Annotated in this window: 51 protein-coding genes (1 of these 51 running past the window's edge); 32 read left to right on the top strand and 19 right to left on the bottom strand. The window is 71.7% G+C overall.

All coding sequences use genetic code 11. The features are described 5' to 3' along the window. From ACFY7H_RS06890 to ACFY7H_RS06875, 4 genes are all read right to left on the bottom strand, one after another. Window positions 1-445, bottom strand: partial view of a malonic semialdehyde reductase gene (locus ACFY7H_RS06890; protein ID WP_388934181.1) — the 5' portion only. 146 nt of this gene lie to the left of the window's left edge; only the first 445 of its 591 coding nucleotides appear in the window; it begins with the start codon at window positions 443-445; its stop codon lies beyond the left edge, outside the window. A gap of 102 nt (window positions 446-547) precedes the next feature. Continuing rightward, window positions 548-820 carry an exodeoxyribonuclease VII small subunit gene (locus tag ACFY7H_RS06885; RefSeq protein ID WP_388934179.1) on the bottom strand — a complete coding sequence of 91 codons (273 nt, stop codon included), beginning with the start codon at window positions 818-820 and terminating at the stop codon, window positions 548-550. Window positions 821-839: 19 nt separating this feature from the next. Next, a complete protein-coding gene (gene xseA / locus ACFY7H_RS06880; protein WP_388934177.1) occupies window positions 840-2,177 on the bottom strand; it encodes an exodeoxyribonuclease VII large subunit in 1,338 nt (445 codons plus the stop codon). Window positions 2,178-2,210: 33 nt separating this feature from the next. Next, window positions 2,211-3,590 (bottom strand): APC family permease, encoded by a 1,380-nt coding sequence (locus tag ACFY7H_RS06875; protein WP_388934174.1) that lies wholly within the window; start codon window positions 3,588-3,590, stop codon window positions 2,211-2,213. 86 nt (window positions 3,591-3,676) lie between these two features. Between ACFY7H_RS06875 and ACFY7H_RS06870 the strand changes: the two genes are divergently transcribed. Then, window positions 3,677-4,681, top strand: coding sequence for a 4-hydroxy-3-methylbut-2-enyl diphosphate reductase (locus ACFY7H_RS06870; protein WP_388934171.1), 1,005 nt, complete (start codon window positions 3,677-3,679; stop codon window positions 4,679-4,681). 21 nt (window positions 4,682-4,702) lie between these two features. Continuing rightward, window positions 4,703-5,452, top strand: a complete 750-nt coding sequence (gene ppgK / locus ACFY7H_RS06865) for a polyphosphate--glucose phosphotransferase (RefSeq protein WP_388934168.1) — start codon at window positions 4,703-4,705, stop codon at window positions 5,450-5,452. A gap of 36 nt (window positions 5,453-5,488) precedes the next feature. Here ppgK and ACFY7H_RS06860 read toward each other — a convergent pair whose 3' ends face one another. Continuing rightward, entirely contained in the window at window positions 5,489-5,974 is a 486-nt protein-coding gene (locus ACFY7H_RS06860) for a DUF6542 domain-containing protein (protein ID WP_388934165.1), read from the bottom strand. A gap of 150 nt (window positions 5,975-6,124) precedes the next feature. Here ACFY7H_RS06860 and ychF point away from each other — a divergent pair, with 150 nt between their 5' ends. After that, a complete protein-coding gene (gene ychF, locus ACFY7H_RS06855; RefSeq protein ID WP_388934162.1) occupies window positions 6,125-7,213 on the top strand; it encodes a redox-regulated ATPase YchF in 1,089 nt (362 codons plus the stop codon). Between the two features lie 112 nt (window positions 7,214-7,325). On the opposite strand, the gene ACFY7H_RS06850 is transcribed toward ychF, so the two are convergent. After that, on the bottom strand, window positions 7,326-7,907 hold the full coding sequence (locus ACFY7H_RS06850; protein ID WP_388934159.1) for a Uma2 family endonuclease: 582 nt from the start codon (window positions 7,905-7,907) through the stop codon (window positions 7,326-7,328). A gap of 64 nt (window positions 7,908-7,971) precedes the next feature. Between ACFY7H_RS06850 and ACFY7H_RS06845 the strand changes: the two genes are divergently transcribed. Further along, window positions 7,972-8,577, top strand: a complete 606-nt coding sequence (locus ACFY7H_RS06845) for a hypothetical protein (RefSeq protein ID WP_388934156.1) — start codon at window positions 7,972-7,974, stop codon at window positions 8,575-8,577. A 60-nt stretch (window positions 8,578-8,637) separates the two neighbouring features. Here ACFY7H_RS06845 and ACFY7H_RS06840 read toward each other — a convergent pair whose 3' ends face one another. The 3 genes from ACFY7H_RS06840 to ACFY7H_RS06830 form a co-directional block, all read right to left on the bottom strand. Next, entirely contained in the window at window positions 8,638-9,591 is a 954-nt protein-coding gene (locus tag ACFY7H_RS06840; protein ID WP_388934154.1) for an SMP-30/gluconolactonase/LRE family protein, read from the bottom strand. A 139-nt stretch (window positions 9,592-9,730) separates the two neighbouring features. Beyond that, window positions 9,731-10,651, bottom strand: a complete 921-nt coding sequence (locus tag ACFY7H_RS06835) for a PucR family transcriptional regulator (RefSeq protein WP_388934152.1) — start codon at window positions 10,649-10,651, stop codon at window positions 9,731-9,733. Between the two features lie 5 nt (window positions 10,652-10,656). Then, on the bottom strand, window positions 10,657-11,358 hold the full coding sequence (locus ACFY7H_RS06830; RefSeq protein WP_388934988.1) for a PucR family transcriptional regulator ligand-binding domain-containing protein: 702 nt from the start codon (window positions 11,356-11,358) through the stop codon (window positions 10,657-10,659). A 283-nt stretch (window positions 11,359-11,641) separates the two neighbouring features. On the opposite strand from ACFY7H_RS06830, the gene ACFY7H_RS06825 reads away from it, so the two are divergent. Next, window positions 11,642-14,032 carry a xanthine dehydrogenase family protein molybdopterin-binding subunit gene (locus tag ACFY7H_RS06825; protein ID WP_388934149.1) on the top strand — a complete coding sequence of 797 codons (2,391 nt, stop codon included), beginning with the start codon at window positions 11,642-11,644 and terminating at the stop codon, window positions 14,030-14,032. A gap of 45 nt (window positions 14,033-14,077) precedes the next feature. Here the strand turns inward: ACFY7H_RS06825 and ACFY7H_RS06820 are convergent, their stop codons facing one another. Beyond that, window positions 14,078-15,049, bottom strand: a complete 972-nt coding sequence (locus ACFY7H_RS06820) for an SMP-30/gluconolactonase/LRE family protein (RefSeq protein ID WP_388934146.1) — start codon at window positions 15,047-15,049, stop codon at window positions 14,078-14,080. Between the two features lie 77 nt (window positions 15,050-15,126). On the opposite strand from ACFY7H_RS06820, the gene ACFY7H_RS06815 reads away from it, so the two are divergent. From ACFY7H_RS06815 to ACFY7H_RS06800, 4 genes are all read left to right on the top strand, one after another. Next, window positions 15,127-15,564 (top strand): MarR family winged helix-turn-helix transcriptional regulator, encoded by a 438-nt coding sequence (locus tag ACFY7H_RS06815; protein ID WP_388934143.1) that lies wholly within the window; start codon window positions 15,127-15,129, stop codon window positions 15,562-15,564. A gap of 135 nt (window positions 15,565-15,699) precedes the next feature. Next, window positions 15,700-16,827 (top strand): alpha/beta hydrolase, encoded by a 1,128-nt coding sequence (locus ACFY7H_RS06810; RefSeq protein ID WP_388934140.1) that lies wholly within the window; start codon window positions 15,700-15,702, stop codon window positions 16,825-16,827. A 235-nt stretch (window positions 16,828-17,062) separates the two neighbouring features. Further along, entirely contained in the window at window positions 17,063-18,148 is a 1,086-nt protein-coding gene (locus ACFY7H_RS06805) for an alpha/beta hydrolase (protein ID WP_388934137.1), read from the top strand. An 8-nt stretch (window positions 18,149-18,156) separates the two neighbouring features. Beyond that, the gene (locus ACFY7H_RS06800) at window positions 18,157-18,936 is read left to right on the top strand and encodes a trypsin-like serine peptidase (RefSeq protein WP_388934134.1); all 780 of its coding nucleotides are present in this window, start codon (window positions 18,157-18,159) and stop codon (window positions 18,934-18,936) included. A 30-nt stretch (window positions 18,937-18,966) separates the two neighbouring features. Here the strand turns inward: ACFY7H_RS06800 and ACFY7H_RS06795 are convergent, their stop codons facing one another. The 3 genes from ACFY7H_RS06795 to ACFY7H_RS06785 form a co-directional block, all read right to left on the bottom strand. After that, window positions 18,967-19,911, bottom strand: coding sequence for an EamA family transporter (locus tag ACFY7H_RS06795; protein ID WP_388934132.1), 945 nt, complete (start codon window positions 19,909-19,911; stop codon window positions 18,967-18,969). A 44-nt stretch (window positions 19,912-19,955) separates the two neighbouring features. After that, on the bottom strand, window positions 19,956-20,774 hold the full coding sequence (locus tag ACFY7H_RS06790; RefSeq protein ID WP_388934129.1) for an isocitrate lyase/phosphoenolpyruvate mutase family protein: 819 nt from the start codon (window positions 20,772-20,774) through the stop codon (window positions 19,956-19,958). 162 nt (window positions 20,775-20,936) lie between these two features. Further along, window positions 20,937-22,058, bottom strand: coding sequence for a pyridoxal-phosphate dependent enzyme (locus ACFY7H_RS06785; RefSeq protein ID WP_388934127.1), 1,122 nt, complete (start codon window positions 22,056-22,058; stop codon window positions 20,937-20,939). Window positions 22,059-22,299: 241 nt separating this feature from the next. Here ACFY7H_RS06785 and ACFY7H_RS06780 point away from each other — a divergent pair, with 241 nt between their 5' ends. From ACFY7H_RS06780 to ACFY7H_RS06750, 7 genes are all read left to right on the top strand, one after another. Next, window positions 22,300-23,871, top strand: coding sequence for a S8 family serine peptidase (locus tag ACFY7H_RS06780; RefSeq protein ID WP_388934124.1), 1,572 nt, complete (start codon window positions 22,300-22,302; stop codon window positions 23,869-23,871). A 155-nt stretch (window positions 23,872-24,026) separates the two neighbouring features. Beyond that, window positions 24,027-25,184 carry a DUF4190 domain-containing protein gene (locus ACFY7H_RS06775; protein WP_388934122.1) on the top strand — a complete coding sequence of 386 codons (1,158 nt, stop codon included), beginning with the start codon at window positions 24,027-24,029 and terminating at the stop codon, window positions 25,182-25,184. Between the two features lie 137 nt (window positions 25,185-25,321). Then, window positions 25,322-26,074 (top strand): GntR family transcriptional regulator, encoded by a 753-nt coding sequence (locus ACFY7H_RS06770; protein WP_388934120.1) that lies wholly within the window; start codon window positions 25,322-25,324, stop codon window positions 26,072-26,074. A 297-nt stretch (window positions 26,075-26,371) separates the two neighbouring features. Continuing rightward, complete coding sequence (locus ACFY7H_RS06765) at window positions 26,372-26,566, top strand: SPOR domain-containing protein (RefSeq protein WP_388934118.1); 195 nt, start codon at window positions 26,372-26,374, stop codon at window positions 26,564-26,566. Between the two features lie 32 nt (window positions 26,567-26,598). Next, a complete protein-coding gene (locus tag ACFY7H_RS06760; RefSeq protein ID WP_388934115.1) occupies window positions 26,599-27,045 on the top strand; it encodes a (deoxy)nucleoside triphosphate pyrophosphohydrolase in 447 nt (148 codons plus the stop codon). 154 nt (window positions 27,046-27,199) lie between these two features. After that, window positions 27,200-27,628, top strand: a complete 429-nt coding sequence (locus tag ACFY7H_RS06755; RefSeq protein ID WP_388934986.1) for an ATP-binding protein — start codon at window positions 27,200-27,202, stop codon at window positions 27,626-27,628. Window positions 27,629-27,810: 182 nt separating this feature from the next. Next, window positions 27,811-30,429 carry a SpoIIE family protein phosphatase gene (locus tag ACFY7H_RS06750; RefSeq protein WP_388934982.1) on the top strand — a complete coding sequence of 873 codons (2,619 nt, stop codon included), beginning with the start codon at window positions 27,811-27,813 and terminating at the stop codon, window positions 30,427-30,429. A gap of 30 nt (window positions 30,430-30,459) precedes the next feature. Here the strand turns inward: ACFY7H_RS06750 and ACFY7H_RS06745 are convergent, their stop codons facing one another. From ACFY7H_RS06745 to ACFY7H_RS06720, 6 genes are all read right to left on the bottom strand, one after another. Then, window positions 30,460-31,176, bottom strand: coding sequence for a PspA/IM30 family protein (locus ACFY7H_RS06745; protein ID WP_388934112.1), 717 nt, complete (start codon window positions 31,174-31,176; stop codon window positions 30,460-30,462). Window positions 31,177-31,213: 37 nt separating this feature from the next. Then, on the bottom strand, window positions 31,214-33,331 hold the full coding sequence (locus ACFY7H_RS06740; protein ID WP_388934110.1) for a TPM domain-containing protein: 2,118 nt from the start codon (window positions 33,329-33,331) through the stop codon (window positions 31,214-31,216). An 85-nt stretch (window positions 33,332-33,416) separates the two neighbouring features. Further along, window positions 33,417-34,193 (bottom strand): succinate dehydrogenase/fumarate reductase iron-sulfur subunit, encoded by a 777-nt coding sequence (locus ACFY7H_RS06735; protein WP_388934108.1) that lies wholly within the window; start codon window positions 34,191-34,193, stop codon window positions 33,417-33,419. Then, window positions 34,190-36,091, bottom strand: a complete 1,902-nt coding sequence (locus tag ACFY7H_RS06730) for a fumarate reductase/succinate dehydrogenase flavoprotein subunit (RefSeq protein ID WP_388934106.1) — start codon at window positions 36,089-36,091, stop codon at window positions 34,190-34,192. The genes ACFY7H_RS06735 and ACFY7H_RS06730 overlap by 4 nt, the downstream gene beginning before the upstream one ends. 1 nt (window position 36,092) lies before the next feature. Beyond that, window positions 36,093-36,917, bottom strand: coding sequence for a hypothetical protein (locus ACFY7H_RS06725; protein ID WP_388934104.1), 825 nt, complete (start codon window positions 36,915-36,917; stop codon window positions 36,093-36,095). Window positions 36,918-37,065: 148 nt separating this feature from the next. Next, the gene (locus ACFY7H_RS06720; RefSeq protein WP_388934101.1) at window positions 37,066-37,290 is read right to left on the bottom strand and encodes a hypothetical protein; all 225 of its coding nucleotides are present in this window, start codon (window positions 37,288-37,290) and stop codon (window positions 37,066-37,068) included. 400 nt (window positions 37,291-37,690) lie between these two features. On the opposite strand from ACFY7H_RS06720, the gene ACFY7H_RS06715 reads away from it, so the two are divergent. The 16 genes from ACFY7H_RS06715 to ACFY7H_RS06640 all read left to right on the top strand — a co-directional run bounded on the left by ACFY7H_RS06715 (window position 37,691) and on the right by ACFY7H_RS06640 (window position 57,369). After that, window positions 37,691-40,144 (top strand): ABC transporter family substrate-binding protein, encoded by a 2,454-nt coding sequence (locus tag ACFY7H_RS06715; RefSeq protein WP_388934098.1) that lies wholly within the window; start codon window positions 37,691-37,693, stop codon window positions 40,142-40,144. Window positions 40,145-40,496: 352 nt separating this feature from the next. Continuing rightward, window positions 40,497-42,401 carry a translational GTPase TypA gene (gene typA, locus ACFY7H_RS06710; protein WP_388934096.1) on the top strand — a complete coding sequence of 635 codons (1,905 nt, stop codon included), beginning with the start codon at window positions 40,497-40,499 and terminating at the stop codon, window positions 42,399-42,401. A gap of 426 nt (window positions 42,402-42,827) precedes the next feature. Further along, window positions 42,828-44,450, top strand: a complete 1,623-nt coding sequence (locus ACFY7H_RS06705) for an ABC transporter substrate-binding protein (RefSeq protein ID WP_388934094.1) — start codon at window positions 42,828-42,830, stop codon at window positions 44,448-44,450. 95 nt (window positions 44,451-44,545) lie between these two features. Then, window positions 44,546-45,493 (top strand): ABC transporter permease, encoded by a 948-nt coding sequence (locus ACFY7H_RS06700; RefSeq protein WP_388934092.1) that lies wholly within the window; start codon window positions 44,546-44,548, stop codon window positions 45,491-45,493. Then, window positions 45,486-46,445: an ABC transporter permease gene (locus tag ACFY7H_RS06695; protein WP_388934089.1), complete on the top strand. Its 960-nt coding sequence runs from the start codon at window positions 45,486-45,488 to the stop codon at window positions 46,443-46,445. The genes ACFY7H_RS06700 and ACFY7H_RS06695 overlap by 8 nt, the downstream gene beginning before the upstream one ends. Before the next feature lie 13 nt (window positions 46,446-46,458). After that, a complete protein-coding gene (locus ACFY7H_RS06690) occupies window positions 46,459-47,514 on the top strand; it encodes an ABC transporter ATP-binding protein (protein WP_388934086.1) in 1,056 nt (351 codons plus the stop codon). Then, on the top strand, window positions 47,507-48,553 hold the full coding sequence (locus tag ACFY7H_RS06685; protein ID WP_388934083.1) for an ABC transporter ATP-binding protein: 1,047 nt from the start codon (window positions 47,507-47,509) through the stop codon (window positions 48,551-48,553). Before ACFY7H_RS06690 ends, ACFY7H_RS06685 begins: the two co-directional genes overlap by 8 nt. A 177-nt stretch (window positions 48,554-48,730) precedes the next feature. After that, window positions 48,731-49,672 carry a GNAT family N-acetyltransferase gene (locus tag ACFY7H_RS06680; protein ID WP_388934081.1) on the top strand — a complete coding sequence of 314 codons (942 nt, stop codon included), beginning with the start codon at window positions 48,731-48,733 and terminating at the stop codon, window positions 49,670-49,672. 105 nt (window positions 49,673-49,777) lie between these two features. Further along, window positions 49,778-51,409, top strand: coding sequence for an ABC transporter substrate-binding protein (locus tag ACFY7H_RS06675; RefSeq protein WP_388934078.1), 1,632 nt, complete (start codon window positions 49,778-49,780; stop codon window positions 51,407-51,409). A gap of 31 nt (window positions 51,410-51,440) precedes the next feature. Continuing rightward, window positions 51,441-52,364: an ABC transporter permease gene (locus ACFY7H_RS06670; protein ID WP_388934075.1), complete on the top strand. Its 924-nt coding sequence runs from the start codon at window positions 51,441-51,443 to the stop codon at window positions 52,362-52,364. Beyond that, the gene (locus ACFY7H_RS06665; protein WP_388934072.1) at window positions 52,357-53,391 is read left to right on the top strand and encodes an ABC transporter permease; all 1,035 of its coding nucleotides are present in this window, start codon (window positions 52,357-52,359) and stop codon (window positions 53,389-53,391) included. The genes ACFY7H_RS06670 and ACFY7H_RS06665 overlap by 8 nt, the downstream gene beginning before the upstream one ends. Window positions 53,392-53,406: 15 nt before the next feature. Then, window positions 53,407-54,381 carry an ABC transporter ATP-binding protein gene (locus ACFY7H_RS06660; protein ID WP_388934069.1) on the top strand — a complete coding sequence of 325 codons (975 nt, stop codon included), beginning with the start codon at window positions 53,407-53,409 and terminating at the stop codon, window positions 54,379-54,381. Continuing rightward, the gene (locus ACFY7H_RS06655) at window positions 54,374-55,435 is read left to right on the top strand and encodes an ABC transporter ATP-binding protein (RefSeq protein WP_388934067.1); all 1,062 of its coding nucleotides are present in this window, start codon (window positions 54,374-54,376) and stop codon (window positions 55,433-55,435) included. The genes ACFY7H_RS06660 and ACFY7H_RS06655 overlap by 8 nt, the downstream gene beginning before the upstream one ends. Window positions 55,436-55,871: 436 nt before the next feature. After that, window positions 55,872-56,066: a hypothetical protein gene (locus tag ACFY7H_RS06650; RefSeq protein ID WP_007266329.1), complete on the top strand. Its 195-nt coding sequence runs from the start codon at window positions 55,872-55,874 to the stop codon at window positions 56,064-56,066. Window positions 56,067-56,089: 23 nt separating this feature from the next. Then, on the top strand, window positions 56,090-56,989 hold the full coding sequence (gene mshB / locus ACFY7H_RS06645; RefSeq protein ID WP_388934063.1) for an N-acetyl-1-D-myo-inositol-2-amino-2-deoxy-alpha-D-glucopyranoside deacetylase: 900 nt from the start codon (window positions 56,090-56,092) through the stop codon (window positions 56,987-56,989). Then, window positions 56,986-57,369 carry a DUF6113 family protein gene (locus tag ACFY7H_RS06640; RefSeq protein ID WP_388934061.1) on the top strand — a complete coding sequence of 128 codons (384 nt, stop codon included), beginning with the start codon at window positions 56,986-56,988 and terminating at the stop codon, window positions 57,367-57,369. The genes mshB and ACFY7H_RS06640 overlap by 4 nt, the downstream gene beginning before the upstream one ends. Window positions 57,370-57,472 lie beyond the last annotated feature (103 nt).

The following is a 57,472-nucleotide window of genomic DNA, read 5'->3' as shown; positions in this document are numbered from 1 at the left end:
CGGTCATCGGGCCGGCGGCCAGGCCGGCGGCGCGGATGCCGATGATGAAGTAGGCGGCCTGGAGGGCGGCGTTCAGCACCGCGGACTGCTCGCGGACCGGGCGCTCGGAGAAGAAGGCGTCCTTGGCCTGCGGGAAGTGCGGCAGCAGCTGGGGGAGCTCCTCGTGGAACTCGTTGTCCGCGGAGAGGATCGCGACCAGCGGGGCGGCGGCGGTCTTGGGCTGGTTGCCCTCGGCCATGTGCTTCACGAGGCGCTCGCGGGCCTCGGGGGAGCGGACGAGGGTGATGCGCAGCGGGGTCTGGTTGAAAGCGGTCGGGCCGTACTTCACCAGGTCGTAGATGGCCTGGACCTGCTCCTCGGTCACGGGCTCGTCGGAGAACGAGTTGGCGGTGCGGGCCTCGCGGAAGAGGAGGTCCTGAGCAGCGGCATCGAGCACGAGAGACATCGGTAAGCCTTCTTCGTCGGGTACGGAAGTGAAGCGGTATCACCGACCCTACGGCGAAAGTAGGTGAAATTTCAACTAACTCGTCGGGGGCGGTGAGCCGGATCACTCCTCGCGGTCGCCGCCGTCCTGGCCGGCCGCCGCCTCCCGGGCCGCCAGCGCCGAGTCGAGGCGGGCGCGAGCCCCCTCGAGCCAGTGCCGGCAGACCTTCGCCAGCTCCTCGCCGCGCTCCCAGAGGGCCAGTGACTCCTCCAGGGAGGTGCCGCCGGCCTCCAGCTTGCGGACGACCTCGACGAGCTCGTCGCGCGCCTGCTCATACCCCAGCGCCGTATCGGTGTCGGTCATTCCTTGGTATCCCATCGTAGGTGTGCGGTGCATCGGGTTGCGGTGGAATGTGTCAGTTTTCGAGGGGCCCTGCACCGGCGGTCGAGCCCGGTTCCACCGGCGTTTCCGGGCCCTCTCCCGGGCCCGTTTCCGCGCCTGCCCCCGGGCCCTCTCCCCGGCCCGCCTCCGGCCCCCCGGCGCCGGACTCCGCGACCGCCACCGTGAACGCGCCCGCCGCCACCCGGGCGTGCAGCACCTCGCCCGCCGTGACCTCCGCGGCCGCCCGCACCACGTGCCCGTCCGCCCGCTGGAGCACCGCGTACCCGCGCTCCAGGGTCGCCGCCGGGGACAGCGCCACCACCCGGGCGAGGGTGTGCTCCAGCTCCGAGTCGGCCCGGTCCAGCAGATGCCCGAGCGTGCGCCGGCCGCGGGCCAGCAGCGCGTCCAGCTCGGCCCCCCGGGTCTCCACCATCCGCTGCGGGTGCACGAACACCGGGCGCGCGAGGCAGTGCTCCAGCCCGCGCTCCTCCCGGTCGAGCAGGCCGCGCAGGGCGCGCAGCCCCCGGCCCTGGAGCTGGCGCACCCGCTCCAGCTCCTCGCCCACGTCCGGGACCACCTTCTTGGCCGCGTCCGTCGGCGTGGACGCCCGCAGGTCCGCCACCAGGTCCAGCAGCGGGGAGTCCGGCTCGTGCCCGATCGCCGACACCACCGGGGTGCTGGCGGCCGCGACCGTCCGTACGACCTCCTCGTCGGAGAAGGGCAGCAGGTCCTCCACGCTGCCGCCGCCCCGCGCCACGATGATCACGTCCACATCGGGCCGCGCGTCCAGCTCCCTGACCGCCTCCACCACCTGGGGCACCGCGTGCACCCCCTGCACGGCCACGTTGCGCACCTCGAAGCGGACCGCGGGCCAGCGGCGGCGCGCGTTCTCCAGCACGTCCCGCTCGGCCGCCGAGGCCCGCCCCACCACCAGGCCGATCAGCTGCGGGAGGAACGGCAGCGGCTTCTTGCGGTCCAGCGCGAACAGCCCCTCGGCGGCCAGCGACCGCTTCAGCCGCTCCAGGCGCGCCAGCAGCTCCCCGATGCCGACCGGGCGGATCTCGCTCACCCGCAGGGACAGCTGCCCGCGCGGGGCGTACCACTCCGGCTTGGCCAGTACGACGACCCGCGCGCCCTCGGAGACCAGGTCCGCGACCTCGTCCCAGACCTGGCGGAAGCAGGTCACGCTGACCGAGACGTCGTGCGACGGGTCGCGCAGCGTCAGGAACACCACCCCGGCCCCCGGCCGCCGGGACAGCTGCGTGATCTGCCCCTCCACCCACACCTGGCCCAGGCGGTCGATCCAGCCCCCGATCAGCCGGGACACCTGACCGACCGGCAGCGGCGCGTCAGCCGACGTATTCAGACCCATGCACGCAGGCTAACCGGCGCCGCTGACAGCGTCTCAGGCGCCGCCCGGGGTGTCGGCGCCCGCGCGGTCGCGCCCGCGCTGCACGAGGAGCACCCCCAGCCCCACTAGCAGCCACACCACCCCCACCAGCTGCGCGGTCCGGGAGGCCTCCACGATCACCGCCACCGTCACCGCAGCCCCCAGCACCGGCACCACCAGGTGCTTCCACCAGACCGGGGACCCCTCCCGCCGCCGGACGACGAACCAGCCCACCACCGAGGCGTGCAGCAGGGTGAACGCCACCAGGGCCCCGACGTCCACCACGGAGACCAGATGGCCGAGGCCGTCGTCGCGCCGGGCCGCCCACACCGCCGCCACCAGCGTCACCGCTGCCGCCACCAGCAGCGCCGCCCGCGGCGTACCGCCCGAGGTGCGCGCCAGCGCGGCCGGCAGCCGCCGCTCCCGGGCCATCGCGAACAGCAGCCGCCCCGCCGCGGCCTGCCCGGCCAGCGCCGCGAAGGCCGCCCCGACCGCCTTGCTCACCGCCACCAGGTCGTGCAGCCAGGACCCGACCGAGGCTTCGACCGCGTCGTAAAAAGCCGGCCCCTGGAGCGCCGGGTCCGCCGCCAGCTCCGCCGAGGACACCGGGGCCAGCAGCGCCGCCAGGTAGGTCTGGGCGACGAACAGCACCCCGGTCAGCGCCAGGCAGAACAGCACCGCCCGGGCCACCCGCGCGCTCCCCCCGGTGACCTCCTCCGCGAAGGAGGCGATGGCGTCGAAGCCCAGGTACGACAGGACCGCCACGGACACCGCGCCCAGCACGGCCGCCGCCGAGAAGCCCAGCGACCCGTCGCCGGTCAGCGGCGAGAGCCAGCCGCGCCGGGCCCCGCCGCCGGCCAGCACGGTCACCGCCGCGACCAGGAACACCACCAGCACCGCGATCTCCACCGCCAGCACGGCGAAGCCCACCCGCGCGGCCACCCGTACGCCCCACAGGTTCAGCAGGGTGGTGACCACCACGGCCAGCGCCGTCCACACCCAGCGGGACACCTCCGGGACCAGCGCGTGCATCGCGATCCCGGAGAACAGGTACGCCACCGCCGGGATCAGCAGGTAGTCCAGCAGCGCCATCCACCCGGCGATCAGCCCGGGCCCCTCGCCGAGCCCCTTGCGCGCGTACGTGAAGACCGAACCGGCCTGCGGGGCCACCCGCACCATCTGCGCGTACGAGAGGGCCGTGAAGGCCATCGCCACGGTCGCGACCAGGTACACGAGGGCCACGGCGCCGTGCGACTTCGCGTCGAGGGTGCCGAAGACGCCCACCGGGGCCATCGGCGCGATGAAGAGCAGCCCGTAGACCACCAGGTCGCGGAAACCCAGACTCCGGCGCAGTGCCGCGGGCGCCGCCGTACGGGAATCCGTCGCGGATGCCATGGGTCCTCCGGGTGAGGGTCGGTACGGACGTTCGGCCAAGTCTGTGCCGAACGGGCGACGTCCGGCCTGCTGGAGACCCCCGTACGATGGAGCGTATGACTGCTCCCGCCCCCGCTCCCGCCTCCCGCCGCGTCCTGCTCGCCGCCCCGCGCGGTTACTGCGCGGGCGTGGACCGTGCCGTGATCGCTGTCGAGAAGGCCCTCGAGCAGTACGGCGCTCCGGTCTACGTCCGCCACGAGATCGTGCACAACAAGTACGTCGTCCAGACGCTGCAGAAGAAGGGCGCCGTCTTCGTCGAGCGGACGGAGGAGGTCCCGCCGGGCAACATCGTGATGTTCTCCGCGCACGGCGTGGCGCCGGTGGTGCACGAGGAGGCGGCGAACGGCCGGCTCGCGACGATCGACGCGACCTGCCCGCTGGTCACCAAGGTCCACAAGGAAGCCATCCGCTACGCCAACGAGGACTTCGACATCCTCCTCATCGGCCACGAGGGTCACGAGGAGGTCATCGGCACCTCCGGCGAGGCCCCGGAACACATCACGATCGTCGACGGCCCGGACGACGTGGCCAAGGTCGAGGTCCGCGACGAGTCGAAGGTCGTCTGGCTCTCCCAGACCACCCTCTCGGTCGACGAGACGATGGAGACCGTCGACGCGCTGAAGACGAAGTTCCCGCTGCTCGTCTCCCCGCCCAGCGACGACATCTGCTACGCCACCTCGAACCGGCAGGCCGCCGTCAAGGCGATGGGCGCCGATTCCGACCTGGTCATCGTCGTCGGCTCCAAGAACAGCTCGAACTCCATCCGCCTGGTCGAGGTCGCCCTGGACGCCGGCGCCCGCGCCGCCCACCTGGTCGACTTCGCGAGCGAGATCGACGAGGCCTGGCTGGAGGGCGTCACCACGGTCGGACTGACCTCGGGCGCCTCGGTGCCGGAGGTCCTGGTCGAGCAGGTGCTGGAGTGGCTCGCGGAGCGCGGCTTCGCCGACGTGGAGATCGTCAAGACGGCCGAGGAGTCGATCGTCTTCTCCCTGCCCAAGGAGCTGCGCCGCGACCTGCGCGCCGAAGCGGCCGAACTGGTCGCCGACAAGTAACTCCTTTCGTACGGTATGTCCATGAAGATCTTCGGCGTGGACATCGGCGGTTCCGGCATCAAGGGCGCTCCCGTGGACCTGGAGCGCGGCGAGCTGGCGCAGGAGCGCCACAAGGTGGCGACCCCACAGCCGGCCACCCCCGAGGGGGTGGCCGGCTGTGTCGCGGAGGTGGTGGACGCCTTCTCCTGGGAGGGCCCGGTCGGTGTCACCTTCCCCGGCGTGGTCACCGGCGGCGTGATCCGGACGGCGGCCAACATGGACAAGGGCTGGGTGGGCGTCGACGCGGCCGCCCTGCTGTCGGACCGGCTGGGCGGCAGGCCGGTCACGGTCCTCAACGACGCCGACGCCGCGGGCGTCGCGGAGATGACGTACGGCGCGGGCCGCGGGGTGGGCGGCACCGTGCTCCTGCTGACCCTGGGCACGGGCATCGGCAGCGCGCTCTTCCTGGACGGCAGGCTCGTGCCGAACACCGAGCTGGGCCACCTGGAGCTCAAGGGCCACGACGCGGAGACGCGGGCGTCGGTCAAGGCCAAGGAGGACGGGGACCTCAGCTGGGAGCGCTGGGCGCAGCGGCTGGAGAAGTACCTGGCTCACGTGGAGATGCTCTTCTCCCCGGACCTGCTCATCCTGGGCGGCGGTGTCAGCCGCAAGCCGGAGAAGTTCCTGCCGCTGATCAAGGGCATCCGGGCGGAGATCGTCCCCGCGAAGCTCCAGAACAACGCGGGGATCGTCGGCGCGGCCATGGCCGCCCGCGACCGGGGCGCCCGGTAGGCGGGGCCGCCCGGCAGAGGGGGGCCGGCGGGCGGGTCAGTAGGCGGCGCTGGACGTCCTGCGCTGCTGCCGGGCGGCTCGCCGGCGCCCGCTCAGCGCGGCCCTGCGCGCCAGCGCGATCAGCCCGGCGATCAGCGTGCCCGCGTACAGCCACCCGGCGTGCAGGGACAGCGCGGACACCACCCCCATGAGCTGCCCGCCGAAGCCGCCGGAGCCGCCCGAGACCGGCCACACTCCGGCGGCGAAGGCGATCGGGGCCGAGATCGGCGCGGTGATCAGGTCCGCCGGCCGCACCCACACGGCGACCGCGGCGGCGACGGGCAGGAAGAGGAGCCCGTACGCGAAGAGCGAGGAGCCGAACAGCAGCCGGCAGACCCCCGCCACCAGCAGCATCGCCACGCAGGCGAACAGCCCGCCGCCGAGCCCGGTCAGCATCGGCCGCGGCGGCCGCCGGGGCGCGGCGGGCCGCCGCGGCGGGGCGGGCACCGGGGCGGGCACCCGCGGGTGACGTACCGAACGCATCCTGTATTGCTCCACCCCACCAAACTAGGCGGGAAGCCGCCCGGATCCCGGTCCGGACACGCGTACAACCAGCGCCGCTCAGCGGAAAGTAAACTGTCCGGTGGCCCACCTCCGGGCCGCCGCCCCCTCCAGCTACGGGAAGTCGCCAACGTGTCGCTCACGATCGGAATCGTCGGCCTGCCGAATGTCGGCAAGTCGACCCTGTTCAACGCCCTGACCAAGAACGACGTGCTGGCGGCCAACTACCCGTTCGCCACCATCGAGCCGAACATCGGCGTGGTCGGCGTCCCCGACCCCCGCCTGGCCAAGCTGGCCGAGATCTTCAGCTCCCAGAAGATCCTCCCCGCCACGGTCGACTTCGTCGACATCGCGGGCATCGTGCGGGGCGCCTCGGAGGGCGAGGGCCTGGGCAACAAGTTCCTGGCGAACATCCGCGAGTCGGACGCCATCTGCCAGGTCATCCGCGCCTTCAAGGACGAGAACGTCGTCCACGTCGACGGCAAGGTCTCGCCCAAGGACGACATCGAGACGATCAACACCGAGCTGATCCTCGCCGACCTCCAGTCCATCGAGAAGGCGGAGCCGCGCCTGACGAAGGAGTCCCGCCTCCAGAAGGAGAAGGTCGCGGTCCTGGCGGCGGTCGTCGAGGCCAAGAAGATCCTCGAAGGCGGTGACACCCTCTTCTCCAAGGGCATCACCAAGGGCACGGAGAAGGGCGACCTCCTCCACGAGCTCCACCTCCTCACCACGAAGCCGTTCCTGTACGTCTTCAACGTGGACGAGGACGAGCTGACGGACGAGGCCTTCAAGGCGGAGCAGTCCGCCCTGGTCGCCCCGGCCGAGGCGATCTTCCTGAACGCGAAGCTGGAGGCGGACCTCGCGGAGCTGGACGACGAGGAAGCCCTGGAGCTCCTCCAGTCCGTCGGCCAGGAAGAGCCCGGCCTCGCCACCCTCGGCCGCGTCGGCTTCGCCACCCTGGGCCTCCAGACCTACCTGACGGCCGGCCCGAAGGAAACCCGCGCCTGGACCATCAAGCAGGGCGCCACCGCCCCCGAGGCCGCCGGCGTCATCCACACCGACTTCCAGCGCGGCTTCATCAAGGCCGAGGTCATCTCCTTCGCGGACCTGGTCGAATGCGGCTCGGTCACGGAGGCCCGCGCGAAGGGCAAGGCCCGCATGGAGGGCAAGGACTACGTCATGCAGGACGGCGACGTGGTGGAGTTCCGCTTCAACGTGTAGTCGTTTCGTTGCTGCGTGTTAGCTGGTTTGGTCAAACGTGCAGGTCAGAAGGGGTTGGACTCTAACGAGTCCAACCCCTTCTGCATTCCAGTGCTGACTTGGTGCCGACTTTTCAGCCGCTTCGGGGCGGCGTGAGCTTGTCGAGGTCGAGGCTGACCTGGAAGGGCACCGGACGCTGGAGGGTGTCCCGGAAGATCCCGGCGGGCGCGTAGGCGCGGGTGGGTTCGTCGAGCTCGTAGACGTGGACGACGGGTGCCCCGTCCTCGTCCTCGATGCACCAGTAGTGCGGGATGCCGGCCTCCGCGTACTTGCGGAGTTTTACTGTGCGATCGCGATGGGCGGACTCCGGGGAGACGACCTCGATGACGAGCTGGACGTCCTCCGGTGCGAACCAGGTACGGTCGCCGTCGAAATCGGCCGTCGTCACCAGCAGGTCCGGTTCGGGACGGTTGCGCGGGTCGAGCTTGATGGTCATTTCGCGGCCGACTCTGGTGTCGGCTGGCACCTGCTCCATGAGTGCGACGGTGAGCATGGTGACGAGGTGGCCGTGCCACCACCTCTGGGGCGACACCATGAAGACGAGGGCTCCATCGATCAGCTCGGTGTGGCGGGGTGCCTCGGGGAGGCGGTCGAGGCCCTCCGCGAACCAGCCTTCCGCGCGCGGCGGGCGCATCCACTCGGGCAGTGCGGTCACGAGTCGACCCTGGCGATGGCGCCCGCCAAGAGGGGGCGTCGTGCTGCTGATCCATAATCGGCGCGTGGATGTCGTCGGGATGCTTGAGGCCGCCTCGCTGCTGGTGCCCGAAGGGGTGGCCACCGAGAACGACGTCACGGTGTCCGATGTCTGGGAGTACCTCGCGCACGACGAGTGGGAGGTCGCGTTCGACCTGCTGGAAGAGCTGCGTGGCGAGCGGTCGGCGCCGTCGGGCTTCTGGGAGGAGCTCGGGCGTGCGGCCGGGATGCTGCGGCTCGAACGGAGCCGGGAGTGGTGCCGGTGGCGGGGGGCCGAGGCGCGAGTCGGCGTCATCCGGGCCGAACTCGCGCTCCGGCCGGCCGGTGAGACCTTCCGGCGTACGCCGATTCCCGGAGCAGGGGTGCTGCGGCCGATGTGGGACATCGGCAACCGGAGGGACGACGGCACGTGTGAACTGGACATCGCCGTGCTGTGGGTCGAGTTCGCTGACGACCTCGCGCCCGGCGCTCGGGCGCCGGTGCGGCTCCTGCCCCTGACCGCGGCGCGGTGGAGTCACCTCGCCCACGGCGACCGGATCAGGCTTTACGAGAGCGCGGAGGCCGGCGGGACGGCGACGATCCTGGAGGTCCGGCCGCCGTCGCCGGGCGAGGAATACGCGCCACGGTGCTGATCCTGGCTTGCCGACCTGGCCGCCGCGGCTGTTCAAGCGCAGAGCCGCAGCCCCCGGGGTTCAGTGGGAGGTCGGCCAGGGGCGGTGGCCCGGGCCCGTGGGGTGGGTGCCGGTGACCGCCATGACCACCGAGTACAGGCTGGTCTCCGCGGTGATGAACAGGCGGTTGCGCTTGGCGCCGCCCCAGGAGATGTTGGCGACCGCCTCGGGGACGTTGAGGCGGCCGATCAGCGTGCCGTCGGGGTCGTAGCAGTGCACGCCGTCGCCCATCGCGGCCGCCCAGAGCCGGCCGCCGTCGTCGAAGCGGAGGTTGTCGAAGCGGGCCTTCTCCCGGGCCCCGGCCTCGGCGAAGACCTCGCCGTCGGACAGGGTGCCGTCGTCGCGCACGTCGAAGACCCGGATGAAGCCCGCCCGGGTGTCGGAGACGAACAGCCGCCGCTCGTCGGCCGAGAAGACCAGCCCGTTCGGCGCGCCGAAGCAGTCCGCGACCAGGCGTACCTCGCCCGTGGCCGGATCGATCCGGTACACGTTGTTGGAGCCGATCTCGCTCTGCGCGCGGTAGCCCTCGTAGTCGCTGGTGATCCCGAAGTCGGGGTCGGAGAACCAGATCGAGCCGTCGGATTTCACGGCCGCGTCGTTCGGGCTGTTCAGGCGCTTGCCCTGCCAGCGGTCGGCCAGCACGGTGACGGTGCCGTCGTGTTCGGTACGGGTCACCCGGCGGTTGCCCTGCTCGCAGGTGATCAGCCGGCCCTCGCGGTCGAGGGTGTTGCCGTTGGTGTGCCCGGCGGAGCGGCGGAATACGGCGACCGAGCCGGTCTCCTCGTCCCACCGCAGCATCCGGTCGTTGGGGATGTCGCTCCAGACCAGCTGGCGCCAGGCCGGCACGTAGATCGGCCCCTCGGCCCAACGGCAGCCGGTGTACAGGACCTCCAGGGCCTCGTCACCGTTCATGCACCGCCCGGTACGGAACCGGTCGTCCAGCATCTCGTACAGCCCCGGGTGCTCGCTGCTCATCGGGTCCGCTCCTCACTAAGGACATCACCTGCCGAATGTGAATCGGCCTGATGGGGAGATTGCAGGATCAGATATGGCAGCTGCAAGAGAATTTCGAATGGAGAGTTGTGGATCACATCCGGGAGCGCGGTGTCGGGGCTCAGGTCGCCCGGAGGGCCGCCAGGAAGTCCAGGCGGGTTTCCAGCAGGGCAAGGTCCGTGTCCGTCAGCTGTTCGATGCGGGCGATGCGGTGGCGCAGGGAGTTGACGTGGAGGTGGAGGCGGGCGGCGGTCCTCGTCCAGGACGCGTCGCACTCCAGGAACGCCTCCAGCGTGGCCAGCAGTTCCGTCCGATGGCGGCGGTCGTGGTGCCGGAGGGGACCGAGGTGGCGGGCGGCGAACGACCGGCGCGCGTCGGCCGGGATGAGGGGCAGCAGCGACAGGAAGTGCGCGGTGAGGTCGTCGGGGCCGCGTACGGTCACCCGGTCCGGGCCGTCCTGGGCGGACCGCAGTGCGTTGCGGGCCTCCCCGAGGGCCCGGCGGGCGTTCCCGGGATCGGCCACCGGCGAGCCGACGCCGATGGAGACGCTGTCCGTCGGGCCGAGCCAGTGCGCGAGGGCGGTGGCGAGCCTCTGCCGCAGGGCGGCGAGGTCGAGGCCGGGGGCCGGCTCGGGCATCAGGACGAGGAGTACGGCCTGTTCGCCGTCGACGGTGGCGGCGATGTCCTCCGCGGCCACCCGCACCGGGCCGGCCGGCTGGACCAGGGCCTCCTCCAGGAGTACGCGCAGCGCCGGCGCGGGGACCGGGCGGCCCCCCTGCCGTGCGCCGCCGGCGACCACGTACTGGCAGCGCGGCCAGGTGGCGACCCCGCTGAGGACGGCTTGCGCGGTGCTGCGGAGCCTGATGGGTATCTCCTCGGGCGGGACGCTGCCGCTGCACACCAGGTCGAGGCTGCGGCGGGCCAGGTCGCGGCGGGCCGCCTTCGCCTGTTCGTGCGCGGACCGCGCGTCGGTGAGCAGTTCGGCGATCCGGCCGAGGAGTTCCGTGTCCGGCTCGGGCCACTGCGAGACGTCGGCCTCCACCGCGATCAGCCGTCGCCCAGCTCGGCGGCGTCTCCGGTGCCGTTGCGCACCGGTACCAGGGAGTAGAGGCGGCTTCCGACCGCGGCCCGGTGCGGAGCGGGCTCGTGCGCCCGGCGCGCGGCGAGGTACCGCGCGGCCAGCGCCGACGCCGTCCGGGGATGCAGCGGAGGGCGGGCCCCGGCGATCTGGCGTCCGGTCGCCGACAGGACGCGCACGTCGAGGCTGAGGCTGTGCCGCAGCAGCTCCAGTACGGAGTCGGGGGTGGCCCGGTCGGTCAGGAGTCGCCGGTGACGTTCGACCAGGGCGGCGAGGCCGGCGACGTCCCGGCGGTGCAGACGGCGCAGGACGTGTTCGGTGATCGCGGCGAACGAGGTCTCCGGCCGCACGGCGATGAGCGGGAGGCCGTGCCGCCGGCAGGCGCGGACCAGGTCGTCCGGGACGAGCCCGTGCTCGACCTCGCCCGCGGCCAGGGCCGTGACGCCCGCCCGGGTGAGGACGCGTACGAACGGCTCGGCGTCTCCGGGCCCGTGCCACCAGGCGAGCCCGGTGAGGACGAGCTCCCCGCCGTCGAGGAAGCGGCCCGGGTCGGCCAGGTCGATGGTCGGGACGGCGCGAACGGTGCGGTCGAGCACGCCGCCGTCGGTGTCCGGGACCACGAGCAGACGCAGTCCCAGCCCGTCGGTGTCCAGGAGTTCGCGCAGCCGCATGACGGTCACCCTCTCACGCCGTACACCTCGCGGGACAGGGATCACCGCAGTTCAACGGGGTGCGGCGGGCGGAAGGCACGGTCGTCCACAGGCGGCGGAGCAGCCGGTTCTGAGCGATCGGTGACTGCCTCGCCCCCCGGGGCGCTGTGTCTACTTCTGTGCGTGCGGCCGGCGTTGGCTCCGGCCACGCCGAACGGTGCCCCGCACGGGGGTCGTGGCACCGGCACCGGCACCGGCGCCGGCCGGTGCGGCTCCAGGAACACCAGGAAGAGGCGGTCTGCTCATGGCCGGCACCACCAGCGGTATCCCCACCAACGTCACCCAGGGCTCCCGGACCAAAGGGGGCATCGGCGAGTCGACGCTGCGCCCGGACGGCGGCCTGAAGGTCACCGGCGAGTTCGCGTACTCCTCGGACATGTGGCACGAGGGCATGCTGTGGGGCCAGACCCTGCGCTCCACGCTCGCGCACGCCGAGATCGTGTCCGTCGACGTCTCCGAGGCCCTCACCGTTCCCGGGGTCCACGCGGTCATGACGTACGAGGACCTGCCGGCCGCCGTGAAGCACTACGGCATGGAGTTCCAGGACACCCCCGTCCTGGCGCACGGCAAGGTCCGCCACCACGGTGAGCCGGTCGCCCTCGTGGCCGCCGACCACCCGGAGACCGCCCGCCGCGCCGCGGCGAAGATCCGGATCGAGTACCGCGAGCTGCCCGTCGTCACCGACGAGGCCTCCGCCCTCGCCCCGGGCGCGGTCCTGGTCCACGAGAACCGCGAGGACCACCACGCCGAGCACGTCCCGCACCCCAACATCGTGCACCGCCAGCCGATCATCCGCGGCGACGTGGAAGCGGCCCGCAAGCGCGCCGACGTCATCGTCGAGGGCGAATACACCTTCGGCATGCAGGACCAGGCCTTCCTCGGCCCCGAGTCGGGCCTCGCGGTACCCGCCGAGGACGGCGGTGTCGACCTGTACGTCGCCACCCAGTGGCTGCACTCGGACCTCAAGCAGATCGCCCCCGTCCTCGGCCTGCCCGAGGAGAAGGTGCGCATGACGATGGCCGGTGTCGGCGGTGCCTTCGGCGGCCGCGAGGACATCTCGATGCAGATCCACGCCTCCGTGCTGGCGCTGCGCACGGGCAGGCCGGTGAAGATGGTCTACAACCGCTTCGAGTCCTTCTTCGGCCACGTGCACCGTCACCCGGCGAAGCTGCACTACGAGCACGGCGCCACCCGAGACGGCAGGATCACGCACATGCGCTGCAGGATTGTGCTCGACGGCGGCGCCTACGCCTCCTCCACGGCCTCGGTCGTCGGGAACGCCGCGTCCCTCTCGGTCGGGCCGTACGCCGTCGACGACGTGGACATCGAGGCGATCGGCCTCTACACCAACAACCCGCCCTGCGGCGCGATGCGCGGCTTCGGCGCCGTCCAGGCCTGCTTCGCGTACGAGGCCCAGATGGACAGGCTCGCGGCGAAACTGGGCATGGACCCGGTCGAGTTCCGCCGGCTCAACGCCATGGAGCAGGGCTCGGTCATGCCCACCGGCCAGGTCGTGCACCACCCGGCTCCGGTCGCCGAACTGCTGCGCCTGGTCAAGGCGCGCCCGCTGCCGCCGCGGCGCCAGTGGGAGACCGCCGGCAACCCGGCCGACCTGCGCGCGCTGCCGGGCGGCCTGTCCAACACCACGCACGGCGAGGGCGTCGTCCGCGGCGTCGGCTACGCCGTCGGCATCAAGAACGTCGCCTTCTCCGAGGGCTTCGACGACTACTCGACCGCCCGGGTGCGCCTGGAGGTCATCAACGGCGAGCCCGTCGCGATGGTCCACACGGCCATGGCGGAGGTCGGCCAGGGCGGTGTCACCATCCACGCGCAGATCGCCCGCACCGAGCTCGGGGTCCAGCGGGTCACCATCCATCCCGCCGACACCCGGGTGGGATCGGCCGGCTCGACCTCCGCGGGCCGTCAGACGTACATGACGGGCGGTTCCGTGAAGAACGCCTGCGCGCTCGTCCGCGAGAAGGTCCTGGAGATCGGCCGGAGCAGGTTCGGCGCGCACCACCCGGCGTGGGCGGCCCCCGGACTGCTCCTGGAGGGCGGAGAGGTCGTCACCGACGGCGGCGAGGTCCTCTCCACCCTCGTCGACGTCCTGGAGGGCGAGGTCGTGGAGGTCGAGGCGGAGTGGCGGCACTTCCCGACCGAGCCCTTCGACCGGGTCACCGGCCAGGGCAAGGGCCACGTCCAGTACGCCTTCGCCGCGCACCGGGCGGTGGTGGAGGTGGACACCGAGCTCGGCCTCGTCAAGGTCGTCGAGCTGGCCGTCGCCCAGGACGTGGGCAGGGCGCTGAACCCGCTGTCCGTGGTCGGCCAGATCCAGGGCGGCACCGTCCAGGGCCTGGGCGTCGCCGTGATGGAAGAGATCATCGTGGACCCGAGGACAGCCAAGGTGCGCAACCCCTCCTTCACGGACTACCTGCTGCCGACGATCCTCGACACCCCGACGATCCCGGTCGACTACCTCGAACTGGCCGACCCCGAAGCGCCGTACGGAGTTCGGGGCATCGGTGAGGCCCCGACCCTGTCGTCCACGCCGGCCGTCCTCGCCGCGATCCGCGACGCGACGGGCCTGGAGCTCACCAAGACCCCGGTCCGCCTTGAGCACCTGACCGGCCTCTGACGGCCCCGGCCCCCGTCGGCCGGCGCGGCCGCGCCCCCGCGGCCGTCACAGCCCCCGGACCGCGGCCACCGAGAAGGTGACCGGCGTGCCGGTCGAGGGGGTCAGGGGGCCGCCCTTGTCGAACTGGGAGCGGACCACCAGGGTGCGGCCCGGGGTGTGGGCCAGGGTGGTGGGGATCTGGAGGGAGGCGTCCGTCAGGGTGCGGGTCAGGCGGGCGCGGGTGCCGTCCGGGCTGAGCTGCCAGCGGGTCAGGGTGTTGGTGACGTTGTGCGCCGCGCGGAGCGTGCCGGCGGGGGAGAGCTGGATGCCGTCGGCGGCCTTGAGGTCGCCGCCGGTCAGGGCGACCCGGCTCAGGGCGCCGGTGCGCAGGTCGACGCGGTGCAGCTCGCCTCCCGTCATGTCGACCGTCAGCAGGTAGCGGCCCGCCCGGTCCGAGGTGATCCCGTTGAGCGTGAGGCGGCCGGGCGGCGGCGGGGTGACGTGCCCGCTCAGGTCGTACGCCACCGTCAGCGGGCCGGAGCCGGCGCGCAGCTGTCCGGGGGTGACGCGGTAGATCACCGCGCGGACGCTGTCCGTCAGGTAGGCGGTGCCGTCCGGGGTGACGGTCAGGTCGTTGATGAAGTGCGGGGTGTCCGCCGCGGCCTCGAACCGCGCCAGGCGGGTGCCCGTCGCCGTGTCGTACACCGCCACCCCGGCCGTGGAGTCCGTGACCCACAGGCGGCCCCGGGTGTCGACGCGCAGGCCGTTCGCCGTGCGCCGGCCGTCGGTGCCGGACGGGAGGAACACCTCGGCGGTACGGGCGCCCGGACGAGCGCGGTACACGGTGCCGTCCGCGTACGAGCCGACGTACACGGTGCCCGTGCGCGGGTCGGCGGCTATGCCCTCCGGGTAGACCTTCGAGCCGGGGAGGGTGAACGCGGTCCCCACGGGGGACGGCGCGGGCGCGGCGCCCGTGGTGAGGGCCGCGGTCAGGGTGACGGCCGCGGCGGAGAGCAGGATGTGAGAGAGCTTACGCACAGGTGAACCCTTCTTGATCATTGAGTCCGCAGAATAGTTAGAGCTCTAATGATTGGCAAGGGTCGTAGGATGCCGCAATGACCTCCATGCCTCCCGAGGAGCGCATCGGCGCGCACATCAAGCGCGCCGAGCAGGCGCTCCTCGCGGCGAAGACCGCCGCCTGCAAGCCGGCCGCAGTAACGGTTCCGCAGTACGCGGCCCTGCTCTGGCTCGCCGAGAAGCCGGGCATCTCCGCGGCCGCCCTCGCCCGGCTCTGCGGGGTCACACCGCCCACCATGAACACCGTTCTGAAGAACCTCCACGAGCGCGGCCTCATCGAGCGCACCCCCCACGAGTGGCACCGCAACGTGCTGGAGACCCGGCTCACCCCCGAGGGCCGCGCCGCGATGGAGCTGGCCGACGCCGGCGCCGTCCGCGTCGAGACCGCCCTCGCCGCCGCCCTCACGGCCCAGGAGCGCACGCAGCTCATCGAGCTGCTCGGGCGGTGCGCGGAGGTGCTCGACGGCCGGCGGTGAGCCGCCGGAAACCTGATGTTCCGGGCAGGTCTTTGCGAGGATTTGGAACTTTTCACAGGCTCCGCACATCAGGAGTAGGGGATGTCCAGCCGCACTGTCCCGCCCGGGGCAGGCCGAACCGTTCGGAGCAAGTCCGTGCACGAGTACCCGCAGCAGTCGTCCGGCCGTGAGCCCGAGCGGGGGCAGGGCCGCAGGAAGTCGCGGCGCGCGATGTGGATCGGCGCCGGCGTCGCCGGCGCGCTGCTCCTCGGCGGGGGCGGCTTCGCCGCCTACCAGAACGAGTGGTTCGACGGCAACGGCGAGACCGTCAGCTTCGGCAAGCCCGCCGCGCCCGCCGCCACGGACGCCGGCGCCGGAGGGAAGAAGGCGGAACCCTCCGCCCCGGCCGGACCCACCGGCGACCCGGACGTGCAGATGCCGTCCGGCCCGAAGTCCGACTTCAAGCAGACCGCCAAGCTCGACGACGGCACCGTCATCGCCAAGACCCGCCTGGCCGGCGCCAAGTCGGGCTTCGAGGGCGACGTCTGGGTCTGGGCCCCCAAGGAGTACGACGACCCGAAGTACGCCAAGAGCGCCTTCCCGGTCCTCATCGCCCTCCCCGGCGGCAACGGCTTCCCGACGAACTACTGGGCCGACCGCAGCCTCGGCCTCCAGAAGGCCGTCTCCGAGGGCGTCCAGGCCGGTACCAGCCTGCCCTTCGTCCTGATCATGCCGGTGCTCAATCCGGACAACAAGTACTACTACGACGGCGCCGACATACCCGGTCAGCCGAAGATGGGCACCTGGATCGCCGAGGACGTCCCGGACTTCGCCCGCGCCAACTTCCGTACGTACAAGTCCCGCGACGGCTGGGCCTTCATGGGCTCCTCCTCGGGCGCCTTCGTCGGCATGAAGACGCTCCTGCACCACCCGGACAAGTTCAAGGCCGTGATCGCCAGCGGCGGCGAGATCACCCCCGACTCCCCGCTCTGGAAGGGCCACCAGGCGGAGATGGACGCCAACAATCCCGAGAAGCTCGCCGAGAAGCTGATCCGGAGCGGCGGCCCGGACGTCTACATCAACTTCCAGGTGGGCACGAAGGAGTCCGGCAAGGACCGGATGACGAAATTCGTGCAGCAGTACGGAAAGGGCCCGGTCAAGACGACCATCCGTGACATCCAGAACGGCGAGCACAACGGCTGGCACTACGTGCGCGGCATGAAGGAAGGCTCGCTGGAGTGGGTCAGCAAGGTGCTGAAGGGCCCCAAGCCCGAGGCCGGCTGACCGGAGCCCGTACGTCCGGACCGCGCCCCGTTCCCGCGGCCCGTTCCGTACCCCGTTCCCGCACGCCGGACCGTCCGCCGCCCCGTCGCCGGACTCCGCCACGTGGCCCTCGCCACGTCGCCCCGGTCCCAGGCAACCCATACGGTCGTTCACACCTCTGTACAGGTGCCAAGGGGGACCAATCGGTCCGACCCGCGCCCAACCAGGGCGCCGGAGAAGGAACGGGAACAATTCAGTGCAGTATGACGACCAAGGCGACGGCAGCTCCCTGACCAAGGGCGGCCGTCGCCCCCCACGCCCGCGCAGGCGCCTCGTCCTGATCGGCGGCGGGCTCGCGCTTGCCCTCGCCGCCGGGGGCGGTGCGGCGTACAAGGCCGGCCTCTTCTCGGACGTGGGGGACCCGGTCTCCTTCGGGAAGATCCAGGAGTCGGCGGCCGCCGAGGACATCCGCCCCGAGGTGCTGATGCCGACCGGCCCCAAGGCCGAGTTCACGCGCACCAGCCGGCTGCCGGACGGCACGCAGATCGCGGTGACCACCGTGACCGGCCGGAAGTCCGGCTTCACCGGTGACGTGTGGGTGTGGGTGCCCAAGGAGTACGACGACCCGAAGTACGCCAAGAGCGCCTTCCCCGTGCTGATCTCCCTGCCCGGCGGCCGCGGCTACCCCAAGAACTACTGGGGCACCGGACCCGGCCTCGGCCTCCAGCAGGCCGTGATCGACGGGGTCAAGGCCGGCACCAGCCTGCCCTTCATCCTCGTCATGCCGGTGATCAACGCGGACACCAAGCACCACTTCGACGGATCGGACATCCCCGGTCAGCCGAAGATGGGCACCTGGATGGCCGATGACATCCCGGATTTCACGAAGGCCAATTTCCGCACCTTCACCTCCCGCGACGGCTGGGCCTTCATGGGCTCCTCCTCGGGCGGTTTCGGCGCCTTCAAGCACGTGCTGAAGTACCCCGAACGCTTCAAGGCGGTCATCGCCAGTGGGGTCGACTTCGTCCCCGACTCCCCGCTGTGGAAGGGGAACCAGCAGGCCATGGACGAGAACAACCCCGAGAAGCTCGCCGAGAAGCTGATCAAGGAGGGCGGTCCGGAGGTGTGGATCAACTTCCAGATCGGCACCAAGGAGAGCGGCCGCGACCTGGCCGAGCGGTTCATGCGCGAGTACGGCAGGGGCCCCGTGCACACTCGACTCCAGGTGATCCAGGATGGTGAGCACAACGGAAAGTCCTACGTGCGCGGAATGAGGGAGGGCTCCCTGGAGTGGATCAGCAAGGTGATGCGAGGACCGACACCCGACCCCGCCGTGCGATGAGCCCCGCGGTGAAGGGGGCCACCGCGGCCGCCGCCGCCGGGATCGCGATGGTGTGCGCCGTCGCGTTCCTCAAGGCGCCCGGCGACCGCCCGGTGCACCCCTTCCCCACCGTCGGCGTGCTCATGGCCAACGGCGAGCACTGGTGCACGGCGAGCGTGGTCGACAGCCCCAAGGGCAACGTCGTCGCGACCGCCGCGCACTGCGTCGCCCCGGCGGGCGAGCACGGAGTGCCGGGCCAGGTCGCCCACGACGGCCTCGCCATCGGCGAGCTCTCCTTCGCGCCCGCCTTCTCCGGGGAGGGCTCGGGCACCCATCCCCTCGGCGTGTGGAAGGTCCGCTCGATCCACGTCGACGAACGCTGGACGAAGTGGGGCGAGGACACCGCCGACTTCGCCTTCCTCACCGTCGAGCCGGACGAGGACGGCCGCAGCGTCCAGGAGGCCGTCGGCGGCAAGGGCGAGGCGCCCGCGCCCGACTGGACCTCCGGGTACGAGCGGGAGGTCACCGTCGTCGGCTACCCGGAGTCCGAGCACAACCCGCAGAACAAGCCCGTGTCCTGCACCACCCAGACCCGCCACGACCTCGACGACCCCGACCTGCTGTACATCAGCTGCTCGGGCTTCTGGACCGGCACCAGCGGCAGCCCCTGGATCGCCGACCGCGGGGGCACGGGACAGCCGGGCCGGCTGATCGGCGTGCTCAGCGGCGGGGAAACGGACGTGGACTCCACCGCCGCGCTGTACGACGAGCGGGCCAAGGCCCTGTACGAGCGCGCGTCCAGGGGCTGAGCCGGGCCGCCGGCGCGTAGCCGCGCGCGGCTACGCGCGGCGTTCCGTACTGACGATCACGCCCACCGCCGCCACCACGATCGCACCGCCGAGCACGATCGGCAGGGTCAGCGCCTCGTCCAGAATGAGCGCGCCCAGCGCGACGGCCACCACCGGATTGACGTACGCGTACGTGGCCACGAGCGACAGCGGCGCCGCCTGGAGCAGCCACGCGTACGCCGTGAAGCCGACCACCGACCCGATCAGCACGAGGTAGCCCAGCGCCACCCACGAGGCGGTGGAGAAGGCACCCACGTCCAGGCCGCGCTGCTCGCCGCGCAGCAGCCCCACGACGACACCGCCGACCCCGCCCGCCAGCATCTGGTACGCGGAACCCGCGAAGGGGTTCTCCGGCAGCGGCAGCTTCGACGCCGAGAACGAGCCCAGCGACCACAGCACCGAGGCCGCCAGCACCATCAGCACCCCCCACAGCCGGACCTCCCCGCTGAGCCCCGGGCTGGTCAGCACCCCCAGCCCGGCGAGCCCCACCAGTACCCCGGCCACGGTGCGCGGCGACGGCCGGTCCCCGCTGCCCGCCCGCAGCACCACGACCCACATCGGCACCGCCGCCACCAGCAGCGCGGCCAGCCCGGAGGGGACGGCGGTCTCGGCCAGCACCACCAGCCCGTTGCCGCCCAGGATCAGCAGCAGGCCGACCACGACCGCCGAGCGGGCCTGCGCGGCCGTGACCCTGAGCGCGGCCGGCCCGTATCGCCAGGCGACGATGCCGGCCAGCACCAGGCCGGCGGTGATGAAACGGGCCCCGGCGGAGAGGAAGGGCGGCATGGTCTGGACGACGATCCGGATGCCGAGGTAGGTCGAGCCCCAGACCACGTACACGAGTGCCAGCGCGAACCACACCGCCCCGGTCGTCCTGCGCCGCGCGGTGTCCGCCGTCGCGCCGCCCGTGCCGTCTATCGGAGTCGAGGTTCCCATGGCCGGATCCTACGATCGTTGCTCCCTACAGGCTTCCCGATTTCTCACCCCTTGAGCAGCGCGTTCAGCTCCCCGTACGGCAGCGAGCCGGCGAGGGACCCGTAGGTGCCCCCGGCCAGCAGTTCCTCGGTGGCGCGGCGGGCGACGGCGTACGCGGCCTCGGCCACCCAGGAGCCGAGGCTGACTCGGGCCACGCCGAGGGCGCCGAGCTCGGCGACGGACGGGGCGCCGGGACCGACGAGGACGTTGAGCGGGGCGTCGATCCCCTTGGCGAGCTCCGCGACGGTGGCGGGATCGGTGACCCCGGGCACGAAGACCCCGGTGGCGCCGGCGGCGAGGTAGGCCGCGGCGCGGGAGAGGGTCTCGTCGAGGCGGGTGGCGTTCTCGCCGAGGCCGAAGAGGTACGTGTCCACGCGGGCGTTGATGTACAGCGGCACCCCGGCCGCCTCCGCGGCGGCACGGGCCGCGGCCAGGCGCTCCGCCTGCTCGGCCGGGGCTCGGTGGCCGTCCTCGATGTTGATGCCGACCGCGCCGGCGGCCAGCACCCCGGTGACGGTCTCGCCGACCCCGGCGGCGTCGGCCGCGAAGCCGCCCTCGATGTCGGCGGTGACGGGTACGGAGACGGCCGAGGCCACCCGGGCGATCAGGTCCAGCGCCCGCTCCCGCGCGAGCGCGTCGCCGTCGGGGGCCCCGAGCGACCAGGCGACACCGGCGCTGGTGGTGGCCACCGCCGGTGCCCCGGCGGCCTCCACGACGCGGGCACTGGCGACGTCCCAGGCGTTGGCCAGGGCGAGGGGGGCGGCGGCGGTGTGCAGCGCGGTGAAGGCGGCGGCCCGGGCGGTGTGGTCAAGGGTGGTGGTCATGGGGCCAGTTGACCAGACGGGGCGGCCCCTCGGCTGGCGGTTTTCCGACGCCCACGTCACGGCGCCTGCCGGCCGGATCCGCCGCGGACCGCCGCCGCCCGGGCCGGAAGCCGCGGGCCGGAGCCGCCCGGGCCGGAAGCCGGGGGCCGGTGTCGCCGCGGCTCAGGAAGGGAGGGGGGCCAGGCCCGTTTTGGCGCCCGCGCCGCACAGCGGGAGGACCGCCGTGCGGCCGCGGAGGGGGTCGCCGGGGGCGGTGGGGCACACCGCCGCCCAGCAGGCCGCCGCCGTCGGTTCCACGAACAGGCCGCGCCGCGCCAGGTCCCGCTGGGCCTCGCGCAGCCGGTCGTCCGGGACCGTGAGGAAGGTGCCGCCGGACTTGCGGACCGCCGCCAGGATCTGCCGGGCCCGCGGCGGGGCCGGGATCGCGATGCCCTCCGCCAGGGTCGGCAGCTGCGGTACCGCCTCGGCGTCCTCGGCGCCCGCCGCGAAGGCCGCCGCCAGCGGTGACACCGCCTCCGCCTGGACCCCGATCAGCGCGGGCGGCCGTACCCCGCGCCGGGCCAGTTCCTCCACCGCCAGCGCGGCGCCCAGCAGCAGGGTGCCGTTGCCCACCGGTACGACGAGCGCCTCCGGGAGGCGTCCGCCGAGGGCCTCCCAGATCTCGTAGGCGTACGTCTTCGTGCCGTGCAGGAAGTACGGGTTGAAGACGTGGCTCGCGTAGAAGACCCCCGGCTCGTCCGCGGCGGCCCGCGCGGCCAGCGCCGTGGCCTCGCGCCCGCCCGCGACGACCCGCACGGCCGCGCCGTGGGCCCGCATCTGCTCGGTCTTCTTCTCCGAGGTGCCCTCCGGCACGAAAACTTCACAACTCAGCCCGGCCCGCGCGCAGTACGCCGCCACGGACGTCCCCGCGTTGCCGCTGCTGTCGGCGATCACCCGCTCCGGGGCCAGCCGCCGCGCCAGTTCGGCGAGCATGACCGCGCCCCGGTCCTTGAAGGACAGCGTCGGCATCAGGAAGTCGAGTTTGGCGTGAATCCTCTCCGCGAGCGGCACCAGCGGGGTGTGCCCCTCCGAGAGCGAGACCGAGAACGCCCCCGGCAGCGGCAGTGCGGCCGCGTAACGCCACAGCGAGTGGGGGCCGGCGGCCGGTTCGAGCGCGATGGCCGGATCGGGTGCGAAGTCGAGGTCCCAGGGGCCGCCGCAGAGGGGGCAGCACCACGGGGCGGTCCGTACGTCCGCGCGCGTGCCGTCCTCGGGACAGACGTAACCGGGAAGTGCGTGCGTCATGTGCGGAGCGCCTTTGCTCGTTCATGGCCGTTGTATGGCACAGATGTTACGCGTCCGTTGTGCCTCCGTTGTGCTCTTGTGGGATGCGGCACGGGTGGGCCAACCTTTGCGGGACGACGGCCCGTTGGGGCGGATTCGTTGTCATGGACATGCCTCAAACAGGAAATCCCCGCGTGTCCGGGCACCGCCGCACCGCCGCACGCGCCGTCGCACTCCACCCCCTACGAGGAGGACCCCCCACATGTCCGTGAAGCGTCACACCCGCCGGAGGATCGCCGGCGTCAGCGCCACCGCCGTCGTGGCACTCGCGCTCGGCGCGGCCGCCGCCCTGCCCGCGTCCGCGGCCGACGGCCCCCAGGGCGTCATCGAGAACGCCGGAGCTCCCGGCGCCGTCGCCGGCAGCTACATCGTGACCCTGGAGGACTCCGCCGCCCGCTCCACGGCCGACAGCGGAAAGGCTGTCGCCAAGCGGTACGGGGCGAAGATCGACCGGGTCTACAGCGCGGCCCTCAACGGCTACTCCGTCGAGGTCTCCGAGGCGCAGGCCAGAAAGCTCGCCGCCGACCCGGCCGTGCGGTCGGTCGTGCAGAACCGGACCTTCACCGTCGACGCCACCCAGCCCAGCCCGCCGTCCTGGGGCCTGGACCGCATCGACCAGCGGGCCCTCCCCCTCGACCAGAGCTACACCTACCCGGACAAGGCCGGCGAGGGCGTCACCGCGTACATCATCGACACCGGCGTCCGCAAGACGCACCAGGACTTCGGCGGCCGCGCCGTCGACGGCTACGACGCGATCGACAACGACAACACCGCCCAGGACGGCCACGGCCACGGCACGCACGTGGCCGGTACCGTCGGCGGCGGCGCGTACGGCGTGGCCAAGAAGGTCAAGATCGTCGGCGTCCGCGTGCTCAACAACCAGGGCTCGGGCACGACCGCCCAGGTCGTCGCCGGCATCGACTGGGTGACCCGCAACGCAGTGAAGCCGGCCGTGGCCAACATGTCGCTCGGCGGCGGCGCGGACTCCGCGCTCGACACCGCCGTACGCAACTCCATAGCCGCCGGCATCACCTACGCGGTCGCGGCGGGCAACGAGTCCACCGACGCCTCCACCAAGTCCCCCGCGCGCGTCGCCGAGGCCATCACGGTCGGGGCCACCACCAACACCGACGCGAAGGCCAGCTACTCCAACTACGGCTCCGTCCTGGACGTCTTCGCGCCGGGCTCCTCCATCACCTCCACGTGGGGCACGGGCGACACCGCCACCAACACCATCTCCGGCACCTCGATGGCCTCGCCGCACGTCGCGGGCGCGGCGGCCCTGTACCTCTCGCAGAACCCGGCGAGCACCCCGGCGCAGATCCGGGACGCCCTGGTCGCGGCGTCCACCCCGAACGTGGTGACCAGCCCCGGCACGGGCTCCCCCAACCGCCTGCTGAACGTGGGCGGGAGCACCACGCCGCCGAACCCGGGCACCCGGTTCGAGAACACGGCGGACTACGCGGTCAGCGACAACGCCACCGTGGACTCGCCGGTGACCGTCAGCGGGATCTCGGGCAACGCCCCGGCGGCGTTGAGCGTCTCGGTCGACATCAAGCACACCTACATCGGTGACCTGAAGGTCGACCTCATCGCCCCCGACGGCACGGCCTACAACCTGCACAACCGCAGCGGCGGCAGCGCCGACAACATCATCAAGACCTACACCGTCAACGCCTCGGCCGAGGTGGCCAACGGCGTGTGGAAGCTGCGGGTGAACGACAACGCCAACCTCGACACCGGCAAGATCGATTCCTGGGCGCTGCAGTTCTGACGCCCGAGGCCTCCGCCCGGGCGACCGGGTGGCGAGGGGCGCGATAACAGGCTGGATCGCGCGATGAACGCGGGGGCGACCGACTGCTCGGTCGCCCCCGCTGCGTACTATTTCGCGCATTCGTTCGCGCCCCCCGTGATGGAGCACCTCACCCCGTGAGCATCCCGCCTCCGCAGCCTCCCTCCGCCGGCCCCGGCCACTCCTGGCCCCCGCCGCCGCCGCTGTGGGGGCCGCCGCCCGCCCACGGACACCCGCCCGCGCTCAACGGCTTCGCGCTGGCTTCCCTGCTGGTCGGGCTGCTGTGCTTCCCGCCGCTCGGGATCGTCTTCGGGATCGTGGCGCTGGTGCAGATCGCGCGCAAGGGGGAGCGGGGCCGGGTGCTGGCGATCGTGGGCCTGGTGGTCTCGCTGCTGACGACCGCCGCCCTCGTGACCGGCGTGTCCCGGTACGCGGAACACTTCCTGGGCCGGATCGGCGAGGGGCGGGAGCTCGAACACGTCGAGGGCCGGCTGACGGGGATGGACGAGCTGCGCCAGGGCGACTGCTTCAACGTCCCTGGCGGCGACCTCCTGGACGAGGCCCGCTTCACCTACCGGGTGGGCTGCGACCAGGTGCACGACGCCGAGGTGACCTCCACGACGGTGCTCGGCCCCGGCGGCTTCCCCGGCAAGGGGAGGCTGAAGGGGACCGCCACGGACACCTGCTGGAAGGCGCAGGACGCGTACGCGATGGACACGTGGGCGCTGCCCGCGTACGCGGAGATGTTCTACTTCAGCCCCACCGCGGAGAGCTGGCAGGGCGGCGACCGGCGGCTCCTGTGCGTCATCGGCACGTCGACGGAGGAGCACCGGGGCAGTCTGCGCAAGGACGCGGGCATGCTGACGCCGGACCAGGTGACCCTGCTGGGCGCGCTGAACACGGCGGACCAGGCGCTGGGGCGCGCCCCCGACGAGGACCTGGACGAGGCGCTGCCCGAGTACCGGGCGTGGGCGCGGGGGGTCGACGAGGCGCTGGCGGCGGAGGAGCGGATGCTCCAGGGCGTCACCTCCCGCGAGGGCACGGGCCCGGCGGCGGCTGCTCAGCTGAAGCAGGTCGCGGCCGCGCGCGGGCAGTGGCAGCGGGCGGCCCGGGCGACGCGGCCGGCCGATTTCCAGCGGGCGTGGGACGCGGCGCTGTCGGCGCTGTCGGTGGACACGGAGAAGGCGCTGCGGGGGGCGTACGGGCTCTCGACGCGGGTGCCGGAGTGGCTGCGGCCGGAGCCGGGAGGACCGGGGGCCGGTTCGGGGCGCGGGCCTTCGGCGGAATCCGTCTGAGGTCTTGTGGGTAACGCTCGGTAAGGGGTTTGAGTGACCTGCGTTCATCACATCGGGTGAAACTTTGGCCCGTGCTTGCGTTGCTCAACCGTCGGTTGCCAGGGTGTGGCTGTCTGTCAACCTGATGGGAGTGGCTCGTGACTTTCGGTGAGCAGCCGGCCTATCTCCGCGTCGCCGGGGATCTGCGACGGAAGATCGTCGATGGGTCCCTGCCCCCGCACGCCCGGCTCCCTTCCCAGGCCCGGATCCGCGAGGAGTACGGGGTCTCGGACACCGTGGCGCTGGAGGCGCGCAAGGTCCTGATGGCGGAGGGGCTGGTCGAGGGCCGCTCCGGGTCCGGTACGTACGTCCGGGAGCAGCCCGTGCCGCGCCGGGTCGCCCGCTCCGGCTACCGGTCGGCCGGGGCGTCGACGCCGTTCCGTCAGGAGCAGGCCGAGGCGGGCGCGCGCGGCACCTGGGACTCCAGCAGTGAGCAGACGCCCGCGCCGGTCCAGATCGCGGAGCGGCTGGGCATCGAGCCGGGGGACCGGGTGATGCGCACCCGCTACGTCTTCCGCGACGCGGGGGAGGCCATGATGCTCTCCACCTCCTGGGAGCCCCTCGCGGTGACCGGCCGGACCCCGGTGATGCTGCCGGAGGAAGGACCCCTGGGGGGCTCGGGGGTGGTGGACCGGATGGCCGCCATCGACGTGGTCGTGGACAACGTGGTCGAGGACGTCGGGGCGAGGCCCGGACTGGCCGAGGAGATCACGCTGCTGGGCGGGGTCCCGGGACACGTGGTGCTGGTGGTGAGCCGTACGTACTTCGCCTCGGGCCGCGCGGTGGAGACCGCGGACGTGGTCGTCCCGGCGGACCGCTACCGGCTCTCGTACCACCTGCCCGTCCGGTAACGGGGCACGGGCCGCTTTTTCGGTCGCATCGCAAGGGTCCGGGGCGTGCCCCGGACCCTTGTTCGATATGTCCACCGTCGGCACGGCGGGCGACTTCCTCGTCGTCACGCGCGGGTCAGCGCCGTGCGCCGGGTCCGGACCGGCGCGCACGGCGCGCTCGTACGCCTGGCCGGATGCGTACGCCCCCAGGTATCTCTTCGTGAAAAACCGTATCCGGTCAGTAAAGGTCGGGCGTAAGCTCGGGCATATGCGCAATGCGGTTTCCTGGGCAGGTACGGCGGCGGAGGGTGGAGCGCGATGACCGACAGCGGTGCCCTGCTTCCATGGCTGGTCATACGTCAGGACGACAACGGCAACCGCTACCGGGTGGGCCGCTATCCCACCCGGGCCGAGGCCCAGAAGGTCGTCGACAGCCTCGACGGCCGGGGACACGAGCAGCTCTACTGGGTCGAGCGGATCGGACAGGAAAGCCAGACCGCCACCACCGGCTGAACCGGCCGGAGGCGCTGGCATAGGCTCCGTCCATGACTGTACGAGTGGTCGTGGGCGGAGCCCTTTGTCATGACGGACGCCTGCTGGCCGCCCGCCGCAGCGCGCCGCCCGAGCTGGCCGGCCGGTGGGAGCTCCCGGGCGGCAAGGCGGAGCCGGGTGAAACGGTGCCCGAGGCGCTGGTGCGCGAACTGCGCGAGGAACTCGGCGTGGAGGCCGAGGTCCTGGAGCGGATCCCGGGGGAGTGGCCGGTGAGGCCCGGCCTGGTCCTGCACGTGTGGACCGCCCGGCTGGTCTCGGGGGAGCCCGCCCCGCTGGAGGACCACGACGAGCTGCGCTGGCTCGCCCCGCACGAGCTGGACTCGGTGGACTGGCTCGACCAGGACCGGCCCTTCGTCGCGGAGGCCGGCCGCCGGCTGCGCGCCGGAGCGGGCGGCGCGGTGGGCACCGAGTCGCACGGCGGGGCGCACCGGGGCGCGTGAAGTTCGCGCTCTAGGCCGTCTGCGCCACAGTGCGCCGGTGCGTGGGGGACCGGGTGGTACGGCGCCCCAAATATCGGGTATGTCGCTATTAGTCCCTATCTCGTCCCCCATTCGTCCCCGACGAACCTGACTGGGGTCGCTGGTGGCCCGGGAAGTGATCGGCGTGATGGACACAGACGGTGAATGCGCCGAGTGGGCCTTTCCCGCCGAGCCCGATGTCGTCCGCACCGCGCGCCACGCCGTGCGCGGCACCCTCCGCTCCTGGGGCCTGGACTCCGTCGGCGATGTGACCGTCCTGCTGGTCAGCGAGCTGGTCACCAACTCCCTGCGCTACGCCTCCGGCCCCATCGGGGTGCGCCTGGTACGGCGCAATCCGGCCGCGCCCGGCCTCGCCGGCGGCCCGGCCCTGCTCGTGGAGGTCTCGGATCCGCTTCCGGATCCACCCCGCGAGCGCCTCGCGCAGCCGGACGACGAAGGCGGGCGCGGCCTGCACCTCGTCGCCGTCTCCGCGCGCCGCTGGGGAACCCGGCACGGGAAAACGGGGAAGACCGTGTGGTTCGAGTTGGCTCTTCCTGGTGAGTAACAAGGAGAAGGGCGGCAGTGGGTCTCCCGGGCGGCGTCTGGGAAGACCACCGGACGTGGCCGGAAAACAACGGGACCCTTTTGTGATCGTGAACGCCGTGCCGTACGGGGCCGTGGTGCTGAATACTTCGGTCATGGCCGGTCCGGTTGCGGTGAGCTGGAGGGGACGGTCGCGTGAGCGAGATACCTGCGCAGACACATCAGGCCCGCGTGCCCGGGGAGCCGTTGCGCGACTCCCTGTGGCACAGCAGTCCGCCTGGCTCCATATACGACCACATCAAGGTGGCGTCCTTCTCGATCGGCCCTGACGGGCTCATCGACCAGTGGAGCCTGCGCGCCGAAGAGCTGTTCGGGCTGCGCGCGGCCCAGGCGGTCGGGCGCGACCCGGTCGAGGCCTTCATGCCGCCCGAGCTGCGCGAGGGCGGCCACCGCAAGGTCGCCGAGATCCTCGACGGCAAGGAATGGACCGGGCTGATCCCCTTCCGGATCCCCGGCGGGGACGGCGCCCACGGCGTGGCCGAGATCTATGTGATGCCGACCCAGACCGAGAGCGCCGAGCGCGCCGCGCTCTGCGTCGTCGTGGACGTACGCGCGCTCCGGCGCATCGAATCCGACCTCGCCGCCTCACAGGCCATATTCGGCCAATCCCCCTTCGGGTTCCTGCTCTTCGGCACCGACCTCACCGTGCAGCGCGCCAACCGCCGCTTCGCGACCGTCTTCGGCGGAGCGGTCGAGGAGCACCGCGGCCGGACCGTGCACGACTACCTGCCGCCCCACGAGGCCGACCGGATGGCCGAAGCCCTGCGCCGGGTCCTGGAGACCGGCGAGTCCGTCACCGACCTGCGGATCACCGGATCCACCCCCCGCAGCCGCGACGACCGCCACTGGTCCATCAACCTCTACCGGGTGCACGACGGCACCGGCCGCCCCATCGGCATCGCCGGCCTGGGCACCGACGTCACCCGCCGCCACCTCGCCGCCCGCGAGGCCGCCGGGGTCCGCCGCAACCTCGCCCTCCTCAACGAGGCCGGGCACCGCATCGGCAACTCCCTCGACCTGGAGACCACCGCCCGGGAACTCCTCGACGTCACCGTCCCCGGCTTCTGCGACCTGGCCGCCGTCGACCTCTACCAGGGGCTCCTGCTCGGCGACGACGACCGGCCCGCCCGCCCCCAGGGCCCCGGCGTCCCCTCGCTGCCCGGGCAGGGGGCCGGCCGAGCCCCCTCCGCACCGCTGCGGCGGGTGGCCTTCGCCTCCGCCGTGTCCGACGCCCCGCTGTCGGGGCCCGGCGCACTGGTCTCCGTAGGGGAGACGCACCGCTATCCGGCCGCCTCCCCCGGAGCGCTCGCCCTGCGCACGGCACGGCCCCGGCTCGTCTCCGGCACGGACCCGGACGCCCTCGTCCAGTCCACGCTGATCGTCCCGATGGTCGCCCACGACACCGTGGTCGGCCTCGCCCAGTTCTCCCGGACCAAGGGCAGCGAGCCCTTCGGCGAACGCGACCGGGCCGTCGCCGTGGAACTGGCCGCACGGGCCGCCGTGTGCATCGACAACGCCCGCCTCTACCGGCGCGAGCACGAACGGGCGCTGATCCTCCAGCGCAGCCTGCTGCCGCCGGGCGACCCGGAGGCGGCCGGCCTCGACATCGCCTGCCGCTACCTCCCGGGCAACGCCGCCACCGAGGTCGGCGGCGACTGGTTCGACGTCATCGAACTGCCCGGACACCGCACCGCCCTGGTCGTCGGCGACGTCATGGGCCGGGGACTGCGCGCCGCCGTCGCCATGGGCGAGCTGCGGACCGCCGTACGCACCCTCGCGCTGCTGGACCTGGAACCCGCCGAGGTGCTCACCGCCCTCGACGAGGTCGCCCGCGGCCTCGGCGCCCCCGGCGGCGCCCAGCAGGCCTCGCGCGCCGCCCTCCACTCCCGCGACGCCGACCGCTCGGAGGTGTACCTCGCCACCTGCGTGTACGCCGTCTACGACCCGGTCACCCGGCGCTGCACCATCGCCAACGCCGGCCACATGCCGCCCGTCCTCGTCGAACCCGCCGAGGACGGCGCCGCCCCGCCCCCCGGGCTGCTGCTGGAGATCCCGACCGGGATGCCGCTCGGGGTGGGCGGCGAACCCTTCGAGGAGGTCGAGGTCGAACTCCCCGAAGGCGCGCTGCTCGCCCTCTACACCGACGGGCTGGTCGAGTCGCGCGACCACCCCCTCGAAGAGGGCCTGCGCGGCCTGCGCGGGGCGGTCGCCGATCCGTCCCGCCCCCTGGAGGAGGTCTGCGACCACGTCCTGAACACCCTCCACACCCGGCACGGCGAGGACGACATCGCCCTGCTGATGGCGCGGGTCCAGGGACTGCCCGGCGACGCCGTCGGGGACTGGCAGCTGCCCCGCGAGGCCCGCTCGGTGGGCAAGGCCCGGGAACTGGCCCGGGCGAAGCTTCCCGCGTGGGGCCTCGAAGGCCTGCTCGACACCACGGAACTGCTGGTCAGCGAACTCGTCACCAACGCCCTGCGGTACGGGGAGGGGGACATCCGGCTGCGGCTGCTGCTGGACCGGACCCTGGTGTGCGAGGTCTGGGACGGCAACCTCGCCCAGCCGAGGCGCCGCCGCGCCCGGGACACCGACGAGGGCGGCCGCGGCCTCCAGCTCGTCGGCCTGCTCTCGGCCGGCTGGGGCACCCGCCGCACCCACCGGGGCAAGACCGTGTGGTTCGAGCTGCCCCTCCCCATGCCGGGCGGAGCACCGGGAGAGGCGGTCACCGAGCTGTCGGCGGAGCAGCTGCTGAGCATGTACGGATGAGCGGGCCGGGCGGGGCTTCGACGAGGGGGCTCAAGCCGCCCGGGACTTGAGGGCGGCCAGGCGGGCCTCGACCTCCGCGGCCTTGCCGAGGTCCTCCAGAGACTCGAACTGCGCGTCCAGGGAGGAGGCCGCCAGCTCCGACTTGCCCATGGCCATCGCCTCCTCCCGCCGGACCTTCTCCTCGAAACGGCTCAGGTCGCTCGTCGGGTCCAGCACGTCGATGTTCTTGACCGCGTCCAGCATCGTGTTCTGCGCCCGCGCCGTCCTCGCCCGCGCCACCAGCTCGTCCCGCTTGGCCTGGAGCTCCGTCAGCTTGTCCTTCATCGAGGCCAGGCCTTCCCGCAGCCTGTCCACCACCTCCGTCTGGGCGGCGATCACCGGCTCCGCCGTCGCCGCCTCCTTCTCCGACCGCAGCTGCCGGCCCAGGGCCACCTTCGCCAGGTTGTCGAACCGGTCCGCGTCCGCCGCCGCGCCCGACGCGCGCAGCTCGTCCGCCTTGCGGCTGGCCGCGAGGGCCTTGCCGCCCCACTCGGCGGCCGCGTCCACGTCCTCCTTGTGGTCGGCCTCCAGCATCCGCAGGTTGCCGATGGTCGTCGCCACCGCCTGCTCGGCCTCCGAAATGTTGTTCGAGTAGTCGCGGATCAGCTGGTCGAGCATCTTCTGCGGGTCCTCCGCCTGGTCCAGCAGCGCGTTGATGTTGGCCTTCGCGAGCTGGGTGACACGGCCGAGGACGGTCTGCTTGCCCATGGGGTCCCTTTCTGGTGGGGGTCTGGTGCCTCGTCGTTCAGAAACGGCCGCCGCCGCCCATGCGGCCGCGGGTACCGCCGCCCCCGTAGGAGCCGGGCCCCCCGCCGAAGCCCCCGCCGCCGAAGTCCCCGCCTCCGAAGCCGCCTCCGCCTGCGCCGAAGCCGCCCCGGCCGCCTCCGCCCCGGAGGATCTCGCCCAGGATGATCCCGCCGAGCACGGCACCGCTCCGGCCGCGCTGTCCCGCGTACGGGTTCTGGTACGCCCCCACGTCCTGCTCCGCCAGCTGCTGCGCCTGCCGGGCGAGGGAATCCGCCCGCTGCGCCTCCGCCAGCGCGCCCGCGGGGTCCCGGCCGGCCAGCGACACCGACCGGTCCAGGTGCCGCTGCGCCTCCGCCAGCCGGGTCCGGGCCTGGCTGCCGACCGCACCCCGGCTGGTGGTCACGTAGTCCGTCGCCGCGCCGATCGCACTGCGGGCCGACAGCTGGGCCTGGTCCAGCAGCGCCGCCGCGCGCCGCCGCCCCGACTCCTGCTCCCGCGCCCCCGCCAGGGCCTCGTCGAGGGCCGCGTCCGCCTCCTCGACCCGGCGCAGGGCGTCGATCGGGTCGTACCGGCCCGCCGCCTGATCCCGGCGCACGTCGGCCAGTACGGACTCCGCACGGCCGATCCGGCCGCGCAGGTCGCCCGTCGGGGAGCCCGCCGCGGCACCGGTGAGCAGGCCGCGCGCGTCGGCGAGGTCCGTCTCCGTCTCGGTGAGGGCGCCCGGCAGCTTCCCGGCCGCCTCCGCCAGCTCCCGCGCCCGCCGCTCGACCGCGTCCACCAGCGTCGCCGCCTGGTCCACCGCGCCCTCGGCGGCCCGGACGTGCACGGCTGCCCGGCCGTTGTCCCCGGAGCCGAGGGCCGCCCGCGCCTCGCCGAGACTGGTCGCCGCGAAGACGAGCCGGTCCTCGGCCTGGCCGGGGTTGGCGGCCACCGGCGCGGACGCGGAGTCCGCGTACCGTCCCTTCAGCGCGGTCAGGGTCGCCCCGGCGGTGGTGGTACGGCCGCTCAGCGCCCGGAAGTGCGCCTCCACCGTGGCGAGGGCCTGCGGGGCGTTCTTCTCCAGGTCACGCAGCCGGTCGAAGCCGGCCGACTCGGCGTCGAGCCTGCGGTTCGCCTCCGTGCAGCGGGCCAGGATCTCCTCCAGCATCCGGCGCCGGGTGGCCTCGTCCTCCGGGTAGGCGTCGTCCAGCTGCTGGCGCAGCCGGAAGGCGTGCGTCAGCTCGTCCCTCGCGTACCGCACCGCCTCGGTGAAGGGGCCGACCGCGTCGTCGCCGAACTGCGCCGTGGCGAAACCCAGTTCCTCGGTGCTGGTGCGGACGGCGTCGTCCGTCTCCACCAGCAGGGCCCTCGCCCGGGCGTCGAGCTCGGGCAGCGGGGCCGGCGCGGCCCGGGCACCGTCCCAGCCGGCATGGCCGGTGGTGGTGCCCCGGCCCGGCCCGCCGCGCTTCCCGCGGCGCCGGTACGCGTACGCCGCGAGCGCCCCGGCCGCGCCGACGGCGACCACCGGCAGTACGAAGTCCCCGGCCCCGCTGCCCCCGTCCGCCCCGCCGCCGGGGTCGGCCGCGCCGGGGGTGATGGCGGGCACGGGGACGGGCCGCCCGCCGAGCACGGCGTCGTAGCCGTTCGCCGCGCCGATCGCGGCGCCCGCCCAGTCGTTGCCGCGCAGCGCGGGCTCGATGGCGGTACGGGCGACGGCGTCGAGCTGCTCCTGGGTGAAACCGGAGTCCACGTCGGCCGAATGGGCGTACTGGCGGGTGCCGGTCGCCACCGCGAGCAGGACGTCGTCCCGGCCCAGGCCGTTCTTCTGGGCGGTGGCGTCGGCCCAGCTCTGGGGGGACCGGTCGGAGAAGTCGTGCACATAGGTGACGAAGAGCTGGATCCGGCGGTCGGCGTAGAGCCGGTCGAGGGCTGCCGTCACCGCGGGGGCGCGGTCCCCGAGGGCGCCGACGCGGTCGGTGACCTGGCCCTGCCGCGACAGCGTGACGGGATCCTCGGCGCGGGCCGGCCCCGCGCCGGCCACCCCCAGCCCGCCGAGCGCGAGTGCGAGCAGGGCGGCGGCGAGGAGCAGCCCGGGGGTGGGGGTGCGGGGGAGCGTCCCGCGTCTCGGGGGGTGCACATTTCGGAGGCTATGGGTCCGGCGGCGGACCCGCACCCGGAGCCGCCGCCCTGGCCGGGCCGCCGCCCCGGCGCGCGGCCGGCCCTCAGAGGGGGTCCGGGCGGCGCCGGATCTTGTTCCCCAGCCACACCAGGGGGTCGTACTTGCGGTCCACGGCCCGCTCCTTCAGCGGGATCAGGGCGTTGTCGGTGATCTTGATGCCCTCGGGGCAGACCTCCGTGCAGCACTTGGTGATGTTGCAGTAGCCCAGCCCGTGTTCCTCCTGGGCGGTGCGCTTGCGGTCCAGACCGGCTTCCTCGGCCGCGTCCAGCGGGTGCATGTCCAGCTCCGCGACCCGCATCAGGAAGCGCGGGCCGGCGAAGGCGGCCTTGTTCTCCTCGTGGTCGCGCACCACGTGGCAGGTGTCCTGGCACAGGAAGCACTCGATGCACTTGCGGAACTCCTGCGAGCGCTCCACGTCCACCTGCCGCATCCGGTACTCGCCCGCCGCGACCCCCGGCGGGGGCACGAAGGCCGGCACCTCCCGGGCCTTGGCGTAGTTGAAGGACACGTCCGTGACCAGGTCGCGGATCACCGGGAAGGCCCGCAGCGGGGTGATCGTGACCGTCTCCTCCCGCTCGAAGACGGACATCCGCGTCATGCACATCAGCCGCGGCCGGCCGTTGATCTCCGCGCTGCACGAGCCGCACTTGCCCGCCTTGCAGTTCCAGCGGACCGCGAGGTCGGACGCCTGCGTCGCCTGGAGCCGGTGCACGATGTCCAGGACCACCTCGCCGTCGTGCACCTCGACGGTGAAGTCCCGCAGTTCCCCGCCTTCCGCGTCGCCCCGCCAGACCCGGAAGCGTGCGTCGTATGTGGTCACCCGTAGAGCTCCTCTTCGGCGAGGTACTTGGCCAGCTCTTCCTTCTCGAAGAGCGCGAGCAGGTCGGGGCGGATCGGCTCGGTACGGACCCGCTCCAGCGCGATCCGCGCCGCGGCGGGATCGGCGGGGGCCGGATCGACCGGGCGGCACAGCAGGTTCACCGCACGCCACTGCCGTTCCATCGCCGGGCAGTCCTCGCGGGTGTGCCCGCCCCGGCTCTCGGTGCGCTCCAGGGCGGCGCGGGCCACGCACTCGCTGACCAGCAGCATGTTGCGCAGGTCCAGCGCCAGGTGCCAGCCCGGGTTGAACTGCCGGTGCCCCTCGACCCCGGCGCGGGCCGCCCGTACGCGCAGGGCCGAGAGCCGTTCCAGGGCCTCGGCCATCTCGCCCGCCCGGCGGATGATGCCGACCAGGTCGTTCATCGCCGTCTGGAGCTCCTGGTGCAGGGTGTACGGGTTCTCCGCGCCCTCGTCCGCGTGGAAGGGGGCCAGCGCCTCGGCGGCCGCCGCGTCGACCTGCTCCTGGGACACCTCGGGCCGCCGGCCCGGGGCGGCCGCGTAGCCGGCCGCGTGCAGCCCGGCCCGCCGGCCGAAGACCAGCAGGTCGGAGAGGGAGTTGCCGCCGAGCCGGTTCGAGCCGTGCATGCCGCCCGCCACCTCACCGGCGGCGAACAGCCCGGGTACGCCGACCGTGGCGGCGGTGTCGGAGTCGACCGCGATGCCGCCCATCACGTAGTGGCAGGTCGGGCCGACCTCCATGGGCTCGGCGGTGATGTCCACGTCCGCCAGCTCCTTGAACTGGTGGTACATGGACGGCAGCCGGCGTTTGATCTTCTCGGCCGGCATCCGGGTGGACACGTCGAGGAACACCCCGCCGTGCGGGGAGCCGCGGCCGGCCTTGACCTCGGAGTTGATGGCGCGGGCCACCTCGTCGCGGGGCAGCAGCTCGGGCGGGCGGCGGTTGTGGTCCGGGTCCTCGTACCAGCGGTCGCCCTCCTCCTCCGACTCGGCGTACTTGTCCTTGAAGACGTCGGGGACGTAGTCGAACATGAACCGCCGGCCTTCGGAGTTGCGCAGTACCCCGCCGTCGCCGCGCACGGACTCCGTGACGAGGATCCCCTTCACCGAGGGCGGCCAGACCATGCCCGTGGGGTGGAACTGCACGAACTCCATGTTCAGCAGCGGGGCGCCGGCGAGCAGGGCCAGCGCGTGTCCGTCGCCGGTGTACTCCCAGGAGTTGGAGGTGGTCTTGAAGGACTTGCCGATCCCGCCGGTGGCCAGCACCACGGCCGGGGCCTCCAGGACGAAGAAGCGGCCGGACTCGCGCTCGTAGCAGAAGGTCCCCGAGACCTTCTCGCCGTCCTTGAGGACCCTGGTGACCGTGCACTCCTGGAAGACCTTCAGGCGGGCCTCGTAGTCGCCGGTCTCCTTGAAGTCCTCCTGCTGGAGGGCGACGATCCGCTGCTGGAGGGTGCGGATCAGTTCCAGGCCGGTGCGGTCGCCGACGTGCGCGAGGCGCGGGTACTCGTGCCCGCCGAAGTTGCGCTGGGAGATCCGTCCGTCGGGTGTGCGGTCGAAGAGCGCGCCCCAGGTCTCCAGCTCCCACACCCGCTCCGGGGCCTCCTTGGCGTGCAGCTCGGCCATCCGCCACTGGTTGAGGAACTTCCCGCCGCGCATGGTGTCGCGGAAGTGGACCTGCCAGTTGTCGCCCTCGTTGACGTTGCCCATGGAGGCGGCGATCCCGCCCTCCGCCATCACCGTGTGGGCCTTGCCGAAGAGGGACTTGCAGATCACGGCCGTCCGGGCCCCGCGCTCGCGGGCCTCGATCGCGGCCCGCAGCCCGGCACCGCCCGCGCCGACCACGACCACGTCCCACTGCTGCCGTTCCACTTGAGCCATCTCAGAAGATCCTCGGGTCGGTGATGGTGCCGCTGGCCAGCAGGTACACGTAGAAGTCGCACAGGGCCACACTGATCAGGGAGGCCCAGGCGAGCTGCATGTGGCGGGCGTTGAGCCGGCTGACCCAGCCCCACAGCCGGTAGCGGACCGGGTGCTTCGAGAAGTGCTTGAGGCGGCCGCCCATGATGTGCCGGCAGGAGTGGCAGGAGAGGGTGTAGGCCCAGATCAGCACGATGTTGGCGAGGAAGACCAGGGTGCCCAGCCCCATGTGGCCCCACGCGTAGTGCGCGTCGCGGAAGGTCAGCACGGTGTCGTACGTGAGGATGCCCGCCACCGGCACCGCCGCGTAGAAGAAGTACCGGTGCAGGTTCTGCAGGACCAGCGGGAAGCGGGTCTCGCCGGTGTACGAGGCGTGCGGCTCGGCGACGGCGCAGGCGGGCGGCGAGGCCCAGAAGCCCCGGTAGTAGGCCTTGCGGTAGTAGTAGCAGGTCAGCCGGAAGCCGAGCGGGAAGACCAGGATCAGCAGGGCGGGCGACAGGCCCCACCAGCTGCCGAACAGGTCAAGGTTCGGGCCGTCCCGCATCGGCAGGCAGTTCTCCGCCAGACAGGGGGAGTAGAAGGGGGAGACGTACGGGGCCGCGTAGTAGTGGTCGTTGGCGAAGGCCCGCCAGGTCGAGTACGCGATGAAGGCGAGCAGCCCGGCCGCGGTGCCGGCGGGCGACAGCCACCACCGGTCGGTGCGCAGGTGCCGGGCCGCGATCGCGGCCCGGGAGGGGCCGTGGACCCCGCCGGGCCGCTGCTGGGGTGGTTCCGTGCCTGTGGCCAAGAGGAACTCCGGGTGGAGTGGACGAGCGGGTGGCCCAGGAGGCCCGGCCGCCGGAGCGGCCGGGCCAGATGGGGATGCCGTGCGCGGACGGGTGGACGGCCGGACGGCCGGACGGCCGGACGGCCGGACGGGCCGGTGGACGGGTCGGTCAGGGGGCGCGGCGGTCGCGGGCGCCGAGGCCCTCGTCGTCGGTGTCCGTCCACAGCGCGTTGTCGTACGGGGTGTCCGGGATGGTCACCATCCCGGATTTCTCCGGCGGCCCGGAGCCGGCGGCCGGAGCCTGTCGGGCGACGTCCTTCTCCAGCTGCTCCACCGAGCGGACCAGCTGGTCGAGGTTGCGCCGTACGGCGGTCAGATCGTCTTGCAGGGACATGACTTGCCCTCACTTCCGCAGGGTGCGGTGGCAACGCTCACGGGCGCCTGCGAGTGTCGCGCCTCCCGTCCCCGGTTGTGAAGGGACGTGCAGCGATTCCGGGCGCGCAGGCGCAAACCGTGCGCCCCTCCCTGCCCCCATTTTCATCCCTCGAAGGAGGGAACGCGCGCCTGGGCGCGGAGCCCGGCGGCCGCCCCGGGGCGGGGCGCGCGGCCCCGGCCGCAAGCCGGATTGGTCCGCACGGGTGGGGTTCGCGGCGTGGCGAGGGGCCGCTGCGGAGCACGCGGGCGGTGGTCGATTTCAGTGGGTTTCCACACCGGTGTGATCAGCTCCAAATACCGCCGAACGTGATCAAGACCCTTCTTCACGGCCCTCGCGCCCCGCCCCGGAGGTACCACCCATGACCCAGAGAAGGCGCAGGTCCTTGGCGCTCCTCACCTCGGGAGTCCTCGCACTGCCGCTCCTCGCGGGGTGCGGGGCGGGTGAGGACGAGGGCGGCCCGGCCGCCGCGGGGCCGGACATCGCGGCGACCGTCCGCGAGCAGGTCGCCGACGGCGGCGTGCTGCGCTGGGCCGTGGACTCCCTGCCGCAGACCCTGAACACCTTCCAGGCCGACGCGGACGCCGCCACCAACCGGATCGCCGGGGCGGTCCTGCCCCACCTGTTCACCCTGGACGCCAAGGGCCGGCCGGTGGCCGATCCCGACTACCTGGAGAAGGCCGAGGTCATCGAGCGCGAGCCCAAGCAGGTCGTCCTGTACAAGCTGAACCAGCAGGCGGTCTGGAGCGACGGGCGCGAGATCGGGGCCGCCGACTTCGTCGCCCAGTGGCGGGCCCTGAACGGCAAGGACTCGGCGTACTGGACCGCCCGCAACGCCGGCTACGACCGGATCGAGAAGATCGAGCGCGGCAAGAACGACCTGGAGGTCAGGGTCACCTTCGCCAGGCCGTACGGCGACTGGCGCTCCCTGTTCAGCCCGCTCTACCCCAAGCAGGTCATGGGCACCCCCGAGGCCTTCAACGAGGGCGCCCGCAGCGCCCTGAAGGTCACCGCCGGGCCCTTCGGACTCGGGGCCATCGACAAGAAGACCGGCACCGCCGCCCTCACCCGCAACGCCCGCTGGTGGGGCCGCCCCGCCAAGCTGGACACGCTCGTACTGACGGCCGTGCCCCGGGCGGGCCGCCCGGCCGCGCTGGCCGCCGGGAAGATCGACCTCGGCGAGATCGACCGCGCGGGCGCCGACCGCATCGCCCTCGCGCACCGGGACGCCGGACGCGTCGACGGTACGCACGGCCCGGGCGCCACCCTCACCCCCGCGCAGGCCACCCTCTCCTGGGCCCTGGCCCACGGCGCCGACGAGGACCGGGCCAAGGAGGAGCAGGAAGCCCGCCAGGAGAAGGCCGCGGCCGTCAAGAAGTACGCCGAGGAGCAGGCGGCCCTGCGCCGCTTCACGGTCCGCAAGTCCCTGGAGCCCGCCTACACGCAGCTGGCCATGAACGGGGCCTCCGGCCCGCTGTCGGACGAGCGGGTCCGCCGCGCGGTCGCCCGTGCGCTGGACCGCAGGCAGCTCGCCGAGACCGTCCTCAAGCCCCTGGGGCTGCCCGCGAAGCCGGTCGGCAGCCACCTGGCGCTGGCCGGGCAGCAGGCGTACGCCGACAACAGCCACGCCCTCGGCGGCCAGGACACCCAGGCGGCCCAGGCCCTGCTCGCGGACGCGGGCTGGCGCCGGGGTGGCAAGCTGAACGAGCCGGCCGGGGCGAAGGCCGGGGCCGAGAGCGCCGGGGGCGCGCAGGACGACTCCAAGACCCCGGCGGGGGCCAAGCCCGCTCCGGGCGACGGCACCGGGAACGACGGCCTCTACATCGTGGGCGACGACGACGGACGCAACGGCGACCTGCGATCCGCCACCGCCGACCTCGGCATGCGCCGGGCCCGCCTGGGCCTGCCCGGTGCCCCCGCCGCGGGGCTGCGCGTCCTCCCGGAGGGCTCCGCGCGCGGCTTCGGGGCGGACCGGGCCGACGGGCTCGCCACCTTCGGCCGCACCGACCTGCCCTCGCCGGCCCTGGCCCCGGCCTCCCTCGCCGCGCAGCAGGAGCAGGTGCTCCTCGCCCAGGCGGAGGCCCTCGCGGCGGCGAAGGCGGTCCCGGCGGCGGCTGACGACGGCAAGGCCCCCGCGGAGGGCGACGACGCCAAGGCCGCCCCAGCCGAGGGCGAGGACGGCAAGGATCCCGCCGCCAGCCCGGCCCCCGTCCCCGCCAAGCAGCCCGCCCGCACCTCCGGCGCGATGCTGGCCAAGGACGGCAAGGCGCTCAGCCTGCGCTTCGTCCTCCCGTCCGGCCCCGGCTCGGAGGCCCTGCGCTCGGTCGGCGAGCGGATCTCCCAGATGCTCCAGAAGGTCGGCATCAGCACCGAGATCAAGAAGGTCGCCGACGAGAGCTTCTTCAAGGACCACATCGCCTCGGGCCAGTACGACCTGGCCCTGTACTCCTGGCCCGCGACGGCCTTCCCGGCCACCGACGCCCGGCCCATCTTCGCCAAGCCGGAGCCGGCCGCCGACGGCTCGCTCCTCGTTGAGCAGAACTACACCCGGGTCGGCACCGACCACATCGACCAGCTCTTCGACCAGGCGGCCGGTGAGCTGGACGAGGCGCAGGCCCGCGAGCTGATGCGCAAGGCGGACGCCCGGATCTGGGCGGCGGCCGGCTCCATCCCGCTCTACCAGCGTCCCGAGCTGGTCGCCGTCAAGCCGAGCCTGGCCAACGCGGGCGCCTTCGGTCTCGCGACGCCCCGCTACCAGGACATCGGCTGGAAGAAGCCGCCCCAGGCCAAGGACGCCAAGAAGGAGAAGAAGTAGCCGGGGCGCGAGGCGCCCAGGGGAAGAAGTGGTGAAAAAACGGGGCCTGTCAGGTTGACCCAGGGGTCACAAGCTCAGAAGTGACTCAATTTCCTTGCCCGCCGGATTCCCGGCGGGCAAGGTCGTGCCCACACCCATTGACCCGCATGAACACAGGCCCCACCGACAGCCGGGACCCCCCACCCGAAGCCCGGCCGTCCTCAGTCGTCCGGCCCCTTGACAGACCCCCCGGCAGGCGGTTCCCGCCATTCGACGTACCATGGGGTAAGGCCGTGGCAGGTTTTCCGCCCGGTCGAGGCGCGCGTGCCGGACCGTACGCGTCGCCATCCACGATCCCGGGAGAAGCGCCGAAGTGCCCACGCGCCACGACATCCGTAACGTCGCCATCGTCGCCCACGTCGACCATGGAAAGACGACCATCGTCGATGCCATGCTCAAGCAGGCCGGTGCCTTCGCCGCCCACCAGCAGCTCGACGACCGCATGATGGACTCGAACGACCTGGAGCGTGAGAAGGGCATCACGATCCTCGCCAAGAACACGGCGGTGAAGTACCACCCCAAGGACGGCGGGGCCCCGATCACGATCAACATCATCGACACCCCCGGCCACGCCGACTTCGGTGGTGAGGTCGAGCGCGGTCTGTCGATGGTGGACGCCGTCGTCCTGCTGGTGGACGCCTCCGAGGGGCCGCTGCCCCAGACCCGCTTCGTGCTCCGCAAGGCCCTCCAGGCCCGGATGCCCGTCATCCTCTGCATCAACAAGACGGACCGCCCGGACTCCCGGATCGACGAGGTCGTCAACGAGACGTACGACCTCTTCCTGGACCTGGACGCCGACGAGGACCAGATCGAGTTCCCGATCGTCTACGCCTGCGGCCGTGACGGCGTCGCCTCGCTGACCAAGCCGGAGGACGGCACCGTCCCCGCGGACAGCGACAACCTGGAGCCGTTCTTCTCCACCATCCTGGAGCACGTCCCGGCCCCGGTGTACGACGAGGAGGCCCCCCTTCAGGCCCACGTCACCAACCTGGACGCCGACAACTTCCTCGGCCGCATCGCACTGCTGCGCGTCGAGCAGGGCGAGCTGCGCAAGGGCCAGACCGTGGCCTGGATCAAGCGCGACGGGACGATCTCCAACGTCCGCATCACCGAGCTGATGATGACCGAGGCGCTCACCCGCAAGCCCGCCGAGGTCGCCGGCCCCGGTGACATCTGCGCCGTCGCCGGTATCCCCGACATCATGATCGGCGAGACCCTCGCCGACCCGGAGAACCCGATCGCGCTTCCGCTGATCTCGGTCGACGAGCCGGCGATCTCCATGACCATCGGCACGAACACCTCCCCGATGGTCGGCCGCGGCGGCACGGGCAAGGGCGCGGACGCGAAGTCCGCGGTCAAGGACCGCAAGGTCACCGCCCGCCAGGTCAAGGACCGCCTCGACCGCGAGCTGATCGGCAACGTCTCCCTGCGCGTCCTGGACACCGAGCGTCCGGACGCCTGGGAGGTCCAGGGCCGTGGTGAGCTCGCGCTCGCCATCCTGGTCGAGCAGATGCGCCGCGAGGGCTTCGAGCTGACCATCGGCAAGCCGCAGGTCGTCACGCAGGAGATCGACGGCAAGGTGCACGAGCCGGTCGAGCGCATGACGATCGACGTGCCCGAGGAGCACATGGGCGCGGTCACGCAGCTCATGGGCGTCCGCAAGGGCCGCATGGACAACATGTCGAACCACGGCTCCGGCTGGGTCCGCATGGAGTTCGTCGTCCCGTCCCGCGGCCTCATCGGCTTCCGTACGGAGTTCCTGACCAACACCCGCGGTACGGGTATCGCCCACTCGATCCACGAGGGCCACGAGCCGTGGTTCGGCCCGCTGGTCACCCGTAACAACGGTTCGCTGGTCGCCGACCGCGCCGGTGCGGTCACGCCGTTCGCGATGATCAACCTGCAGGAGCGCGGCGTCCTGTTCACCGAGCCCGGCACCGAGGTGTACGAGGGCATGATCGTCGGCGAGAACTCGCGCTCCGACGACATGGACGTGAACATCACCAAGGAGAAGAAGCTCACCAACATGCGTGCGGCTTCGGCGGACAACACGGAGAACGTGATCCCGCCGCGCAAGCTCTCCCTGGAGCAGTCCCTGGAGTTCTGCCGCGACGACGAGTGCGTCGAGGTGACCCCGGAGGCCGTGCGCATCCGCAAGGTCGTCCTGGACCAGAAGGAGCGCTCGCGCACCGCGTCGCGCGCCAAGTCCGCCAAGTAGTACGCGAGTCGGACTCTGGCCGAAAGCAGTACGGCTGACAGCGGCCCCTCCCCCCACCGGACCGGTGCGGGGAGGGGCCGTTCGCGTTTGTCAAACGGATTATTGCGTTCTGATGTCCGCATACCGACCGTGACGCTCCGGATGATGAGCTAACCGTCCGTTTCGCACGTGTCTGTCTCCTATCCGTTTGTCCGGATTTCGGGTTTTGGTCATGCGGTGATGTTGTGAAAACGAGACCACGTAAGTGTGGTTTACGGCCTGGCAGTCCCTGAGGATGGCTCCATTGAGCTCGGGTCAATGGGTCACACGCTGTGGGGAGCGTCGACTCACGAGCACACACGATGGGACCGGATTTCGCTGTCAGGGGTGTCAGCGGGAACCGGGTCCTTCACGAATCGACAGTGACTCCTGAGGAGGCAAATACCCATGCGCGGAGCAACGAGCGCCAAGTGGGTCGCGGGTGCCGTGATCGTGGCCATGGCCGCGACGGCCTGCAGCACCGGTAGCAACGACGCCGGGGGCAAGGGCGGCAACATCACGGTTGTGCTCGGCGAGCCGCAGCACGAGCTGGTGGGTCAGAACACCGCCGAGTCCGAGGGCGCCGAGGTCCTCAACGCGCTCTTCGACGGTCTGGTCGACTACGACACCAAGACCAACGAGCCGAAGCTCGACGCGGCCGAGTCCATCGAGACCACGGACTCGAAGACCTGGACCATCAAGGTCAAGCAGGGCCGCACCTTCCACAACGGTGAGAAGGTCGACGCGCAGTCCTTCGTCCGTGCCTGGAACTGGGGCGCCAACCAGGAGAACGCGGCCGAGGGCCTCCCGTTCTTCTCCAAGATCGAGGGCTCCGACGAGCTCGCGCCGGGCAAGGGCAAGAAGCCCACCGCCAAGGAGCTCAAGGGCCTCAAGGTCGTTGACGAGAACACCTTCACCGTCACGCTGAAGGAGCCGTTCTCCCAGTTCAAGACCATGCTGGGCTACAACGCCTTCTACCCGCTGCCGAAGGCCTTCGAGACCACCGACCTGAAGAAGTTCGGTGACAACCCGATCGGCAACGGCCCCTTCCAGATGGACGGCGCCTGGGAGCACAACAAGCAGATCAAGGTCAAGCGCTTCGAGAAGTACCCGGCCGAGGGCCGCGCGAAGCTCGCGGGCGTCACCTTCAAGATCTACGACAACATGGACACGGCGTACAACGACCTGCGCGCCGACAACATCCAGATCGTCGACAAGCTCCCGATCTCCGCGATGGCCACCGTCTCCCAGGAGTTCGGCGACCGCTACATCTACAAGCCCGAGTCGGCCGTCGGCTACCTCGGCCTCCCGCTCGAGACGAACCCCGAGGCGTTCGGCAAGCTGGAGATCCGTCAGGCCATCTCCATGGCCATCGACCGGGACACGCTGACGAAGACCATCTTCAACGGCACCCGCAAGCCGGCCGACGACTTCATCAGCCCCATCATCCCGGGCTACCGCAAGGGCGCGCTGGGCGAGTTCGGCCAGTACAACCCGACCAAGGCCAAGGAGCTCTTCGACAAGGCCGGCGGTGTCCCCGGCAACAAGATCGAGCTCGGCTACAACGCCGACGGCGGCCACAAGGAGTGGATCGAGGCCGTCGCCAACCAGCTGAAGGCGAACCTCGGCATCGAGGTCACCGCCAAGCCGTACGCCAAGTTCGGTGACATGCTGGACGACCTCCAGGCGTCGAAGTACAAGGGCGCGTTCCGCATGGCGTGGTCCATGGACTACCCGGCGGCGGAGAACTACCTGCGTCCGGTCTTCTCGAAGGTCGCGATCGAGCAGGGCTCCAACTACGGCCACTACCGTAACGACGAGTTCGAGAAGGTCATGGCGGAGGCCGACAAGGCCACCGATGCGGCCGAGGGTCTGAAGCTGTACCAGAAGGCCGATGACATCGTCATCCGCGACCTTCCGTACATCCCGGTGTTCACGTACATGTCCTCCGCGGCCTACTCCAAGTCCGTGAAGAACGTCGAGGTCGACGCCCAGGGCCGCATGGACCTGGCCAACGTCGAGCGCAACTAACACCCCTCGTCACTTAGGGGATTTCCGGGGGGCGGGCATACGGAATCAGGTTTCCGTATGCCCGCCCTTTCCCCCTGTTCTTTGCTGGAGGTCTGATGGGCCGCTACCTCATCCGCCGACTCATACAGGCGATCCCTGTTCTGATCGGCGCCACGTTCCTGATCTACCTGCTGACCTTCGCCATGCCCGGCGCTGACCCGATTCAGCTCCTCGCCGGCGAGAAGAAGGCAGACCCCATCGTCGCCGCGATGCTGCGCGAGAAGTACCACCTCGACGACCCGTTCCTGCTGCAGTACTGGAACTACATCACCGGTGTGTTCCAGGGTGACCTCGGCGAGACCCTGACCGGGCGCAAGGTCATCGACATGATCGGCGAGGCGTTCCCGTACACGGTGAACCTCGCGATCTTCGCCTTCGTCATCGAGGCCATCGTCGGTGTCGCGGCCGGCATCATGGCCGCCCTGCGCCGCGGCAAGTTCCTCGACCAGCTGGTCCTCATCTCCACCCTGATGGTCATCTCGATCCCCGTCTTCGTGACCGGTTTCGTCCTCCAGCTGACCCTCGGCGTCCAGCTGAAGAACAGCTGGGACATCGAGCTCTTCTCCGTCTCCTTCAACGAGAACGACGGGCTCAAGGCCTACCTCCTCCCGGCCTGGGTGCTCGCGTCCACCTCGCTGGCGTACGTCGCCCGACTGACCCGCACCAGCCTGATGGAGACCATGCGCGCGGACTACGTGCGCACCGCCACGGCCAAGGGCCTGCCCCGCCGCCGCGTCGTGGTCAACCACGCGCTGCGCAACGCGCTGATCCCGATCGTCACCTTCCTCGGCGCCGACCTCGGCTCCCTCATGGGCGGTGCGGTCATCACCGAGCGCATCTTCAACATGCACGGACTCGGCGGCCTGCTCGCCCAGTCCGTCTACCTCAAGCAGGGTGCCGTCGTCGTGGGTGGTGTGACCCTCCTGGTCCTCATCTACCTCGTCGCCAACCTCCTTGTGGACCTGCTGTACGCCGTGCTCGACCCGAGGATCCGCTATGCGTGACACGAATACGGTGGAGGACTCGATGACCGACACCCAGACCGCCGCGTCCGCCTCCGGTGGCACGCCGGCCGGCAAGGTCCAGGGCAAGAAGAAGAAGGACCGCGAGGCCAGCCTCTGGTCCGACGCCATCGACGACCTGCGCCGCAACCCGATCTTCATCATCGGCGGCGCCCTCGTGGTGTTCCTGCTGATCGTGGCCGCCGTGCCGCAGCTGTTCACCGACGGCACCCCGTTCGACGCGGGCGCCTGCAAACTGGAGGACTCGCTCAAGACCCCGAGCGCCGCCCACTGGTTCGGCTATGACATCCAGGGCTGCGACGTCTACACGCGTACCGTGTGGGCCGCCCGCAACTCCGTGATCGTCGGCGTCGTCACCACCTCGCTCGTACTGATCGTCGGCGGTGCCCTCGGTCTGATCGCCGGCTGGGTCGGCGGCGTCGTGGACAGCTTCCTGTCCCGCTTCACGGAGATCTTCTTCGCGATCCCGCTGCTGCTCGGCGGAATGCTGATCATGTCGGCGCTCCCGGGCAACGCCTGGACCGTCTCCCTGGTGCTCGCGATCCTCGGCTGGCCGCAGATCTTCCGCATCATGCGGTCCTCGGTGCTGCAGAACAAGAACAACGACTACGTCGTGGCCGCCCGCGCCCTGGGCGCCGGCACCATGCGCATCACGATCCGCCACATCCTGCCGAACGCCGTCGCCCCCGTCATCGTGGTCGGCGCGATCAGCCTGGGTGTGTACATCTCGGCCGAGGCGGCGCTGTCCTACCTCGGTATCGGTGTCCAGCCCCCGGAGATCTCCTGGGGCCTGATGGTCAGCGACGCCTCCGTCCGCTGGCTCCAGGCACCGCACGTGCTGCTGTTCCCGTCGATCGCGCTGAGCATCACGGTGCTCGCATTCATCATGGTCGGCGACGCGGTACGCGACGCCCTCGACCCGAAGCTGCGCTGAGGAAGGGCGTACGTTGACCACCATCGACAAGACCTCGAACGTCCCCGCGCCCCGTTCGGCGCCGGAGGGGACCCCCCTGCTCGAAGTGCGCGACCTGCACGTCGAGTTCCACACCCGCGACGGAGTCGCCAAGGCCGTCAACGGTGTCTCGTACTCCGTGGACGCCGGCGAGACCCTCGCCGTGCTCGGCGAGTCCGGCTCGGGCAAGTCCGTGACGGCGCAGGCCATCATGGGCATCCTCGACATGCCGCCCGGCAAGATCCCCTCGGGTGAGATCCTCTTCCAGGGCCAGGACCTGCTGAAGCTCCCGGCCGAGGAGTTCCGCAAGGTCCGCGGCTCGAAGATCGCGATGATCTTCCAGGACGCGCTCTCCTCGCTGAACCCGGTGCACACCGTCGGTGCCCAGCTCGGCGAGATGTTCCGGGTCCACCGGGGCATGTCCAAGAAGGACTCCCTCGCCAAGGCCGTCGAGCTCATGGACCGGGTGAAGATCCCCGCCGCCAAGGCGCGCGTGGGCGACTACCCGCACCAGTTCTCCGGCGGTATGCGCCAGCGCATCATGATCGCGATGGCGATGGCCCTGGAGCCGGACCTGATCATCGCCGACGAGCCGACCACGGCCCTCGACGTGACGGTCCAGGCGCAGGTGATGGACCTGCTCGCGGAGCTCCAGCGCGAGATGAACATGGGCCTGATCCTGATCACCCACGACCTCGGCGTCGTCGCCGACGTGGCCGACAAGATCGCCGTCATGTACGGCGGCCGGATCGTCGAGACCGCCCCGGTCCACGAGATCTACAGCCGCCCGGCACACCCGTACACCCGCGGCCTGCTCGACTCGATCCCGCGCCTGGACCAGAAGGGCCAGGAGCTCTACGCGATCAAGGGCCTGCCGCCCAACCTGCTCAACATCCCCCCGGGCTGCGCCTTCAACCCGCGCTGCCCCAAGGCGCAGGACGTCTGCCGCACCGACGTACCGGTCCTGCACCAGGTGACCGAGCAGGACGGCACCGAGCTGCCCGGCCGCGGCAGCGCGTGCCACTTCTGGAAGGAGCAGATCCATGGCTGACCTCACCAAGGACCGGGGCGAGCCGATCCTCCAGGTGCGCAACCTGGTCAAGCACTTCCCGCTGACCCAGGGCATCCTCTTCAAGAAGCAGATCGGCGCGGTCAAGGCCGTCGACGGCGTCTCCTTCGACCTCTACCGGGGCGAGACCCTCGGCATCGTCGGCGAGTCCGGCTGTGGCAAGTCCACCGTCGCCAAGCTGCTGATGAGCCTGGAGAAGGCCACCGCCGGCGAGGTCTTCTACAAGGGCCAGGACATCACCAAGCTGTCCGGCGCCGCCCTGAAGGCGGTCCGCCGCAACATCCAGATGGTGTTCCAGGACCCGTACACCTCGCTGAACCCGCGCATGACGGTCGGCGACATCATCGGCGAGCCGTTCGAGATCCACCCCGAGGTGGCTCCGAAGGGCGACCGGCGCCGCAAGGTCCAGGAGCTCCTGGACGTGGTGGGCCTGAACCCGGAGTACATCAACCGCTACCCGCACCAGTTCTCCGGCGGCCAGCGCCAGCGCATCGGCATCGCCCGCGGCCTCGCGCTGAACCCGGAGATCATCATCTGCGACGAGCCGGTCTCCGCGCTCGACGTGTCGGTGCAGGCGCAGGTCATCAACCTGATGGGCAAGCTCCAGGACGAGTTCGACCTCTCCTACGTGTTCATCGCGCACGACCTGTCCATCGTCCGGCACATCTCGGACCGCGTGGGCGTCATGTACCTGGGCAAGATGGCCGAGATCGGCACCGACGCCGAGATCTACGAGCACCCCACCCACCCGTACACCCAGGCCCTGCTGTCCGCCGTGCCGGTGCCGGACCCGGACGCCCGTGAGGGCCGCGAGCGGATCATCCTCACCGGTGACGTCCCCTCCCCGGCCAACCCGCCCTCGGGCTGCCGCTTCCGCACCCGCTGCTGGAAGGCCGAGGAGAAGTGCGCCACGGAGGAGCCGCTGCTGGCGATCCCGACGCGCTTCGTGGGCTCCGCCAGCCCGGCCGCGCACGAGTCCGCCTGTCACTTCGCGGAGGAGAAGGCCGTCCTGGCCGTCTGACCCCCGCGAGGCGTACGCGTACCCGGGCGCCCGGGACGGAGCAGCAGCTCCGTCCCGGGCGCCCCGGCGTTTCCCGCCCGCACCGCCCCCGGCCCCGCCCGGCCCCGCACCGCCCGCCCCGTACCCGGGGCCCGAAGTCCGTTGCGGCCGCGCCCCCGCGCCGCCGACAGTGGGCGGATGACCGACACGCTGACCGTCCGCCCGGCCGGGCCCGGGGACGCCGCCGACATCTGCGCACTGCTCAACGCCGTCGACGTCATCGAGATCGGCAGACCCGAGACCGGCCTGGGCTCCGTCGAGGCCGACCTCAACCACCCAGAGGTGGACCTCGCCACCGACTCCTGGCTCGCCTTCCAGCGCGGCCGGCTCGTCGCGTACGCCCTCGTCTGGGCCGACTCCGGACCCGGCCGGATCGACGGCGACCACTACGTCCTGCCCGGCCACGGCGAAGCCGCCCTGCGCCTGCTGCGGCGGATGGAGGACAGGGCCCGGAAGATGGCCTCCGGCGCCGGCGCCGCGGCCCGCCTTCGCATCCAGCTCAACGTCCGGCCCACCCTCGACCTCACCCTCCTCACCGGCCGCGGCTACCGCGGCGTCCGGCGCCACCAGGTGATGACCCGCCGGCTCTCGCCCACCGCGGACCTCCCGCCCGCCCCGCCCGAGGGCCTCGTCCTGCGCGACTGCGCCGCCGACGAGGCCGACCGCCGCCGCGCCCACGCCCTCGTGGAGGAGACCTTCGCCGCCCACTTCGGGCACGCGCACCGCCCGTACGAGGCCTGGCTCGACCACATCGACGGCCGCGCCCTGGACTGGTCGCTGGTGTGGATCGCGAGCCTGTCCGGCAAGGGCGACGCGGCCGTCCTCGTCACCCGCGACGACCGCACCAGCATGGCCTGGGTCAGCCACCTCGGCGTACGCGAGGACCTGCGCGGCCGCGGCATCGGCGCCCACCTCCTGCGCCACGGCTTCGCCGCCTACGCCGCCCGTGGCCGCCGCACCCTGGGCCTCGGCGTGGACACCCTCAACGAGACCGGCGCCCTCGCGCTGTACGAGGCGCACGGCATGGGCCTGCACTACGCGGTCGACACCTGGGAGCTCCCGTTGCACTCGCAGGGGTGACAGGCGGGGGACGCGAGGGTGCAATCGGTCCAACGGGGCGTGCGCGAGGGCTCACATGGGGTGACATTGCCCCTAGTGAGTCCCGGTACCCCTAGGAGGCAGTCCATGCGCGGAGCCACCCACGCCAAGTGGGCCGCATGTGCGGTGGCCGTCGCCCTCGCGGCGACGGCCTGCGGCGGCGGGAGCGACAGCGGCGGTGGCGGCGGCGCGGACGGCATCGTCAGCTCCTCCTGGGGCGACCCGCAGAACCCGCTGGAGCCCGCCAACACCAACGAGGTGCAGGGCGGCAAGGTGCTCGACATGCTCTTCCGGGGCCTCAAGCGCTACGACGCCAAGACCGGCGAGGCCAGGAACATGGTCGCCGAGAAGATCGAGACCGCCGACGGCCAGAACTTCACGATCACCCTGAAGGACGGCTGGAAGTTCAGCAACGACGAGCCGGTCACCGCCCAGTCCTTCGTCGACGCCTGGAACTACGCGGCGGACGTCCGCAACAAGCAGAACAACGCGCCCTTCTTCGCCGACATCGTCGGCTACGCCGACGTGCACCCCGCCGGCGGCGAACCCAAGGCCAAGACCATGTCCGGCCTGGTCGTCAAGGACGCCAAGACCTTCACCGTCGCCCTGAAGTCCAAGTTCTCCACCTGGCCCGAAACCCTCGGCTACCAGGCCTTCTCCCCGCTCCCCAAGGTCTTCTTCACCGAGCACACCGCCTGGCTGGACAAGCCCGTCGGCAACGGCCCCTACACGGTGGACTCGTACACCAAGGGCACCGGCATGAAGCTGCGCAAGTGGGAGGGCTACCCCGGGGAGGACAAGGCGCAGAACGGCGGCGTGGACCTCAAGGTCTACACCGACAACAACACCGCCTACACGGACCTGATCTCCGGCAACCTCGACCTCGTCGACGACGTCCCGGCGCAGCAGCTGAAGAACGTCAAGAACGACCTCGGGGACCGCTACATCAACCAGCCGGCCCTCATCATCCAGACCCTCACCTTCCCCCTGTACGACCCACAGTGGGGCAAGGAGGGCATGGAGAAGGTCCGCCGGGGCATCTCGATGGCGATCAACCGCGAGGAGATCACCCAGCAGATCTTCCGCGAGACCCGCACCCCGGCCAAGGACTGGACCTCCCCGGCCCTCGGCGACAAGGGCGGCTTCACGTCCACCCTCTGCGGCGACGCCTGTACGTACGACCCCGCCCAGGCCAAGAAGCTCATCCAGGAGGGCGGCGGCCTGCCCGGCGGCAAGATGACCCTCACCTCGAACGTGGACACCGGCTCGCACCGCGACTGGATGGACGCCGTCTGCAACAGCGTCAACAACGCCCTCGGCGAGGGTCCGGTCTGCACCGTCAACCCCATCGGCACCTTCGCCGACTTCCGCAACCAGCAGAGCTCCTACAAGCTCACCGGCCCCTTCCGCTCCGGCTGGCAGGCCGACTACCCGCTGATCCAGAACTTCCTCCAGCCGCTGTACTACACGGGCGCCTCCTCCAACTACGGCAAGTTCAGCAACCCGGACTTCGACCGGCTCGTCGACCAGGCCAACCAGGAGACCGACGCCGCCAAGGCCATCGGCTCCTTCCAGGACGCGGAGAAGATCCTCGCCGAACAGATGCCGTCGATCCCCCTCTGGTACCAGAACGGCAGCGCCGGGCACTCCGAGCGGATCTCCGACGTCGCCCTGAACCAGTTCAGCGTCCCGGTCTACAACGAGATCAAGGTCAGCTGACCACTCCGACGGATCGATCCTGGAGCAGTCCATGGGACGTTACGTGATCCGGCGGCTGCTCCAGATGATCCCCGTGTTCATCGGCAGCACCTTCCTGATCTTCATCATGGTCTACGCGCTCGGCGACCCGGTCGCGGCCCTCTTCGGGGACAAGGCGCCCGACCCCGCCACGGCCGCGCGGATCCGCAAGGACCTGTACCTCGACCGCCCGCTGTGGGAGCAGTACGTCCACTACATGGGGCAGATCTTCAAGGGCGACTTCGGCACGGCCTTCAACGGCCAGCGGGTCACCGAGCTGATGGCCACCGCCTTCCCCGTCACCCTGCGCCTGACCCTGGTCGCCATCGCCATCGAGATCCTCGTCGGCATCACCCTCGGCGTGGTCAGCGGACTGCGCCGGGGCAGGGCCGTCGACACGTCCCTGCTGGTGCTCACCCTCGTCGTCATCTCCGTGCCCACCTTCGTCACCGGCTACCTGCTCCAGTTCCTCTTCGGCGTCACCTGGGGCTGGGTACGCCCCACCGTCTCCCCGGACGCCCCCTTCGCCGAGCTGATCCTGCCCGGCGTCGTCCTCGCCCTGGTCTCCCTCGCGTACGTCACCCGGCTCTCGCGGACCTCCATCGCCGAGAACGTCAAGGCCGACTACGTCCGCACCGCCGTCGCCAAGGGCCTGCCGCGCCGCCGGGTCATCACCCGCCACCTGCTGCGCAACTCCCTGATCCCGGTGGTCACCTTCATCGGCACCGACATCGGCGCCCTGATGGGCGGCGCCATCGTCACCGAGCGGATCTTCAACATCCACGGCGTCGGCTACCAGCTCTACCAGGGCATCCTGCGCAACAACTCGCCCACCGTGGTCGGCTTCGTCACCATCCTCGTCATCGTCTTCCTGGTGGCGAACCTGCTCGTCGACCTGCTCTACGCGGTCCTGGACCCGAGGATCCGTTATGCCTGAGCCCGAGAGCCCCGAAGGCCCCGGCGGTCCCGGAGGCTACGACCCGGTGGGCCCTCGCCCCCGCGAGGCGATGTCACCCACCGGCCAGGGCGGGGCCATGGACCTGGCCCTCCAGGAGGCCGAGAGCGTGGAAGGCGTCACCAAGGGGTCCGGACCGGCCGGCCCCGCCGGCCCCCGGGAGAAGGCCCGCTCCCTGTGGTCCGACGCCTGGCACCAGCTGCGCCGCAACCCCGTCTTCATCGTCTCGGCGCTGCTCATCCTCTTCCTCGTCGCCATCGCCCTGTGGCCCCAGCTCATCGCGAGCGGCGACCCCCTCCAGTGCGACCTGTCCAAATCGCAGCAGGGCTCCGCCCCCGGGCACCCCTTCGGGTACGACACCCAGGGCTGCGACGTCTACACCCGCACCGTCCACGGCGCCCGCGCCTCCATCACCGTCGGCGTCTGCGCGACCGTCGGCGCCGCCCTGCTGGGATCCGTACTCGGCGGACTCGCCGGCTTCTTCGGCGGCTGGGGCGACGCCCTGCTCTCCCGGGTCGCCGACGTCTTCTTCGGGATCCCCGTCGTCCTCGGCGGCCTGGTCTTCCTGTCCGTGGTCACCAGCACCACCGTGTGGCCCGTCGTCGGCTTCATCGTGCTGCTCGGCTGGCCGCAGCTCGCCCGCATCGCCCGCGGATCGGTCATCACCGCCAAGCAGAACGATTACGTCCAGGCCGCCCGGGCCCTCGGCGCCGGCAACGCCCGCATGCTGCTGCGCCACGTCGCCCCCAACGCCGTCGCCCCCGTCATCGTCGTCGCGACCATCGCGCTGGGCACCTACATCGCCCTCGAGGCCACCCTGTCCTTCCTCGGCGTGGGCCTGCGCCCGCCCACCGTCTCCTGGGGCATCGACATCTCCAACGCCGCCACCCAGATCCGCAACGCCCCGCACATGCTGCTCTGGCCGGCGGCGGCCCTGAGCCTGACCGTGCTCGCCTTCATCATGCTCGGCGACGCGGTGCGCGACGCCCTCGACCCCAAGCTGCGCTAGGGAGTGAGCCGCCAGATGCTGCTCGAAGTCCGCGACCTCCACGTGGAGTTCACCACGCGCGACGGAGTCGCCAAGGCCGTCAACGGGGTGAACTACTCGGTGGACGAGGGCGAGACCCTCGCCGTGCTCGGCGAGTCCGGCTCGGGCAAGTCGGTCACCGCCCAGGCCGTGATGGGGATCCTCGACGTCCCGCCGGGCCGGATCGCGGGCGGCGAGATCCTCTTCAAGGGCAAGGACCTCCTGAGGATGAAGGAGGAGGAGCGCCGCCGGATCCGCGGCGCCGACATGGCGATGATCTTCCAGGACGCCCTGTCCTCCCTCAACCCCGTCCTCAGCGTCGGCGCCCAGCTCGGCGAGATGTTCGAGGTCCACCGCGGGACGTCCCGCAAGGACGCCCGCGCCAAGGCCGTGGAACTGATGGACCGGGTCAGGATCCCGGCCGCGAAACAGCGGGTGGGCGACTACCCGCACCAGTTCTCCGGCGGTATGCGCCAGCGCATCATGATCGCGATGGCGCTCGCCCTGGAACCCTCCCTGATCATCGCCGACGAGCCGACCACGGCCCTCGACGTCACCGTCCAGGCCCAGGTCATGGACCTGCTCGCCGAGCTCCAGCGCGAGATGAACATGGGCCTGATCCTGATCACCCACGACCTCGGCGTCGTCGCCGACGTGGCCGACAAGATCGCCGTCATGTACGCGGGCCGGATCGTCGAGGCGGCCCCCGTCCACGAGATCTACCGGGCCCCCGCCCACCCCTACACCCGGGGCCTGCTCGACTCGATCCCGCGCCTGGACCAGAAGGGCCAGGAGCTCTACGCCATCAAGGGCCTGCCGCCGAACCTGCTGGCCATCCCGCCCGGCTGCGCCTTCAACCCGCGCTGCCCGATGGCCCGGCCCGTCTGCCGGACCGAGGTCCCGCCGCTCGCGGAGGTCGCCCCCGAGCGGGCCAGCGCCTGCTTCTTCTGGAAGGAGTGCCTCGGTGCCTGAGCCCATCCTGGAGGTCCGCGACCTGGTCAAGCACTACCCGCTGACCCGGGGCATCCTCTTCAAGAAGCAGGTCGGCGCGGTCAAGGCCGTCGACGGGGTCTCCTTCGCCCTCGCCCCGGGGGAGACCCTGGGCATCGTCGGCGAATCCGGCTGCGGGAAGTCCACCGTCGCCCGGATGCTCGTCAACCTGGAACGCCCCACAGCCGGCGCGATCTCGTACAAGGGCGAGGACATCACCAAGCTCTCGGGCCGCGCCCTGAAGGCGGTCCGCCGCAACATCCAGATGGTGTTCCAAGACCCGTACACCTCGCTGAACCCGCGCATGACGGTCGGCGACATCATCGGCGAGCCGTACGAGATCCACCCCGAGGTGGCTCCGAAGGGCGACCGGCGCCGCAAGGTCCAGGAGCTACTGGACGTGGTGGGCCTGAACCCGGAGTACATCAACCGCTACCCGCACCAGTTCTCCGGCGGCCAGCGCCAGCGCATCGGCATCGCCCGCGGCCTCGCGCTCCGGCCGGAGGTCATCGTCGCGGACGAGCCGGTGTCCGCCCTCGACGTCTCCGTCCAGGCGCAGGTCATCAACCTGCTGGCGCGCCTCCAGGACGAGTTCGGCCTCTCGTACGTCTTCATCGCGCACGACCTCTCGATCGTCCGGCACATCTCCGACCGGGTCGGGGTCATGTACCTGGGCCGCGTCGTCGAGATCGGCACCGACACCGAGATCTACGACCACCCCACCCACCCCTACACCCAGGCGCTGCTGTCCGCCGTGCCCGTGCCCGACCCGCAGGCCCGCGCCCACCGGGAGCGGATCATCCTCTCCGGCGACGTGCCCTCCCCGGCCAATCCGCCCTCGGGCTGCCCCTTCCGCACCCGCTGCTGGAAGGCCGAAACCCGCTGTGCGACGGAGGTCCCGCCGCTGGCCGTCCCCGAGGCGTTCCCCGGGGGTCCGGCCGCCCACCCCTCGGCCTGCCACTTCGCGGCCGAGAAGCAGGTGGTACCGGCTCCCGGCGAACTCCCGCCCCCGCCGGCCCCGCTGACGGGACAGTAGCCGCCGCCACCGGCGCCGACCCGGGGCCGGGCCGGCCGCCGGGTCCGCCGGGCGGCTCGCTCCGGCTGGAAGCGAGCGGTCGGGATGTCCGGTGAGCGATGATTTCCAGCCACCCCGCGCGGGGAGGTCCGCCCGGGCCGTACGGGTGCCAACCGGTTTAACGCGGAGGCAACTTGACCGTTTCTGCCCCGAGATCTGAGGCGTGCAGTCTGGGCCACGTACGGCCGTGCGGGTGCCGACAGCCGGCCGGGAGGGCGTGCAGCCCTCCCGGCCGGTCCCCGTGTGCCCCCGCCGTGCGCGGCATGCGCCCCTCGTGCTGCCGGAATTCGATCGATGCGCTGGTACGGATAGTTATGATCCGTAGCGCACGGTGGGTATGAATGCGCCGAGCACGAGTACGCATACCGATGTCCGCTCGACGTGGAGGTGAAACGCCGTGGCACTCTCGATCTCGGCCGTGGTGCTGCTGGCGATCGTCGTCTTCCTGCTGGTCCGGAAGTCGGGTCTGAAGGCGGGGCACGCGTTCGTCTGCGTACTGCTCGGGTTCTACCTGGCGAGTTCCACGGTCGCGCCGACCCTCAGCCAGCTGACGTCCAACGTGGCCAGCATGATCAGTGGCCTCAAGCTGTAGGCGGTGCTCGTAGGCTGGGGGCCATGAACGGTCTTCCCGCCCGTCGTCTGCTCCTCGTGCACGCGCACCCGGACGACGAGTCGATCAACAACGGCGTCACCATGGCCAAGTACGCGGCCGAGGGTGCCCACGTCACGCTGGTGACCTGCACCCTCGGCGAGGAGGGCGAGGTCATCCCCGCGGACCTGGCCCACCTGGCGCCGGACCGCGACGACGCCCTCGGCCCCTTCCGGGCCGGCGAGCTCGCCGCCGCCATGAAGGAACTCGGGGTCGCCGACCACCGCTTCCTCGGCGGCGCGGGCCGCTTCCGGGACTCCGGGATGATGGGCGCCCCGCAGAACGACCGCCCCGGCTCCTTCTGGTCGGCCGGCCTGGACGAGGCCGCCGGGTACCTGGTGGAGGTGATCCGGGAGCTGCGCCCGCAGGTCCTGGTCACCTACGACCCCGACGGCGGCTACGGCCACCCCGACCACATCCAGGCCCACCGGGTCGCCATGCGCGGCGCGGAACTGGCCGCCGACGCCGCGTACCGCCCCGGGCTCGGCGCCGCGCACGCCATCGCGAAGGTCTACTGGAACCGCGTACCGGTCTCGGTGGTCGAGGCGGGCTTCGAGCGGCTGCGCGCCGCGGGCACCGCGTTCCCGGGCATCGCGACCCCCGGGGACGTGCCCGGGGTGGTCCCCGACGAGCGGATCACCGCCGAGATCGGCGACGAGGGCGACGCCACCGTCCTGGTGGCGGCGAAGGCGGCCGCCATGCGGGCCCACCTCACCCAGATCGCGGTGGACGGCCCCTTCTTCGCGCTCTCCAACGACCTGGGACAGCCGCTGTTCGCCCGGGAGTACTACGAGTTGGCCGCCGGCCGCTCCGGCGCGCCGGCCGGCGAACGCGAGCGGGACCTCTTCGCGGGGGTGGAGGCGTGACCACCGCGCTGACCCCGGGGCGCGTCGCCGCCCTGCTCGGCCTGCTCGTCGCGGGCGCGCTCACCGGCGCGGCCGGCTGGCTCGTGGTCGACCTGTGGTTCCCGTCCGGCCTGCTGCTGGCGCTGCTCGCCCTCTGCGGGGTGTTCCTCGCGGGCCGGATCGCCGTCGGCGCGGGACCCGGCGTGGGCGCGGGCGCGGCCGGATGGTTCCTCTCCTACGTCGTCCTCAGCCTCCCCCGCCCCGAAGGGGACTTCCTGCTCGGTTCCTCCGGGATCGGCATGTACGCATACCTTTTGGGCGGAAGTGCCGCCGCTGTGATCTGCGCCACGATGCGCGGCTCCGCGCAGGGGCCGGATCCGGCCGCCAAGTCCCGCGGATAACGGGGCCCGGAACACCCGCACCCGCCGATCGGGGACGTGTTGCGGGGGTTTGACGGGCCCTCGCCCGGGGGCGTGCGGAAGCAGAAGAGGAACCCGGGATTCC

The organism is Streptomyces sp. NPDC012794, assembly GCF_042901085.1.
GTDB lineage: Bacteria > Actinomycetota > Actinomycetes > Streptomycetales > Streptomycetaceae > Streptomyces.
The sequence above is the reverse complement of the archived record's forward strand: the minus strand, read 5'-3'. Positions and strand labels throughout refer to the sequence as shown.

Coding starts and splice junctions, on each gene's coding strand:
- ACFY7H_RS06885 (WP_388934179.1), bottom strand. CDS start 820: ATGCACCGCACACCTACGATGGGATACCAAGGAATGACCGACACCGAT.
- xseA (WP_388934177.1), bottom strand. CDS start 2,177: ATGGGTCTGAATACGTCGGCTGACGCGCCGCTGCCGGTCGGTCAGGTG.
- ACFY7H_RS06875 (WP_388934174.1), bottom strand. CDS start 3,590: ATGGCATCCGCGACGGATTCCCGTACGGCGGCGCCCGCGGCACTGCGC.
- ACFY7H_RS06870 (WP_388934171.1), top strand. CDS start 3,677: ATGGAGCGTATGACTGCTCCCGCCCCCGCTCCCGCCTCCCGCCGCGTC.
- ppgK (WP_388934168.1), top strand. CDS start 4,703: ATGAAGATCTTCGGCGTGGACATCGGCGGTTCCGGCATCAAGGGCGCT.
- ACFY7H_RS06860 (WP_388934165.1), bottom strand. CDS start 5,974: ATGCGTTCGGTACGTCACCCGCGGGTGCCCGCCCCGGTGCCCGCCCCG.
- ACFY7H_RS06840 (WP_388934154.1), bottom strand. CDS start 9,591: ATGAGCAGCGAGCACCCGGGGCTGTACGAGATGCTGGACGACCGGTTC.
- ACFY7H_RS06830 (WP_388934988.1), bottom strand. CDS start 11,358: ATGCGGCTGCGCGAACTCCTGGACACCGACGGGCTGGGACTGCGTCTG.
- ACFY7H_RS06825 (WP_388934149.1), top strand. CDS start 11,642: ATGGCCGGCACCACCAGCGGTATCCCCACCAACGTCACCCAGGGCTCC.
- ACFY7H_RS06815 (WP_388934143.1), top strand. CDS start 15,127: ATGACCTCCATGCCTCCCGAGGAGCGCATCGGCGCGCACATCAAGCGC.
- ACFY7H_RS06795 (WP_388934132.1), bottom strand. CDS start 19,911: ATGGGAACCTCGACTCCGATAGACGGCACGGGCGGCGCGACGGCGGAC.
- ACFY7H_RS06790 (WP_388934129.1), bottom strand. CDS start 20,774: ATGACCACCACCCTTGACCACACCGCCCGGGCCGCCGCCTTCACCGCG.
- ACFY7H_RS06785 (WP_388934127.1), bottom strand. CDS start 22,058: ATGACGCACGCACTTCCCGGTTACGTCTGTCCCGAGGACGGCACGCGC.
- ACFY7H_RS06780 (WP_388934124.1), top strand. CDS start 22,300: ATGTCCGTGAAGCGTCACACCCGCCGGAGGATCGCCGGCGTCAGCGCC.
- ACFY7H_RS06765 (WP_388934118.1), top strand. CDS start 26,372: ATGACCGACAGCGGTGCCCTGCTTCCATGGCTGGTCATACGTCAGGAC.
- ACFY7H_RS06760 (WP_388934115.1), top strand. CDS start 26,599: ATGACTGTACGAGTGGTCGTGGGCGGAGCCCTTTGTCATGACGGACGC.
- ACFY7H_RS06745 (WP_388934112.1), bottom strand. CDS start 31,176: ATGGGCAAGCAGACCGTCCTCGGCCGTGTCACCCAGCTCGCGAAGGCC.
- ACFY7H_RS06730 (WP_388934106.1), bottom strand. CDS start 36,091: ATGGCTCAAGTGGAACGGCAGCAGTGGGACGTGGTCGTGGTCGGCGCG.
- ACFY7H_RS06720 (WP_388934101.1), bottom strand. CDS start 37,290: ATGTCCCTGCAAGACGATCTGACCGCCGTACGGCGCAACCTCGACCAG.
- ACFY7H_RS06715 (WP_388934098.1), top strand. CDS start 37,691: ATGACCCAGAGAAGGCGCAGGTCCTTGGCGCTCCTCACCTCGGGAGTC.
- ACFY7H_RS06705 (WP_388934094.1), top strand. CDS start 42,828: ATGCGCGGAGCAACGAGCGCCAAGTGGGTCGCGGGTGCCGTGATCGTG.
- ACFY7H_RS06700 (WP_388934092.1), top strand. CDS start 44,546: ATGGGCCGCTACCTCATCCGCCGACTCATACAGGCGATCCCTGTTCTG.
- ACFY7H_RS06695 (WP_388934089.1), top strand. CDS start 45,486: ATGCGTGACACGAATACGGTGGAGGACTCGATGACCGACACCCAGACC.
- ACFY7H_RS06685 (WP_388934083.1), top strand. CDS start 47,507: ATGGCTGACCTCACCAAGGACCGGGGCGAGCCGATCCTCCAGGTGCGC.
- ACFY7H_RS06680 (WP_388934081.1), top strand. CDS start 48,731: ATGACCGACACGCTGACCGTCCGCCCGGCCGGGCCCGGGGACGCCGCC.
- ACFY7H_RS06675 (WP_388934078.1), top strand. CDS start 49,778: ATGCGCGGAGCCACCCACGCCAAGTGGGCCGCATGTGCGGTGGCCGTC.
- ACFY7H_RS06670 (WP_388934075.1), top strand. CDS start 51,441: ATGGGACGTTACGTGATCCGGCGGCTGCTCCAGATGATCCCCGTGTTC.
- ACFY7H_RS06665 (WP_388934072.1), top strand. CDS start 52,357: ATGCCTGAGCCCGAGAGCCCCGAAGGCCCCGGCGGTCCCGGAGGCTAC.
- ACFY7H_RS06660 (WP_388934069.1), top strand. CDS start 53,407: ATGCTGCTCGAAGTCCGCGACCTCCACGTGGAGTTCACCACGCGCGAC.
- mshB (WP_388934063.1), top strand. CDS start 56,090: ATGAACGGTCTTCCCGCCCGTCGTCTGCTCCTCGTGCACGCGCACCCG.